Raw genomic sequence first — 57,671 nt, 5'->3', positions numbered from 1 at the left:
ATCACAACTGGAATATCTTTCTTTTGATATTCATGTAAAAAATCGACAGAATCTTGATAAAATATTGGCGCGAACAACAAACCATCGCAATCAAACTGCATCACTTTTTGAACTGTTTCCTTAAAAGAAACCAGATTGTAATCGTAGAAAAAATAATCCAGAACGATTCCGAATTTACTAAACTCTACAGCAGCTTTTTCGATTCCGTCAACCTGACTTCTCCAATATTCCAAAGTTTCAGACTTTGGTAGAAAAACAGCAAAATGAAATTTTTTGTTTAATGCCAGATTACTTGCCAGAATGTTTCGCTTATAACCAAACTCTTCAATTATCGCATTGACTTTATCAACCGTTTCCTGCGCCACTTGTCCGCGTTTGTGTATGATTCTGTCAACCGTTCCGGGAGAAACATTAGCTAGTTCGGCAATTTTCTTAATTGTTATGATATTGATTCTATTTAAGTTAAAAAAATAAAAGCAGTGCGGTAAAATTAATTTATTTTATCAAAAATAAGTTGTTTTACAGCGCATTTTACATACATTTGTAAAATACCGTGTACGCACACGCAAATATACACATAACATTAAAAAAACAATTCTTTTTTTATGTTATCTATTGAAAACTAACTATTAAAAACAAAACAATAACTAATAAAATGATAGTAGATTCATTACATAACGCAGCTAAATATTACAATCTGCATCCGAACTTTAAAAAAGCATTTGATTATGTAAATCAGAATGATATTGCTAATCTTGAAGAAGGTGCTTTTGAAATTGGCGAAGGTTTAAAACTCATTGTAATTGTTGGACAAGGAAATACAAAAGAAGAAGCCGTAAAAGGATTTGAATGTCATGATAAAAACATTGATATTCAGATTTCAATCAAAGGACCTGAAACTTTTGCATGGAAACCGAGAGAAAAATGTGTGAGCCCAAATGGCGATTACAGCGACGAAAGAGATGTCCGTTTTTTCCATGATGCTCCTGATACCTTTTTTCAATTACAAGAAAAACAATTTGCCATCTTATTTCCTGAAGATGTACACACCGCAATGATTGGAGAAGGATTATTGAAGAAAATTGTAATAAAAGTAAAAATATAGTAAATGAGTACAATTGAAAACGCTATAGAAGTTATTCTACAACAAGGAATGCTTCCTTTATATTTTAATGCCGATGAAAATAAAAGTGTTGCTATCTTAAAAACACTTTATAATGTAGGAATCAGAGCTGTAGAATATACAAGCCGCGGTCCCGAAGCTCTTTCAAACTTCAACAAAATGATTGAAGTAAGAAATGCTGAATTGCCAGGAATGCTTTTAGGAATTGGAACAATCAAAAATTTAGCGCAGGCTGAAACCTATTATTTAGCTGGAGCTGACTTTTTTATCAGTCCCGGATTTGTTCCTGAAGTAGCTTCTTTTTTAATCGGAAAAGAAGTTTTATATGCACCTGGCTGTATGACGCCAACAGAAATTATTGCGGCTGAAAATGCAGGTGTAAAATTCATTAAACTTTTCCCAGGAAATATTTTAGGTCCGGAATTTATGAGCGGCATTAGAGATGTTTTCCCAGATTTAACTTTTATGCCGACTGGCGGAGTTGATACCACTAAACAAAGTATTGAAACTTGGTTTAATGCTGGTGTTTCTGCTGTGGGAATGGGAAGCAAATTAATTAGTAAAGAAGTAATGGAATACGAAGCTTACGAAACAATCGAAAAAGAAACAAAAAGAGTTTTGGATTTGATTGAGGCAATTAGAAATTAAATTTCATCCCGATAGTTATCGGGACCAAATTCCAATTAAAACTTAAACATTAAAACTAAATCATAACCATACTTTCTCTTTCAAAATTGGAATTTAAAGTATTGAAAATTAAAACTAAAAATGGATTCAATATTTAATCTAAAAGGTAAAATTGCACTAATAACAGGAGGTGCAGGAGTATTAGGAAGTAATTTTGCCAATGTTTTGGCGAAACAAGGCGTTATCGTCGGAATCGTTTCGCAGTCACTTGAAAAAGCACAAAGCACTGTAAAAACTATCGAAGCAAACGGCGGACAAGGTTTTGCTGTTCAGGCGAATGTTTTAAACAAAGAAGAAATAGAAAAAGTGAGAGATTTTATCGTTGAAAAATACGGTCGTCTTGACATTTTGATTAATGGCGCTGGAGGAAATATGCCAGGTGCAACAATTCAGCCAGATCAAGCTATTTATGATATGAAAAGTGATGATCTTCAAAAAGTAATCGATTTGAATATTATCGGAACTATGCTTCCTTCTCAGGTTTTTGCTGAACTTTTTGCAAAGCAGAAATCAGGAAACATTATCAACATTTCATCGGCTTCGGCTCAAAGACCTTTAACAAGAGTTGTGGGATATTCGGCTTCAAAAGCGGCAATTGATAACTTTACACAATGGATGGCGGTTGAATTAGCCTCTAAATATGGTGAAGGACTTCGTGTAAATGCTATTTCTCCAGGATTCTTCATCGGAGAACAAAATCGTGCCTTATTATTAACTCCAGAAGGAAAACTAACGCCAAGAGGAGAAAAAATCATTGACCACACACCAATGGGAAGATTTGGTTCTCCAGAAGATATTGACGGTGCACTTTTATTCTTATGCAGTGACATGTCGAAATTCGTAACGGGAATAACATTAAAAGTAGACGGTGGTTTTGCCGCTACAAGTATCTAAAACATTAAAATAAATTACATAAAATGGAACAAACATTAAGATGGTTCGGACCAAATGATCCTGTTTCTTTACAAGATATTAAACAAACTGGAGCGACGGGAATCGTAACGGCTTTACACCATATTCCAAACGGACAGGTTTGGAGCATTGATGAAATTATTAAAAGAAAAGTTGAAATCGAACATGAAGATGGAGATCCTAAAAAAGGAGCTTCTGGTTTAACTTGGTCGGTTGTAGAAAGTATTCCGGTTCACGAAGACATTAAAAAACAGACTGGAAAATATTTAGAGTACATTGAAAACTATAAAGAAAGCATTAGAAACTTAGCTTTATGCGGTATTAAATGTGTGTGTTATAATTTCATGCCTGTTTTGGATTGGTCAAGAACTGATTTGTCTTATACTGTTGAAGATGGTTCAAAAGCATTGCGTTTTGATATTAATGCTTTTGCCGCTTTTGAATTGTTTATTTTGAAAAGACCAGGTGCTGAAAACGAATATTCTGAAGAGCAAAAACAAAAAGCAAAAAGCTATTTTGAAGCTATGAATGCTGAGGATAAAGTAAAATTACAGCAAAACATTCTGGCAGGACTTCCAGGTGCTGAAGAAGCTTATTCTGTTGAAGATTTCTTGGTGACTTTGAGCGCTTACAATCATATTGACAGACAGGCTTTAAAGGATAATCTTTTTCACTTTTTAAAAGAAATTATTCCAGTTGCTGAAAGTAAAGGCGTTTTAATGGCAATTCACCCAGACGATCCACCTTATCCAATTTTAGGTTTACCAAGAGTAGTAAGTACCGAAGAAGATTTGATTGATTTAATGAATGCTGCTCCTTCTCCATCAAACGGATTTACGATGTGTACAGGTTCTTACGGAGTTCGCGCAGATAATGATTTACCTGGAATGGTAAGACGTCATGGCGATAAAATGAATTTTATTCACTTGAGAAGCACACAACGCGACGAAGAAGGAAGTTTCTACGAAGCCAATCATCTAGAAGGAAACGTTGACATGTACGAAGTTGTAAAAGCAATTTTGGAAGTGGAGAAAAGAAACAACAGCAAATTACCAATGCGCCCTGACCACGGACACCAAATGCTGGATGATTTGAAGAAAAAAACAAATCCAGGATATTCTGCAATTGGCCGTTTAAGAGGTCTTGCAGAACTACGCGGACTTGAATTAGGGATTAAGCGATCTTTATAGTGGGGGTTTTGCCGCTAAGACACTAAGGCACGAAGTTTTTCTTAAGCTTTGTGTTTTTAGTCTCGCGAAGTCGCTGAGACGCAAAGTTTTTTTTGTTTCACGCAGATTTAAAAAGATTTAAGCAGATTTGTTTTAAAATAAAAATCTAAATTAAATCTGCTCCAATCAGCAAAATCTGCGTGAAATAAAATTCTTTTAATCCATTAATCTGTGGCTTAAAAATCTTCGCGCCTTAGCGTCTTCGTGGCAAATCAACACAAAAAAACTAACTAACCACAAAAACCACAAAACCATGATTCGCCAAACCATTCTTATCTCCTGCGGTCTTTTCATGAATACCTTATTATCGCAGGAATTACCTAAAATTATTACTTCAAAAACCAACTATCTTCCTGATTTCAGCTATGCAGGCTATCACTTCGGCGAAAGCCAAATTCCTGAAACCAAAGGAAAGGTTATTAACGCCACTGATTTCGGCGTAAAAGCAAATGATAATCTTGACGATTCAAAAGCGCTTTTAAAAGCGTTTAAAGCCGCTAATACCGTTGAAGGAAATGTAATTTTACAATTGCCAGCAGGACGAATTATTCTCAGCGAAATTCTCTACATCGAAAGAAGCAATTTTGTACTTCGAGGCGCTGGTTCTGCCGAAAACGGAACCGAAATTTATTGTCCAAGACCCATGATGTATCTTAAAGATTCTGAGGTTTTGGCTGAGCTTCGAGAATATTTAACCACTTTTGACAAAAGACAACGCGAACCTGAAAATAATATTGATCTTCCTTTTTCTCAATATGCATGGTCTGGTGGTTTTATATGGACACAGGTTCCAGGGGAACGTGTAAAATCGTATTTGGATAAATACGAACCAGAATCGAATCCGCTGGCAAAAGTGAGTTCAGGGAAAATGGGCGAACATGTTATTACGGTTTCAGATGTAAAAGGTTTGAAAGTTGGTGATGTTGTCGAATTGCAATTGTTTAATAAAGACGGCCAGAACGGTGAAATCATTCAGGATTTATATCAAGGTGCCAAAGTTAAACCCGGCTCACATCACTGGCAGTTTCCAAAACTTCCAATCGTGAGACAGCAGGTTGAAATCACTAAAATTTCTGGTTCAAAAATCACTTTAAAAACACCTTTAACTATTTCGATCAAACCAAGTTATCAAGCACTGTTAGTCGAATGGAAACATTTAAATGAGGTCGGAATTGAACATCTTCGTTTTACTTTTCCTGATATTCCGAGAGTGGCACATCATGTTGAGCCCGGAAATAATGGAATCTTCTTAACACGCCTTTTCAACAGCTGGGTTAAAGATGTTAAAATCACAAATGCCGACAGCGGAATTTTAGCCGAAGAAGTTGCTAATGTCACCATTCAAGATATTACGACAGATGGACCGCATTTAGCACATTATACCGTAACTTTAGGTGGCGTACATAATATTTTGGTGAAGAATCTAAAAATCTATAATTCGGCGGTTCATCCATTAAGTTTCAACACTTTTGCGACAAAAAACGTATATCAAAATTGTGAAATTTTTACAGATCCCGTGTTAGATCAGCATTCAGGAGCGAATCATCAGAATTTATTTGATAATATTACTGTTCATTTAAAAGCAGATAAAACCAATAGTTACGCTGTATTTGGCGGTGGCGGTGCTGATTACTGGAAACCTTCTCACGGACCTTTCAGTACGTTTTGGAATCTGAATGTTCAGGTTGAAAATCCAGAGGCATCAAAAACAGTTTTATTGTACGGAATGAAAGACGGCGCTTTAGCCAGAATAATTGGTGTTCATGGAAATGCAAAATTTGAAATCAAATATGATATTGATCCGTATATTGAGTTTTTAAATATGCCTGTTGAAAAAATTCCGTCTCTTTACGATTATCAATTAAAAAAACGCTTAAAATAGCCTAAATATCTGCCACAAATTACAAGTTTTTTTTCGCCACGAATTCACTAATTTTCTCTAATTCTTTGAGTTGATTTTATTTGTGTTGAAATGACGAATTACTCCAATTTAAATTATAAATAATTCGTGCATTCGTGGCTAATTTTCAATACTAAGAAAACAATGATTTAGTCTGTGTAATCTGTGGCAAAAACCTAAAATAAAACGCTATGAAATATAAAATAGCTTTTCTCACAATTGTATTTGTTTTCGGTAATTTATTCTCCCAAAATAAATACCGCCTTAAAAACTTCTCGACTACCGACGGGCTTTCACAGAGTTCTGTTATTGCCATTCATCAAGATAAATTTGGGCAGATGTGGTTTGGAACCCGAGATGGTTTAAACAAATACGATGGAAGCCGATTTACCATTTTCAGAAATGATGCTTCTGATAAATATTCCATCAGCAACAATGATATTTTGGCTATTGAAGAAGACAATTCGGGAAAAATCTGGGTTGGAACTTACAATGGTTTAAATTGTTACGATCCCATTTCTAATCGATTTACAAGATATCTTCACACCAAAGCCAATCATACCATAAGCAATAATGCCGTTTGGAGTATTCGAGAAATTGGAGGCGAAATGTGGTTTGGAACTTCAAAAGGATTAACTATTTATAATAAAAAAACAAAACGTTTTATCTCTGTTTTTCATTCAGATAATGATAATTCAACCCTGCCAAGCAATAACATTCTCAGCATTTTAAAAACCAAAAAAGGCGAAGTGTGGATTGGAACTACAAAAGGTTTATGCCAGGTTATAAACAGAAAAGGTGGCAAATTTTCTTTTAAAAATTATCCTTTAAATTCGGTTGATTTATTAAATGTACAATCGGTTATTGAAGATCAAAATGGTAATTTATGGGTTGGAACAAAAAACAAAGGGCTTTTAAAATTCGATATCAAACAAAAGGCATTTGTTTCTTTTTTAGATGCTTCTCAATATGCAGAAATCAATACTGATATTCGATCTTTGGTTCTTGATAAACAAGGTTTTTTATGGATTGGTGCCTATGACGGAATTTATATTTTAGGTTCTGATAAAAGTCTTCAAAAAATAAACAACAGCAATAATAGCAACGGAATCGACAAAGTAAAGTCGGTTTTTATGGATAAAAAAGGTTCAATTTGGATTGGCTGTTATTACAAAGGCGTAAATCTTTGGGATGTTTCGAATGTCAATTTCTCCAATTACAATCAGAATTCTAAAAAAATTCCGATGAGTTTTGATGTTGTCAGTTCCATAATTACAGATAAAAACCAAAACGTCTATTTTGGAACAGAAGGCGGTGGTATCACAATTTTCAACAGAAATAGCGAAACAGTAAATTACATTAACAGTAAAACTGGTCAGACGAACAAAAATGACATCAAATCGATGTGTCTATCCGAAGATCATATTTTATGGATTGGAACTTTTTCTAAAGGTTTATCTGCTTACAATACGGTTTCAAAAAGAATGGAAGACAATAGAATTGCTTCCGATTTAACTGAATTATTAAAGGAAAGCGGTGTTTATTCCATTAAAACAGAAGGAAATATTTTATGGATAGGAACTTTTGGAAAAGGATTAATTCGCTATAACACAACTCATAAAACTTTTGAAATTATTGGAAATGATAATACAAAACCTGTTTTTTTAACCAATAATATTCTTCGCACACTTTTAATTGACAAACAAAATTCGCTTTGGGTTGGAACACAAAATGGATTGAATCGTATTCCGCTTCAAAATTTCAATCCGAAGAAATACCAAATACAGCATTTTTTCTACGATCATTCTTCTTTATCTGGCGATGATATTTTGACACTGTTCCAAGATTCCCAAAACAAAATCTGGGTTGGTACAAAAGCAAAAGGACTTCATTATTTTGATGGAAAAAAATTCACTCGAATCAATCTGAAAGTTGGAAATACGGTTATCACTTCTATTCACTCGATTTTAGAAGATGACAATAAAAACCTCTGGATTAGTACAAATCAGGGAATTATTAAATACAATACCATCAAAAAAAATATTGTAATTTATGATCAAAAGGATGGTTTAGCCAGCAATGAATTCAACGATAATTCGGCTTTAAAACTAAGTTCGAATCAGTTTTATTTTGGAAGTCCGTCTGGTGCTACTTTTTTTGATCCAACAAAAATTTCATTAAATCAATTTGCGCCACAGGTTTTAATAACCGATTTGAAAATTAAAAATGAAACCGTAAATGCGCATGACAAAAATGGCATTTTAGCAAAAAGCATCGGCTTTACCAAAACGATTACTTTAGATTACGACAAGGCAAACTTCTCTATCAGTTTTGCTATTCCGAACTATATTCGTTCTAAAAACAATCAATACAGTTATCGTTTGGTTGGCTTAGAAAATAACTGGACAACAACTAAAAACAGCGAAGCCAATTTTGCAATTCAAAATGCAGGAACGTACACATTTGAAGTTCGCGGTGCCAATAATGACGGCGTTTGGAATCAGACTCCAACCACTTTAACCGTAATTGTAAATCCGGCTCCGTGGCGTAGTATTTGGGCGTTTTTATTATACGGAATCATAATCGGTTTAGGTTTATATGGTTTAATCTGGATTATGAAATCGAAAGCCAGATTGAAACAAAAATTGGAACTAGAATATCTAGAAACGCAGCGAATTGAAGAAAACAACAAACTGAAATTAGATTTCTTTACCAATATTTCACATGAATTTAGAACGCCTTTGACTTTGATTTTAGGCCCATTACAGCAAATTCTAGCCGATTATAACGGAACCAACGAAATGTATAAAAAGCTTTTGGTTATTGAAGGAAGCGCCAATCATTTGTTGAGTTTGATTAACCGTTTGATGGATTTTAGAAAATTAGAAAATCATCAAGTTTCATTAGAATCAGCAAATGGAAACATTGTCAAATTCACTAAAGAAATCTTTTTATCTTTTATAGAATATGCCAAAGACGGCGGTTACGATTATTCATTTGAAACTGAAAACGAAGAAATTCTAGTTTATTTTGACAGATATAAATTGGAACGTGTTTTCTATAATCTAATCTCAAATGCTTTTAGATACACTCCAAAAGGTGGTTCTATTAAAGTTGAAATCAATCACGATGAACAAAACCTTTTTATAGCGGTTGAAGATTCTGGAGTTGGAATTTCTGAAGAACATATTAATAAGATTTTTGATTTGTTTTTTGAAATTCCGATGCACAATCAAGTTCAAAAAAACTACAATAAAGGAACTGGAATTGGACTTTCAATCGTAAAAAACATTGTCGAGCTTCATAAAGGAAAAATTGATGTTACAAACAAAACAACTGGCGGGGTTATTTTTACCGTGACTTTACCGCTTGGGCGCGAACATCTTCTGGACAACGAAATTATTTCTGATTTTAAAATTAGTGATGATATCGAACAATATAATGCACAATTGGAACCTTCGGAAATAATCGAAAACGAAGACATTGAAGATTTCATTGTAAACGAAGAAAAACAAACCATTCTAATTGTGGAAGATCATAAGGTTTTGAGAAAGTTCATGAAAAACCTTCTCAAAAAAGACTACAACATTATTGAAGCAGAAAACGGAAAAATTGCCTTCGAAAAAGCTTTAAAATTCGTTCCGAATTTGATTATAAGCGATGTTATCATGCCTGAAATGGTTGGAACGGAACTTTGTTCAAAAATTAAAGAAAACATCAAGACCAGTCACATTCCTGTTATTCTGCTGACTTCAAGATCTTCATTAGTGTATAAATTTGAAGGATTAGAAAGTGGTGCCGATGATTACATTAGCAAACCATTTAATTTAATGGAATTTAAACTCCGCGTCAAAAACCTTTTAAATTCGGCCGAACGTTTGAGAATTAAATTTTCTAGCGAAGACAGTTTTATTCCATCAGAAATTACTGTTTCTTCTCTGGATGAAGAATTACTGAAAAAAGCCTTCAAGATTGTAGAAGAAAATATTTCAAACGAACAATTTGATATTCCGTTTTTCTGTTCAGAATTAGGCCTAAGTCGAACCATGTTATTTTTAAAAATTAAAGCTTGGACAAATTGTACGCCAAACGAATTCATTCATGAAATCAGATTAAAACGTGCGGCACAATTATTAGAGCAAAACAAATTAACGGTTTCTGAAATAAGTTATAAAGTCGGTTTTAATAATCCGAAATATTTCAGCAAATGCTTTCAAAAAAAATACGGAGAAACTCCATCTCAATTTGCTGACAAATTTTTTAAATCTTCTGCATCCATTTAAAAAAATCACTGTTTTAAGGGCTTAAAAAAGGGTATCTGTATTTTTAGATACCCTTTTTTGTATTTCTATTTCTTATTTGGCTTCTACATTTGCGATATGAAAATCAAAAAAACAAATTTCTTATTATTACAAATTCTGTTTGTCATTATCATAATTGGAATGAGTTTATTGCTTTTCTATTTTATCTAACACTAACCTTAAAACCAAAAAATGAATGTTTAAAGAGCAACAAAACAAATCGTTTAAATGGTGCTTACTGGTCTCTTTTTTACTGGTAAATATCATGATGCAGGCACAGGAACGAAAAGTTACCGGAAAAGTAACTTCGAGCGAAGATTTACTCGGACTGCCTGGAGCAAATGTCTATATTAAAAATTCTTCTGTAGGAGCTTCTGCAGATATGGATGGAAATTATAGTGTTATAGTTTCTGAAAAAAATGCTGTTTTAGTTTTCAATTTTGTCGGCTTTCAAACTGTCGAGATTCCAGTTGGAACTAAAAACGTAATCAACGTAAGTTTAAAACCTGATACAAAAGCCCTCGACGAAGTAATTGTAGTAGGATACGGAACTCGTAAAAAGAGTGATATTACAGGATCTGTATCTTCTGTAACGGCAAAAGAATTAACTGCCTTTCCTGTTTTAAATGCCGAGCAAGCTTTACAAGGACGCGCTGCTGGTGTATCGGTACAAACCAATAATGGTGGTGAACCTGGTGCTCCAGTAAAAATTAGAGTTCGTGGTGGAACTTCTATCAATGCAAGTGGTGATGCGCTTGTTGTGGTTGATGGCTTTGCCGGCGTTGCTATGCCTGCTCCACAGGACATTGCTTCTATTGAGGTTTTAAAAGATGCATCGGCAACGGCAATTTACGGATCAAGAGGTTCAAACGGAGTTATTATGGTGACCACTAAAAAAGGGAAACCAGGAAAACCTGTAATTGAGTTTAGTAATTCTACTTCGATACAATCTGTGAACAACAAACTGCATTTATTAAATGCCGATCAATTTGCTGCTTATAGAAAAAGTTTTACTACACATACACAAGGCCCAGCAAATTCAGACTGGCAGGATATAATTTATCGCGACGGAATGATTTCGAATACACAATTGTCATTTTCTGGAGGGTCTGAAAACGTGAGATATTATGTTTCTGGAACTTATTTTAACCAAAATGGTGTTGTAATTAATTCTGGAATTGACAAATACACTATTGTAGCGAATCTTGAAGCCGATTTATCTCCTAAATTCAAAGTGGGTTTAAACACTTTTACAAGCAAACAAAACAAAGAAGGAATTATTAGCCAGACGGGAGCTGGAGGAACTGGTGCCGCGGGTGTAATTGCTTCTGCATATCGTTTTATGCCGGATAAAGGAATTTATAATGCTGATGGAACTTATACCACAACAGCGCCAATTGGAGATGATATTGATAATCCGTACGCAACGGCAATGGAGAACATTCTGGAAACCGTTAATATCGTAAACAGAAGTAATTTCTTTGCGCAATATCAAATCACAAAAGATTTAGATTTTAAAACGACTTTAGGTTTAACTGATAACAATTCGCAAACAGGAAGATTTATTCCGTCAACTCTAATTGCTGGAAAAAACATTAAAGGAGAAGCTTCTGTAAACAATACTCGATTTTCTTCTTTCCTTACAGAGAATTATTTGACTTTTAAGCGTGAAATTATCGATAGAGGAATCTTAACCGTTCTTGGTGGTTATTCGTATCAAAAAAACAAAAACGAAAATTCATACGCGGCTTCACGAGGATTTTTGACTAATACCAATTCCTATAGAAATTTAGGCGCTGGAACTGTTTTCTTAAAACCAGATTCTGGTTTGTCTGAAACAGAATTGATCTCTGCTTTTGGAAGGTTGAATTTTGATTACGACGATCGTTATTTATTGACTTTCACTGCAAGACGAGATGGCTCTTCAAGCTTTAGTAAAAACTACAAATACGGAACTTTTCCATCTGGAGCAATTGGATGGAATATTAGTAAAGAAGCTTTCTTAAAAGACAACAAAACGATTTCAAACTTAAAACTAAGAGCGAGTTACGGTGCAACAGGTAATCCTTCAATTGGGGCTTATTCTACTCTTTCGAGATTTTCTGAAATTTATTATGTAAGCGGAGATGTTATTGTAAATGCAGTTCAGTTAACTTCATTAGATAATCCGAATTTGAAATGGGAAACTTCTTATCAGCAAGATTACGGAATTGATTTGGGTTTATTTGATAACCGAATCAGTATTACAGCAGATTATTATAAAACAATTACTAAAGATTTGCTTTTTAACAGACCGCTTCCTGGAGTTTCTGGAATTGCTTCACAGCTTCAAAACGTTGGAGAATTGGAAAATAAAGGATGGGAATTGGGTATTAATACCAAAAACTTTGTTGGTGCCGATTTTACTTGGTCAACAAGCTTCAATATTTCTTCAAACAAAAACAAAGTATTGAAATTAGCCGATAACAAAGATTTATTAATTAACTCTGCTCCCGGCCATTTCTTAGCAACAGAATCTCAGATTTTAAGAGTGGGTCAGCCTGTTGGTTCTTTCTTCGGATTTGTTTATGATGGCGTAATTCAGCAAGGCGAACCCGTTTTACCTGGAAACTTTGAAACTATTGCGGGCGGAGAAAAGTTTAAAGATGTAAATGGCGACGGAAAATTAGATTCGCAGGATAAAACAATTATCGGAAATCCAAACCCTGATTTCATCTTCGGATTCAATAATGATTTCAGTTATAAAAATCTGGATTTGAATATTTTCTTTCAAGGTTCACAAGGAGGTCAAATTTTAAATTACACCTTGATGGAACTAGCATCAGGAAATAACAATGCTACAACAGAAGTTTTAGATTCTTGGACTCCAACAAATACAGATACAAACGTTCCTATTAATGCAGCGAGAACGAAAAGAATTACCTCAAGATTTGTTTACGATGGAAGTTACATTCGTTTGAAAAACATCTCTTTAGGATATAGTTTAAGCGAAAACATTGTTTCAAAAATGGGATTAAACAAAGTTCGTTTTTACATCAGTGCACAAAACCTTTGGACTATTACCAATTATCCAGGTACAGATCCTGAAACAAGCTACTTAAACGATAATAATTCAAGAAGTAACACCAATTTAGGATTAGATTATGGTGGTTATCCAAACGTAAGAACGTTTACAATGGGACTTAATGTAAAATTCTAGTTAAACAAAAATATCATGAAAAAATATATAGCTTTTCTATTCTTCGGAACACTCACTTTTTTCAGTTGTTCTGATTTGGAAGAAAAACCAGTAGGAATTATTCGACCAGAAAACTTTTTCAACAACACAGATGATTTACAGGCAGCTGTAAACGGGGCTTTTGCCAATATTGCCCATAATAATTATTGGGGAAGAGAATTTACAATTGCTTTGATGCTTCGTGACGATATGTCTGATATTGGCGACAGAACCACTCAAGCAGCGCGTATTGATGTAAACGACATGTCTATGAACGATACGAATGCGCTTGTAGCGAATTTTTGGCCACAATCTTATGTGATTATTACAGCGGCCAATCAGGCAATCGAAGGTGCGAAGAAAACACCAGGAGATCCTGCAAAGGTAAATGCAATTGTAGCACAGGCTTATTTTGCAAGAGCTTTTACGTATTATCATTTAGTTCGTCTTTTTGGAGATATTCCATACATTGATTTTGTTGTTAATGATGTCAAACAGATTAATTCTATGAGCAAAACCAAAGAAGCTGATGTTTATCCAAAAATTATCGCCGATTTGGAATTTGCAAAACAATGGCTGGAAGATAAACCAAAAGTAAAAGCCGTTCCTGGAAAAGGGACAGCGGCAGGATATTTAGCTTCTGTTTATTTGACTTTAGGAAATTTTCAAAAAGCCTATGACGAAGCAAAATATGTGATTACAAACGAAGCCAAATTTGGTTTAGGTTTAGATGCAGATTTTCAGGATTTATTCAACGCTACAAAAACAGCTTCTCTAAAAGAACCACTTTTTACTGTTGATTTTAACAACTTAACATCAGGAAATTACGGTCAAGATTATACAGCATTTTTTACAGGTTCTTTAAAAGATGACAGTTACAGTTACGGACAAGGTTTCTCGGTTGCTGTTCCTTCTTTAAAAGTATTCAATACTTGGGATCAGAGAGATTATAGAAGAGCCGTGAGTTTTGATACGATTATCAGAAAGAAAACAGGTCCAGGCGGCGCTTTACAGGTTTATCCTTCAAGTGATAACGAAAAAGCACCTCGTCCGCATATTGCAAAATATTTCCGCTTTCCTGGAAAAGCAGGTGCTAACGGTAGAACTTCTCAGCACAATTACATCACAATGCGTTTTGCAGAAGTTTTATTAACCGCAGCCGAAGCATTAAACGAAATCACTCCAGGAACTACAGAAGCAGATGGCTACGTAAATCGTGTTCGTGCAAGAGCAAGAAACAAAGCGGGTAAATTGGTTTCTTTTCCAGCAAATGTAACTCCGGGACTTTCTCAGGCTGATTTTAGAAAAATGGTTATCGATGAAAGAAGATTAGAATTGGCTTTTGAATATGTAAGATGGTACGATATCAAAAGACTAAAAATAGGACCAGAAGTATTTGGACCAAATGGTTTAGAACCGCATGCTAATTTTGATTCAAACAAAGATTATTTATGGCCATTGCCTGGAACAGAATTGGCTATTAATCCGAATTTAAAACCGAATAATCCTGGTTATTGATTGAACGCGGATGACACGGATTTGCTATCGCAAAGACTCAGATTTTAACGGATTTTTTTATTGCGTTACGCTTTAATTGGTTTCCCGCAGATTTTGCAGATTGAGCAGATTTATTTTAAAGATCTAATTTTTTATATTTTTTTTAATAACCTGCGTGAAGTAAAAATCTCCAAAATCTCCAAAATCTGCGAAATCTGCGAGAGAAAAAATTTTTACACAGATTTTAATGGATTTTTATTCTCTTGAATTTTGGTTTCACGCAGATTAAAAGGGATTTTAGCAGATAACGCAGATTTAGTTTTCTAGCAAATAAATTCAAAATCTATCTGTCTGCGGATGAAATAAAAAATCTGCAAAATCTGCGAGAGAAAATTTTTTTGCACAGATTGTAAAAACAAAAAAATCCTTTTTAAATCTGCTTTAATCTGTAAAAATCTGCGTGAAACAAAAAATCTGTATAAATCAGCGTCCTAAAAAATCACGATTACAAAATATTTAATATGAAGAATATCAATTTCATTTCTTTAATTCTTGGGTTTGCATCGCTGGTTACAGCATGCAAATCAAGAATTAATTCTCAAACCAAAACTACCTCAGCTGCGACAGAAAAACTGGAAACACGTTACAAAATGTTACTAGATTATCCAGCCGATTCAATGTCAATGCCGAGAAGCATGAATGTCAAAACGCTTGAAATTCGTAAAGTACCGTCGAGAGATTGGACAAGTGGTTTCTTCGCTGGAAATCTTTGGCAATTATACCGTTTAACAGGCGATTCAAAATACAAAGAACAAGCTCAAAAATGGACTCCTTTCAGCAAAAAAGAAAGTGTCAATAGTAATTCGCATGACGTAGGTTTTAAAGTGTTTTGCAGTTTTGGAGAAGCTCTAAAAGTGGAAAACAAGAAAGAATACGAAGCAGTAATTGTGAAAGGCGCAGAAACTATATGCAAAAGGTTTAATCCAAAAGTGGGTTCAATTCGTTCTTGGGATTTCAACAAAGAAATTTGGGATTATCCCGTAATCATTGACAACATGATGAATTTGGAATTGCTTTTCGAAGCTTCTAAAATATCTGGAAATCCAAAATATCGTAATGTCGCCATTCAGCATGCTAATACGACTTTAAAAAACCAATTTAGAGAAGACAATTCTTGCTATCACGTAATTGACTATAATCCGACAACAGGCGAAGTGAGAAAGAAAACAACGCTTCAAGGTTACAATGACGATTCGGTTTGGGCGCGCGGTCAGGCTTGGGCAGTTTACGGATTTACTATGTCGTATCGTTATACCAAAGACCCAGCTTATTTGAATCAAGCTGAAGGAACAGCACATTATTTTATGGTGAATAAAAATCTGCCAGAAGATGGAATTCCATACTGGGATTTTAAAGATCCAAGTATTCCAAACGCTCCTAGAGATGTTTCTGCCGCAATGGTTATGGCTTCAGGATTATACGAATTGTATACTTACACCAAAAACAAAAGTTATTTGGCTTTCGCCGATAAACTAATGGCTTCCGTGCAAACAGATCAATATATTTTGGATACACAAATTAAAGCTCCTTTCCTATTCGATCACAGTACTGGAAACTGGCCAAAACACGACGAAATTGACGAACCAATAATCTACGCTGATTATTATTTTTTAGAAGCTTTAATAAAGGGACAAAGGCTCAAAGGTTCAAAGTAACAAAGGTTTTGAATCCTTGAACCTTTGAGCCAGAAAACCTTTGAACCTCTGTAACTATGAACCTATGTACCTATGAATAAAACTTTTCCAATTTTTGCGCTTTTTGTTTTGTTTCAAATTTGTCTGAGCAGCAGTTTTGCTCAGACAAAGACGAACATTAATGACAATTGGCTTTATTTAGAAAATCATACATCAAACCTCAACGAAGCACAGAAAGCTTCAAATTGGGTTTCATTAAATTTACCTCACACTTGGAATGCTGAAGATGCAACCGATTTAATGCCTGGTTACCGACGCGATGCAAGTTGGTACCAAAAGAAACTCAACATTTCTAAAATCGATTCAAATCGAGTTTATTCTCTATATTTTGAAGGATCAAATGTAACGACTAAAGTGTATGTAAACGGCAAAGAAGCTGGTTCACATATTGGCGGTTATATTGGTTTTTCTATCGATATTACGAAATTAATCAAAGACGGAAACAACGAAATTTTTGTTCGAGTAGATAATAGTTATGATATTGAAGTTATTCCTTCTCAAAAAAGTGATTTCTTTATTTACGGCGGAATCACGCGCGATGTTTGGTTGATTTCGAAATACAAAAATCATATCGACAATATCAAAATCACTACTCCAGAAGTTTCGGCTAAAAAAACTTCTGTGCAAATCGTTTCTTCTATTGTAAATCCTGATAATTCGAAGGATTTATCATTGACGATAACATTAAAAAATCCGAAAGGAAAAAAAATAGCAAGCAAAACAATTCCAGTTTCGGATAAAACTTCGACTATCACCTTCGAAAACATCAAAAACCCAGAACTTTGGGATACTGAAAAACCGAATTTATACAAACTGACGGCTTCTTTATCTGAAAAAAATCAAATTAAAGACAGCATTACCGAGAAAGTAGGTTTTAGATGGTTTGAGTTTAAAGATCATGGCCCTTTTTACCTTAACGGAAAACGTCTATTAATTCGCGGAACGCACCGTCATGAAGAACAAGCCGGAGTTGGCGCAGCAATGACCAACGAACAACATTGGGCAGATATGAAATCGATAAAAGAAATGGGCGCAAACTTTGTCCGTTTGGCACATTATCCACAAGATCCAGAAGTTTACAAAGCTTGCGACGAATTAGGTTTATTGGTTTGGGATGAATTGCCTTGGTGTCGTGGTGGCATTGGAAACGAAGTTTGGAAAACCAATGCCAAAAATATACTGGAAGAAATCATCAATCAAAATTATAACCATCCGAGTATTATTATCTGGTCTTTAGGAAATGAAATTAATTGGCTTCCAGATTTTCCTGATGGAGATAATGCAGAAAAAACGAATGCCTTTTTGACCGAATTGAATGATATCGCACACAAACTAGATCCGACAAGAAAAACGGCTATTAGAAAATATTACGAGGGTTCACATATTGTAGATGTTTTTTCTCCTTCGATTTGGTCGGGTTGGTATTCTGGAAGTTACAAAAGCTATCAAAAAGCAATTGATGTTTATAAGAAAGAATACAAACATTTCATTCATGCCGAATATGGTGGAGATAGTCATGTGGGCCGTCACAGCGAAAATCCCATTACTGGAGAAAATATCATAAAAGCCGAAGGCTGGGAAGAAGCGATTGTACAGACTAAAGTCGCAAACATTGCTCAAATTGGCGATTGGAGCGAAAATTATATAGTTGATTTGTTTGACTGGCATTTACATATATCCGAGAATGACCCAACTTTTGTGGGAAATGTTCAATGGGCATTTAAGGATTTTGCAACGCCGTTACGTCCAGAAGATGATATTCCGTACATGAATCAAAAAGGGCTTACAGATCGAAACGGAGTTCCGAAAGATGCGTATTATGTTTTTAAAAGTTATTGGGCAAAGGAACCTTTCACGTACATCGAATCGCATACATGGACAGAACGCCAAGGTCCTGAAAATACTCCGAGAACAATCAGCGTTTTCAGTAATTGCGATAAAGTAACATTGTCTCATAACGGAAAATCATTAGGAGAAAAACAGCGAAATCTTGCGCTGTATCCTGCAAATGGTTTGACTTGGGATATCAATTTTACTAAAGGTGAAAATGTTTTAATTGCCATTGGAAAAACAAAAGAAGGAAAAACAGTTTCAGATACACTGAAAGTAAATTATCGTTTCAATAAAAATGATACAGCAGTTTCTCTACAATTATCATCAGAGAAATTAAAAAACGGAAATTATTTAGTAACCGCAATTGCTATTGACAATAACAATTTACGTTGTTTAGATTATGAAGCGAGTGTTTATTTTCAATGTTTAAAGGGAGGAAAAACACTGAAAAATCAAGGAACACCAACTGGAAGCGAATCTATCAGAATGGCAAATGGAAAAGCTTCTATCGAAGTGATTCCTGATGGTTCTAATGCTCCAATAGAAATGACGGCATTGAATCAAAGTTTTAAGGGTGAATATTTGAGGATTCCTGTTGAGTAAGAATTATTGCCACAAAGACGCTAAGACACTAAGTTTTTTAATCTCTCGCAGATTTTGCAGATTGAGCAGACTTATTAGATAGTTTTTCATCCTAACAAAACTTTGCGATTTAGCGACTTTGCGAGAACAAAAAAATAAAAACCTTCGTGCCTTAGCGCCTTTGTGGCAAAACAAACAAAAACAAATTAATATAAAAATGAAAAAACTATTAACCGCATTACTCCTTACCTCTACCTTTCTCGGATTTGCACAAAACCTAATCTCCAATGTTCCGAATCGAAATACCACTTCACTAAACGGAGTTTGGAATTACATTATCGATCCGTATCAAACTGGATTTTACAGCTTTCATTTAGATCAATACGATAAACAGGAAAAACCAGCAAAAGGAGCTTTCTTCAGTAATTATCATGCTCAAAACAAACAGGAATTGGTAGAATATGATTTTGACAAATCACCAACAATCACGATTCCAAGCGATTGGAACTCTCAGGTTCCAGAACTCAAATATTATGAAGGAAACGTATGGTTCAAAAAGTCTTTCGATTATAATTTGGCTGCCAAAAAACGTCTTTTTTTATATTTGGGCGCAATCAATTACAAAGCCGATGTTTATTTAAACGGAAAAAAACTTGGAACGCATGAAGGTGGTTTTACGCCATTTAATTACGAAGTGACTTCGATTGTACAGCCAAAAGATAATTATTTGGTTATAAAAGTGGACAACACTCGACATAAAGAAGATGTTCCAACTGTAAATACCGATTGGTGGAATTATGGTGGTATAACTCGCGATGTAACGTTGATTGAAGAAGAAGCTTCATTTGTAGAAGATAATACTATTCAGCTGAAAAAAGGCAACGCGAATGTTATTTCTGGTTTTATCAAAATCAATAATTTAGAAGCTTCTCAAAATAATGTTTCGATTTCGATTCCAGAATTAAAAATCAATTTTAAAGGAAAAGCAGATGCTCAGGGAATTTTAAACTTCGAAGTTACAGCTAAAAAAATCTCGTATTGGTCACCTGAAAATCCGAAATTATACGAGGTAACGATTGACTTTAACGGAAAAAAATTAAAAGATCAAATTGGTTTTAGAACCATCGAAACCAAAGAAGATAAAATTCTGCTGAACGGAAAACCAATCTTTTTACGTGGTATTTCAATTCATGAAGAAAATGCTAAAGGTGGACGTGCAAATTCGCAAGAAGATGCTTTACGTTTACTAAACTGGGCAAAAGAATTAGGTTGTAATTATGTTCGTTTGGCACATTATCCGCACAATGAAAATATCATTCGCGAAGCTGATAAAATGGGAATCATGGTTTGGGAAGAAATTCCAGTGTATTGGACAGTAGAATTTACGAATAAAAACACGTATCAAAATGCCGAAGATCAATTAACTGCTTCAATTATTAGAGATAAAAACAGAGCGAGCATTATTATTTGGTCAATGGCAAATGAGACTCCGATTTCTGATGCTAGAAATACGTTCATCAAAAATTTAGCTTCACACACTAGATCATTAGATAACACAAGATTAATCAGCGCTGCTTTGTTGACTAAAAAAGAAACCATTGATGATCCAATTGGTGAAGTTTTAGATGTTGTGGCTTTCAATCAATATTTGGGCTGGTACGGTGGCAATCTGGAAGATGCTGAGAAGATAACTTGGAAATCTAAATACAACAAACCCATTATTGTTTCTGAATTTGGAGGTGATGCTAAAGCGGGTTTTCATGGAGAGAAAAACGAACGCTGGACAGAAGAATATCAGGAATACTTATATATTCAGAATTTAAAAATGATTGAAAAGATTCCTCACTTAAGTGGCACAAGTCCGTGGATTTTGGTTGATTTTAGATCACCGAAAAGATTGCTTCCAGGAATTCAGGACGGATACAATCGAAAAGGTTTAATTTCGAATGACGGTGAAAAGAAAAAAGCATTTTACATTATGCAGAATTGGTATGCTAAAAAGAAAAATGAATAAAACTATTACCAATTCATTAACAAAAAACAAATTGTAAATTATATGATTTTCCTTCATTATTAACTTACTTTGTAGTTATTCTAAAAATTGTAATCCTATGAAAAAAATTTATTTACTGGCAGTTACCTTGTTTGCTGCCTTTACAGTTCAGGCACAAGATGTAGTGAAATTTGCTCCATTAGACAATAGTCCTGTTGATATTTCTTATTTCCCAAACAAAGCAGTTAAATTCAAAAAAACAGATAATCCAAATCCGGTTATCAAAGTTACTTATGCTAGACCTTCTGCAAAAGGAAGAACTATTTTTGGTGATGTTGTAAAATTTGGAGAAATCTGGAGAGTTGGTGCTAACGAAAATACAGAAATCAAATTCTACAAAGACGTAACAATTGGAGGCAAAAAAGTTCCTGCTGGATACTACAGTTTTTTTGCTATTCCAGAAAAAGACAAATGGACAATTATCATCAATAAAGAATTGGATTTATGGGGTGGTTATGCGTATGATGAAAGCAAAGATGTAGTTAGAGTTTCTGTTCCAGTTAAACCAGTATCTACGCCAGTTGAAGCTTTATCTATTGCTTTTACAACTCAAGGTAATATAGCTAATTTAGTTATTGGATGGGACAAAACAACTGTTGAGTTGCCTATTACGATTAAATAAGTTTTAATGCTATATGCCACAAAGGCACAAAGTCGCAAAGTTTTTTTTTAAGCTTTGCGATTTTTTTTGCCACGAATTACACGAATTTCCACAAATTTAAAATTATCAATTGGAAGAAAAAATTAGTGCAAATTCGTGTAATTCGTGGCTATAAAAAAATCATTTTAAATCTTTTAATCTGTGGCTAAAAATTTAAGCAACAGTTTCTATAATCTTATCCAATGTAATTGGTAAATCTCGAACACGTTTTCCTGTGGCATTAAAAACGGCATTTGCAATTGCAGGCGCCATTCCCACTAAAGCCGTTTCTCCCAAACCTTTTGTTCCCATCGGATTGCTGATTGGGTCTTTTTTGTTTACGAAAAACACTTCCTGCTTTTCAATATCTGCATTTACAGGAACATGATAATCAGCGAAATTATTATTAATCGGACGACCAAAACGATGATCAATTTCCAACGCTTCCATTAATCCCATTCCGATTCCACCAACAGCACCGCCAAACATTTGCCCTGCAGAAGTTTTCTGACTGATAACGGTTCCAATATCAGCACAAGAAACCACATGCGCCAATCTAATTTTACCTAGATTTGGATTCACTAAAACTTTTACAAAATGAACTGAAAACGAATAAATCGAATATTTCTTTGCTTCTTCAGCAGCTTTAGAAAGATTTTCTACTTCGAAATCTTCTAATTTATTACTACTCAAAAGCGTAGCTAATGTAACCGATTTTGATTTGTCTTTTTTAGAAGAAACAGCACCATTTTCAAAAGTCAAATCTGTAATTGCGATTCCTTTTAAAGCAGAATTTTTACTTCCTAATTCAATTATTTTATTTACTAATAAATTACAGGCATCATGCACCGCAGAACCTACAGAAGAAGTCGTTGCAGAACCTCCTTGCGTAGGCCCTTTTGGCAATCCGCTTTTTCCCATTTCGATAATGACATTTTCTGATGGTAGCCCAATTACTTCAGCGCCAATTGCCGTCATCATGGTTGCTGTTCCAGGTCCCATGTCATTTACACTGCATTGCAGAACTAAATCTCCATTGGCTAAGAATTTCGCTTTTACTGAAGTTGGACTTCTATAACAGCCAAAAGTTCCTGTTCCCATTCCGTAACCTACTAGCCAGTTTCCTTCTTTTACAGAACCTGGTTCGTTTTTACGATTGTTCCAGCCAATGCGTTCCATTCCCGCTTCGTAACATTCTAAAAGAAATTTACTGCTCCACGGTTTATTTTGTTCCTGATCTTTTTCAGCGTAATTGCGTTTTCTGAATTCAATCGGATCTAAGTTTAATTTATACGCTAATTCGTCCATTGCAGATTCTAAAGCGAAAGAACCTGTTGCTTCTCCTGGACCACGCATCCAAATTGGTGTGCAAGTATCCAAAGGCACAATTCTGTAACGCGTAGAAACGTTTGGACAATCGTAAATAAATCGAGACATGTTTACAGTTCCTTCCATGAAATCTTCGTAGCTCGAAGTCATGGCAACCGCTTCATGCGTTAATCCAGTTAGTTTTCCATCTTTTGTAGCGCCTAATCCCATTTTTTGGATGGTGTAAGGTCTAAAACCTACATTGGTAAACATTTGCTCTCGATGCAAAACCAATTTTACGGGACGATTTAATTTTTTTGCACCAATCAAAGCGGCAATTTCATATGGCCAAGTGTGCAATCCCATTCCGAAAGCGCCTCCAATGTATTCTGCATGTACCTCAACATCTTCCACAGGAACATCAAAAACTCCTGCTACACTTCTGCGAGTTCCTTCAACACCTTGACTTTTCGTGTATAAAATCGGTTTGTTTCCGTCCCATTTCGCAATGATATTGGCTAATTCCATTGGATTATGAACTTCAGTTGGAATCGTGTATTCGGTTTCTAAAACAACCTCAGCATTTTTATAACCGTCATGTTCACCGCGATGGTAATCATTTCCTTTATCGGTATCTATTTTTCTTTCCTTATCAGCTGCTTTATGCAATTCTGTTGAATGTTCTTCTTTAAAATAATCTGCTTTGACCAAACTTGCCGCATAACGCATACGCTCAAAACTATCCGCAATTACCAAAGCAATTGGCTGATCGTAATACAAAACCGAATCATCTTTAAAAATCTGAAGCGGCTGACCAAAATTTCGTTTGTCTTTTGCTTTTTGATAACCAGAAGGTTTATCTACATTCAAATGCGTAATTACCGCCAAAACTCCTGGTGCCCATTCTGCCTTTTTAGTGTCAATGGTTTTGATTCTTCCTTTGGCAATAGTACTTCCCACAAGGCAGGCATAGACCACACCTGTTGTTTTATATTCGGCTGAATAAGTTGCAGAACCTGTTACTTTAGCAAATCCGTCAACTCTATTAATATTACTTGTCTTGCTCATAATTTAATTATTTTGATGCTGCTATTGTAAGTGCTTCTGTTACTGCGTTTCCTCCAAGCGTTAGTTTAAAATCATTGTCGCCATATCCTCTGGCTCCTTTCATAGACAAATCGCCTGCTTGTTTAAATACATCTTCTGAAATGCTTTTTCCTTTCAGGAATTTTTCTGTTTCCGTCAATCTCCAAGGTTTATGTGCCACACCACCCATTGCCAGTCTGACATCATTTATTTTATTATTTTTAATATCCAAAGCCACCGCAACAGATACCAATGCAAAAGCATAACTTGTTCTGTCACGAACTTTTAGATAATGAACATTTTTAGTGAAAATATTATCGGGAATTTCAACAGAAGTAATTAATTCTCTTTCATCCAATTTATTGTCTTTTTCAGGCGTATTTCCTGGAAGACGATGGAAATCCGTAAAATCGATTTCTCGTTTTCCTTTTGGACCTTCGACCAAAACTTTCGCATCAAGTGCAGCCAAAGCAACACACATATCACTTGGGTGAACGGCAATACAACTATCTGAAGCGCCAAAAATAGCGTGCATTCTGTTTGAACCGCCAATTGCCCCGCATCCACTTTTTGGAGTACGTTTGTTGCAAGGCATATCGGTATTATAAAAATAAGAACATCTGGTACGCTGCAACATATTTCCTCCTACAGTTGCCATGTGGCGAATCTGTTGAGAAGCTCCTGCCGCTAAAGCCAATGCCAGCAAAGGATATTTTTCTTTTATGGAAGCATCTTCGGCAACCTGACTGTTTTTAGCCAATGCGCCAATTGAAACCTTTCCTTTTAAGAACTCGATTTTCTTTAAATCCAATCCATTGATGTCAACCAGTTTGTCTGGCGCTACAATGTTCTTCTTCATTAAATCAACTAGATTCGTTCCTCCAGCGATAAACATCGAAGAATTATCTTTGGCTTTTCCTGTAACTGCTGATGAAGACGACAAGGCTTTAATTATCTGAAAGTTTTTCATATTTCCTTCCCTCCTTCCTTAACTTCAGTTATAGCGTCAACAATATTGTGATAAGCGCCACATCTACAGATGTTACCACTCATATATTCGCTAATTTCTTCTCTACTGTTGGCATGACCTTCTTTGATACAGGCAATTCCCGACATAATTTGTCCCGGAGTACAGTAGCCACATTGAAAACCATCGTGTTTGATAAAAGCTTCCTGCATTGGATGCAGTTTTTTACCTTTTGAAAGTCCTTCGATTGTGGTAACCTGTGCATTTTGCTGCATCGTTGCCAGAGAAAGACAAGATAAAATTCTTGTTCCGTTTACGTGAACTGTACAGGCACCACATTGTCCGTGGTCGCAACCTTTTTTGGTTCCTGTAAGCTGTAATTGTTCACGAAGTAAATCAAGCAAAGTGGTTCTTGGCTCGATGTTTAAATTGTGTTTTGTGCCATTTACTTCAATAGAAAGCGGTACGGTTTCTAAATACTCCGCAATTTTTTCGTCCCATTTCTTATCCGAAGCCATAACCAATGAAGGTGGCGTCAGAGCAAGAGCGGTAAAAAGTCCTGATTTCTTGATAAAGTCACGACGCGAGCTAGCATCTTCGGGCGTAACTTTATTCTGATTTGTTTTTTTAGAAGCCATTCAGTCTATTTGTTAAATTAGCAAATTCACTTTTGTATTCTAACAAATTTAATCATCTTCTATCACAAAAAGTTATGAAATTCAAACAGTACTCTTATTTAGAATAATTACAATTTCGTTTTTTTCAACCGCAAAGCACACTTAAATAAAAAAAAATCTTGCAAAGTCGCAGAGACGCAAAATTTTTTAAACCATATAAGTTATATAAGTTCAATTAAGAGAAAAAACTTAAAATTTCTTATATAACTTATATGGTTATTTATTTGCATTAAACTTTGCGTCTCTGCGACTTTGCGAGATTATAAAATTGTATTTTTACCATATTAAGCCCAGATTATGCCACAGCAAGAAACCATTTATCTTGATAATAATGCCACAACTCGTGTTGACGAACGCGTTTTGAACGCCATGCTTCTGTATTTTACTGATTTGTACGCCAATTCAACAGGAACACATTTGGCCGGATTAACGGTAAAAGAAGCTGTTGAAAATGCGGCTTGGCAAACGGCTGATTTGATAAATGCTGATGCTGATGAAATCATCTTTACTTCGGGTGCTACTGAAGCGATCAATCTGGCGATAAAAGGTTTGGCTGATCAAGATCGAAAACATATTGTTACCATTCAAACGGAACATAAAGCAGTTCTTGAAACCTGCCATTTTATGGAAAGTATTGGTTTTGAAGTGACTTATCTTCCAACTGATTCTGACGGACTTTTAGATCTTCAACTTTTAGAAGAAACAATTACAGATAAAACACTGGTTTTCATTGGAATGTTTTCTAATAACGAAACAGGCGTCATACAAAATTTAACTGCAATTTCGAAAATTCTAAAAACCAAAAATGTACTTTTTATGTGTGATGCAACACAAGCTGTTGGAAAAGTTTCTGTTGATGTAAAAGAACTAGGAATTGATCTTTTGACTTTGTCGGCACATAAATTTTACGGTCCTAAGGGAGTTGGTGCTTTGTATGTTTCGGCGAAAGCCAAAATCAAATTATCTCCTCAAATTCTTGGAGGCGGTCAACAACGAAAATTAAGAAGCGGAACGCTAAATGTTCCCGGAATTATCGGTTTAGGAAAAGCATCGGAAATTGCTGTAAATGAATTAGAAAAAGATCAAAATAGAATTTCTCTATTAAGAGATCAATTGGAAAAAGGTTTATTACAATTTGAAGGTTCTTTCGTTAACGGAAATACTGAAAACCGAATTTATAATACTTCAAACATTTGTTTTCCCGGCGTAAATTCTGAACAGCTGATTTTAGCTTTGGGAAATATTTCGGTTTCGAATGGTGCTTCATGTTCGGCTGTGACTTCTGAGCCTTCGTATATTTTAAAAGCAATGGGATTGTCTGATGAAGAAGCTTTAAGTTCAATTCGTTTTAGTTTGGGCAGATTTACCACTTCTGAGGAAATTGATATTGCTGTTGAGCGGATTTTGGAAGTGGCAGGACGATTGTGAGTTTTTTTTTGCCACGAAGGCGCTAAGGCACTAAGTTTTTTTATTTTTAATCTCGCGATCCGGATAGTTATCGGGAGCACAGACGCAAAGTTTTTGTACTAATTGAATTGCGTCCAGCTTTAGCTGGATGAAAAAAAATAATTCATACAAAAAGGCTTTAGCCAAACTTGCCGTAGTTTGGCTAAAGCCTTTTATTTTGTTACAATTAAACCTCCAGTTAAAACTGGAGGCAACTGATAAAAAGTCTTTGCGAACCTTGCGCCTTTGCGGTTAAATAAATTATTCAGAAAGCAATGTCTTGTAATCTTCTTCTGTATCAATATCAATATTTCCTTTTTCGAAAGAAACTGAAACTACATCTTCTGTATATTTTTTAATGAGTTTTTTGGCGCCTTCCTGTCCATTTAAATCTAGCAATTCTTGGAAGTACTTTTTCTGAAATAAAACTGGAGTTCCTAAAGTTTCTGAGTAAGCTGATGCTACGATTCCTTTTCCTGTTTTAATCGCTTCATTAATCAGATTTTCAAAAATAGAACTTGTTACAAATGGTTGATCACAAACGGCTAAAATACATTGTTCGCAATCTGGATTTAGAAGTAATAATTCGTCAATCCCTTTTGCGATTGAAGAAGACATTCCGTTTTCCCATTCGGGATTGAAAGAAAATAGTATTTCAGGCGAATTAAGCTCTTTTTCGATCAAATCATGATTGGAACCCGTTATTACTATTAAAAACGAATCTTCAACCTTTAAAGCTTCAGAAATAGTGTTTTTCAGCAGGGTTGAATCTTTGTATTTTAATAATTGTTTTGGTCTGCCTAATCTGGAAGAATTTCCTGCTGCCAGAATAATAATGCCTGTTTTATTTGGAAATGGCTTCATAGTGAATTTCGTTATGAATTTTTCCTGCTTTGAATTTTAAGGAAGTTCCCGTTCTTTCTGATGCAAAAGCTTTGATTTCTGAAATGATTGATAAGGCAATTTCTTCTGAAGTTTCAGCACCAATATCCAAACCAACAGGGCTGTGAATTTTTTCCAACTGTTCTTCGTTTACGGTGATTCCTTCTATCAAAAGATCATCTAACATTCTGTTGAATTTTGACTTTGGGCCTAGAATTCCCACGTAGTGAAAATCTCTTTCCAACAGCAATTTTAAAATACCTAAATCGTATTTGTAATTGTGCGTCATCAGTAGAAAATACGTTTGGTCATCAACAACAATACTTTCTAAAAAATCTTCTGCTTTTACGGTAGATATTTGATCTGCTTTTGGAAAACGCTTTTTGGTTGCGTGTGTGGCACGACCTTCCTGAATGGTAATTTTCCAACCTAAAACATTGGCCATTTTTACCAAAGGCTGCACATCGTTTCCTGCTCCTGCAATTATCAAAGAAATTGGAGGTTTTATATATTCAATCAGCGCTTCATTATCGCTTTCAGAATGTAGTTTTTTTACAATTGAAGTTTTGGTTTCCAACACTTCTTTTACATCAGAAATTAGATTTAAAATATCTTTATTGTGATTTAAAACTGGACTGTCTTTTCTATAAAATAAAGTCGTTCCAATTTGAGAAGCATTTCTTTTGAGTGAAAAAACGGTAACAATAACGGCTTCTTTTCTTTCTAATTCTAATTGCTTTAAAAGCTGTATTGGATTATTGGCAGTTTCAGCATCAATATATTCAAACAAAATATGAACGATTCCATTGCAACCAAGTTGTAAACCAACTTCTGCTTCGTCTTCATTGCTGGTATTGTAAGTAACTAATTTATTTTGCTTTTGATGAATGGACAGAAGTGCTTTTCGTAAAGCATCGCCTTCTAGACAACCACCGCTTATCGCACCAGTTAGAAAACCATCTTCCGTAACTAGCATACGGGCGCCTGCTTGTCTGTATGATGAACCTTCTACTTTTACGACGGTTGCCAAAGCACACTTTTTATCTTCATTTTGTGCTTCTGAATAGGCTTTTAATATATCGCTGATTTCTTTCATAATCCATTATCCTCCTAACAAAAATAAGGAAATCTTTTAAAGAGAAATAATTCCCATGACAAAAGCCGTCTGAACTGCTTCTGCCGTATTCGTCACTTTTAACTTTTCTATGATGTTTTGTCTGTGGCGTCTTACGGTGTAAACTGAAATGTGCATTTCAGCTGCAATTTGTTCGCTTTTGTTTCCTTTTGCAACGCTGGTTAGAACTTCCGTTTCTCTTTTAGAAAGTATATTTTCAGTATTGTTTTTATACTTTTCAGATTCGATTACTTCTCCTGTTTTTATATTAAAAATCTTTCCATCAATTCCTGTTCGAGGCTGTAAATCTGTTGATGGCAGATACAAACACAGAGAAAGTGAAATACTTCCGTTATTAAACGTATTCAAATAAATAGTTCGATGATTGATAAACGAAATTTTATCGCTAGAATCTTTCATTCTTAAACGACTCAAAGTGCTGTAATTACTATATTCTTCTCTCGGAATTTCCTTTAAAAACTGATAAAAATTAAGTTCCAAAACGTGACGTTCTATCAAATCTTCTGAATTGATTTTAGTAAAAATACATTCTTCAAAAGCAGAATCAATCACGGAAGTTTCATCTGGAAGTCCAAATACAGAGCCAAAACTTCCTGCGTAAATATAACTTTTGTCCGATTGATAATCGGATAAAACCGCTACACACTGCTCTATTTTGACATAATTGATGACGAATTGATTGTACATTTCGATATCATTTGATTCTCCAATCTCAAAATTTTGTTCTAAAAATGTAGTTATTAATTGGTTTTCGATTGAAGGATTCTTAGGCATTAAATGTGTAATTGGTTAATTTTACGTATTGTCTTTGTTTAAAAGCAATTTTATTTTTGGAACATTAAAAATATCACTTTCTATCCCAAAAAAATAATTTATGAAAACAATTTTTTACAGCGCTCTTACAATTTTAAGTATTTCTCTACTAACAAGCTGTAACGGCAAAAATGAAACAGCAAAAACAGCTATGACAGAAGAAACTAAAACCGATTCGGCTATTGTAAACGGTGCGCCTTGCGACATCAAACTTTCCAACATCCATTTTACAAAAGCGGTTAATGGTGCTGATACTTTAATTAAAACGGAAGCAAACGAAAAGATTGTCTTTAAGGCTGGCGAAAAATCAGATTATTTCTCTGATCCTGATGGAAAATTATCGAACACCACTGCTCCAATGCTTTTGTCTAAAGTAGATAATACAAAACCTTTTACGCTTGTATCTAAAGTCACTCCTCAATTTACAGAGAAAGGTTTATACAATGCAGGAGTTTTATACATTTATGTGAATGATAGTTTTTATCAAAAATTCTGCTTTGAACAGGATGAAAGAGGAAACCACAGAATTGTAACGGTTCGCACGATGGGAACTTCTGATGACAACAATCATGATGTTGTAAAAGAACCTTCTGTTTACATGAAAATTTCTTCGGACACTAAAACGGTGGCAAGTTATTATTCTTTAGACAAAAAGAACTGGCAAATGGTTCGTTTGTATAAAAACAATTATCCGAAAGAAATCTGGATGGGAATTAGTACTCAATGTCCAGTTGATAAAGGAACACAAAGTATTTTTGAAGAAATTAATCTAGAAGAAAAAAGTGTTTCTGATTTTCGTTTAGGAATCTAAATAACTTCAGATTTTAGATTTTAATGTCTAAACGATTTGAGAAATTACTATTTTAAAATAAGTAGATTAAAAATCTGTATAAATCTGCTTTTATCCTTTTTAATCTGCGTGAAAAAATCGATACGTAAAAAAGTGTTTCACGCAGATTTATAAAAGATTTCAGCAGATCAAATTAGATCTTATTTAAAAAACTACTTAAATCTATTTGATCCAACGAATTATAGTATATTTTTTATTCTTAAGATAATCATTTTTTCATACTGATGTATGATTTATATTACCAAGTTTTGTATTTTTATCAATAGCAAAATTATTATTACCTAATCTTAAAAATAAACTACATGGGAAAATTTGTAATTACTACTAGAGCCAACGGAGAGTTTCAATTTAATTTAAAAGCTGGTAATGGTCAGACCATTTTAACAAGCGAAGGCTACACTACAAAAGCGGCATGTAATAATGGTATTGAATCTGTAAAAACTAATGCAGTTGACGATAATCGTTACGACAGAAAAGAAGCTAAAAATGGAAAACCTTATTTCAATTTAAAAGCTGGAAATGGTCAAATTATTGGTTCAAGCGAAATGTACGAAAGTGTTGCAGCAAGAGAAAACGGAATTGAATCTGTAAAGAAAAATGCTCCTGACGCTACTATTGACGATCAGACTTCTTAAAAAAACTTTTATAATTATAAAAAAAGCGGTTTCTAAATTAATAGAAACCGCTTTTTTATTGAAAATTAAATCTAAAAATTATTTTTTCAAAGCTTCAATTCCAGCATGAGTTGGAACAACTTGTTTGATCGTTCCGTCTGCATTAAATTCTAATTTATCCATGCAAACTTCACGGTGAAAACCTCCAGCTTGACCCATTTTGATTCCGGTTGGATAAGAGAATCTGTGATATGTGATGTACCATTCATCTTTATTTGGAATTTGTAAAACTGAGTTATGTCCTGTTGCATAAATTCCTTCCTCTGGTTTTCCTTGAATTATGATATTGTTTTCTGGAATTTGAAGTGGTCCTGTTGGTGAATCTGATATTCCGTATCTCACTTTGTATTTCGGACTTCTAGTATCGTCTTCGCTCCAAAAGAAATAGTATTTTCCGTTTCTGTAGATTACATAAGTTCCTTCGCGGAATGAATTATTTACAGCAATTACCTTTTGAGTTCCAGGTTTTAAAGAAACCATATCTGGATTTAACTCGGCAACTCCCATATACATATTTCCCCAATACAAATAACTTTTTCCTGTTTTTGGATCTGTAAAAACATCTGGATCAATTTCTTGTCCGTCTTTTATTCCTTCTGGTCTTGAAGCTACAATTGCTTTTCCACTGTCTTTAAAAGGTCCTGTTGGATTATCTGAAACGGCAACTCCTACTTTTTGAGCAGCAGTAAAATAGTAGAAATATTTATACTTTCCTTTTATCTTTTTCTCCACGATACAAGGCGCCCAAGCATTTCTATTTCCCCACGGAACGTCTTTTTTAAGATCTAGAATTATACCTTCGTCTTTCCAATCTACTAAATTATCAGAAGAAAACGTTTTGAAATAATAACCTGACCAACTATCAAATCCGTCACTTGTTGGATAGATATAATATTTTTTAGTTTTGTTTGAATATAGAATTTCAGGATCTGCATAATATCCTTCTAAAACCGGATTGTGATTTATTTTTGAAAGTTTTGCAGGCGTTCCCCATTTGTTTGTAATTCTAGTTAATTCTGAACGAGTTATCGGCAAAATAGTTCCGTGACGCGGATTAAAATCCATTGAAATATCTTGGTCAATAACCTTGAAATTTTCTAAGTCTTTTGTTTTCGTAAACTGATATCTTCCTTTTGTATAAACATCGTACATAAGGATATACTCATCTGAATTGTTGAGTTTAAAAACACTAGAACCTTCTACTCCATCTTTTGTCTGTTGCAGATAATGGTCATTTTCAACCCAATTTCCAGAAGTCAAATCTTTTGTAACTGCCACTTTGATTCCAGGCGTATTGGTTTCTGTTTTGTAAAAAAGGTGGTATTCTCCATTTTTTTCGATAATGTCACCATCAATACAAGCGTTACCAGACTTTGGAACGAACAATAATTTCGGTTCACCTTCTAAGGCTGTGAAATCTTTATTCGCGTAAGCGTAGTAAATTTTATCTGGACCTCCAGTGTGCTGCATACTAAAGTAAATCATGTATTTACCTGCTTTGGCATCGTAAATTGTCTGTGGTGCCCAAACACGTTTTAGATTTTCGTTTCCTGGAAATGTTGTTTGAATATTTACGATACTGCTTTTCCAGTTTACTAAATCGGTACTTTTTAATAAAACCATTGCACGATTACTGTCCCAACCTTTTGAAGAAGTCATATCAGTCAAAACCATATAAAATGTTTTGCCGTCTTCACCACGTAATATATGTGGATCACGAACTCCTCCAGTCGAACTGATGGCTTTACTGTCTAAAATAGGTTTATTGTTATTAAGGGCATAATAATGATATCCATCAGTACTTACTGCATAATTAACCGCTTCTTCTTCTACTTTATTTCCAATGAAATAAACAAATAAATAAGCTGTCAAATCTTTTTCTGCGATAACTGGCGGAACTCCGCCTGTATTCTGAGCCTGCACAACATTCAAAAAGGATAACAGTGCAACAATGCTTAATTGTAATTTTTTCATTCTTTCTTATTTTTTTATACTGCAATTCCTAGCAGTTTATTTTGTTTTAATACGCATTACAACAAAAGTATAAGGTGGCAATTCTTTAGAAAATGCCTCTGCAACCGACAACTTTTGAGTTACAGGTCTTGCCGTTGTAAGTTCGGGATTTCCTGATAAAACAGTGTAAGTGACATTTGCTGTTGTAGAAAGATCAGCAAAGTCTATTGTAGGTTCTACTGAAACAGGAAGAGCATTTACCAACTTAAGAATCAAATCTCCTGAAGCTTCATCTTTTACAACTGAAATTGCGACACGTTTTTGTACTTCATCATTAGGATCTGAAAGTTTTACAACACTTTCTATATAATGATTTCCTGGATTTTGACCATACAGTTTTTGTACAAAATAATTCACTGTTGGTTTGATCTCATCTCCATTAAAATAAATCAAATCCGGATTCCATTGTGTATGTTTTTCTCGTGCCAATAATGGCGCATAAGAAGCCATAGTTACAACATCTCCATTACGTTCAACTCCCGTAAGATATAGCGCTTCAGCTAAAGCATTATAAAATTTATTTCCGCGAGAAGCGTATTCTCCTAAGTAAACTTTAGATTTTGAACGATCATAACTATCATAAAAATTCTGATTATTGATAAACCAGCCTGGCGATTGATAATAATGTTCGTCTACAATTGGCAGTTTCAAATCATCTGCAATTCTCCAACCTTCATTATAATCTGTTCCTTCAAAAAATGGCCCTACAGTTCCAATAACAATAATTTCAGGATATTTTTGCTGTACCGCTTTTACAATCATTCGGTAACGTTCTTCAAAAACATCGCTGATTAAATCTTCATTTCCGATTCCGACATATTTTAAATTGAAAGGTTTTGGATGACCCGCTTCTGCACGTTTTTTACCCCAAACGGTATTTACGCTTCCATTGGCATATTCAATCAGATCTAAAACATCCTGAACGTATTCGTCCATCTCTTCCATTGGAATTCCGAATTGTTGTCCAGAACCACCGTCAGATGAATTCTGACACGGAACTCCAGCCGCTAAAACTGGAACAGCCTCAGCGCCTAAATCTTCACAAAACTGAAAATATTCGAAATATCCCAATCCCATTGACTGGTGATAACCCCAAATATTTCGCATCGGAATACGGCTTTCAAGTGGTCCAATTGTATTTTTCCATTTGTAGATATTGTGTAATCCATCACCATGTGCTACACATCCTCCAGGAAAACGAACAAATTTAGGATGCATATCTGCTATCGCATCTGCAAGATCTAAACGTAATCCATTTTTGCGTCCTTTAAATGTTTTTTGTGGAAAAAGCGAAACCATATCAACTGCCGTTTCTCCGTCTGTACTAATTTCTAAATGAGCGTCTTTTACCGTTTTTGAAGCTTTCAAAACGGCACTATATTTCTTCCATGAAGCTGATGGCGTAAATTTCGCTTCCGCTAAAGTTTCTCCGCTTGCCGATTTCAGACGAACAACAGCTTTTGTTCCTTTCGCAAAAACAGTAAAATCGTATTTTTCATTCGCTTTTACAGCAATACCATCAAAGCCGGAATTACTGATACTTCCCTTAGAAATAACTGCATAATTAGGATTATTAACGTGAATTGGATTTTCTTTTGCGATTTTAAAATCACCACTCCATGCCATTGTCGCATTCCATTTTTCGTCTCTCTCTTTCTTGTCGTGAAGCGCATATTCGAAATCACGATTCTGAATCAATTCACCATACAAACCTCCATCTGCAGCATAATTGATGTCTTCAAAGAAAACTCCAGTCAACATATTACTGATTTTTTTAGACTGTTTGCCGTCAATTTTAATGGCTGCTTTCACAGGTTTTAAACCAACAAATAATAAACTGTCGCTTTTTGGAGAAGTATTGTCTCTTTTATCTCTAAACTTTACCGACTCCATATTTCTGGTCATATTTTCAACCAGATTCCAGTCTACTTTGAACAAAGTTCCTTGCAAAACTTCTCCTTGTAAAATAATTTCGTTTCTCAATTTTAAAGAAGAACCATTTGCATCAAGCACTGACGGACTGTAGTTTTTAAAATCTTTGGTAGTACTGTAATAATTTTTTCCGCTTTCGCTAAAGTGAACCACATATTGCCCCTCTTTTAAGCTAACCTGAACATTCTCAATAACTGATTTATCTTGGCTTTTTCCAACAAAATTCTTCATTCCTTGAATGTAATTTTGCCTTCCCCAATTGACTAAATCTTTACTTTCTGAATGTGCAAAAACATTATCTTTTACACTCCAAAAACAGTGAAAAACTCCAGCATTGTCACGAACCAAAAAAGGTTCAGACATGCTTTTTCCTGTTGGTCCCCAGCTTCCGAAATCTGATTTTAGAAAACTAAATTCAGGGCCAATTGAAAACCAGTTTTTCTGATCGGTACTCCAGGCAAAATGAAGTCCATTTTTTCCGTTATTCTTTAAGGTCGAATAAGCAAATAAATATACGCTATCAGGCTTTTCTGTTTTTGGTTTCAGGGCAAATCCTGAAAACACAAAAACAGCTGTAAAAATTGAAATTAGATTCAAAATTTTACTTTTTAAAACCCTCTTCATTATTTTTTACCTTTTAACTGATATAAAACTGAGCTATGTGGTTTTAAATCTGCCTCTATTTCTTTAGAAGATAATTTTGATTTAGTGCCTGTCCACATATTTAAAACTTCAACAGAACCTGAAATTCCAAGATCAGAAAGGTTGACTGAAACCTTTTGTGAATCTTTATCTGAAATATTAAACAAAGCCAGATAAACACTGCCATCTTTAGCATTTTTTGAAGTTACAGCAATCTTCCCATCTTTCTGAAAAAGTTGTTTTACGGCTGTACTTTCATTATGCATTTTTACAACGTCTTTGTTTGTTAATAATGACAAAGTAAAAGCATCATTACTTGGTAAATCGCCACCAAAGAATAGTGGTGATTTGAAAATATTGAAAAATGTAATTAAAGTATATTGTTCGTCTTTTGTTAAACGTGTCATACGATCTTCACCTCTTTCTCCTCTGATAGAGATACGCCCTAACGGAATCATATCGCAATCTGGCCAAGTTCCTGGTGCGATGTGCGGATACCATTTTTGAGCCACATCCATTAAATGCGTAATGTGAGGCCAAGTATCCCAAACATCATCCACCATACGCCACATATTGGCATGTGTGCTTACATGCTGCGCTGCTGTGATTGGTGTCTCTCCTGGTGAAGTACTTAAAACAATTTTACGTCCACATTTATCAATCGCATTTCTGATTAAGTTGATTTCACCTTCGTGATATGGTCTTGATAAATCATCAATTTTAATGAAATCTACGCCCCATTGTGCATATAATTCGAAAATAGAATTGTAATATTCCTGTGCTCCAGGTTTATCTGCTACAACAGTATAATTGTCTCTCAACCATTCGCATTGTAATGCTGTAGAGTAAATTTGATCTGCAGTAATTCCGTTGGTTCCTTTAATTGGCAGTTTATCTTCAACCGCTTTTTTAGGAATTCCACGCATAATGTGAATTCCGAATTTTAATCCTTTTTTGTGAATGTAATCAGCTAAAGGTTTAAAACCTTGACCATCTTTTGCGGAAGGGAATCTGTTAACAGCCGGTAAATATCTTCCGTACTGATCGATTACATAACGAGGATCTTTTTGGTTGTATCCTCCTGCTTTGTCATTTTCAACAAACCATCGAATATCAACTACGACATATTCCCAACCGAATTTCTTCAGCTCCTTTGCCATATAATCAGCATTGGCTTTAACTTCGTGTTCTTCAACTGTTGGTCCGTAACAATCCCAGCTATTCCAGCCCATTGGCGGAGTTTGAGCCCATTGTTTAAATTCTTCTTTTTGAAATGTTTTGGTTTGTGCATTAGATGCGGCTGATAGGAAAAAGGCTCCTATCGCCATAGTGAGTAAGTTTGTAATTTTCATTGTTTTGTGGTTATGTGTATTTTTTACACTTTAAATATAATGAAAAAATTTAATCTCATTGATTTTATTATCTCTCAAAGGATTAAATATGATTTATTTTATGAATATTCGTACAAAAATGGTTGTATATCAGATGTCTCGATGTGACATTTACATATATTTTTTTTTCAATAATATACTAAAGAAAAGCCCCTTGCGGGGCGTTTTCTATTTTACATTGATCATAACCTCCACAGGTTTTAACCATTGACTGGTAAATTTCACTTTTATTGGTGCTGTTGAATCTCCATTTGCCTGAATATACGCTGCAATATGTCCGTGGAAAACTCGCTGAACATTATCTGTATAGTCTGTCATGTCGCTGTTATTTCCAGCTTCTAATCCTAATAAAGTTCCTGCGCCAGTAATGGTACAAGTTACTTCATTATCTGAAAGCATTACTGGAAGTCCGTTTTGGTCTTTTACCTGAACCATGATTTTAGCAACTCCTTTGTCTTTGCTGATTGTAATATCTTTATCTGCAATAGTCAACTCAACTGGCTGTTGTGTAGAATTAATAGCATAACGACTTACCTCTTTATCATTTTTGTCTAATCCAATCACTTCTAATTTTCCTGAAGCAAATGGAATATCCCAATAGATAATTCCTGTTTTTTCATCATACAATTTAGTTTCCCTAACTGTTTTTCCGTTCAATTCTAAACGTGCTTTTGCAGCATTCGTATAACAAACCACACGGATTTTTTGTCCCGCTTCGTAATTCCAAATTGCCCAAGCATCTTTAGAAACATCTTTCTCGTTTGTTAACGGATAGGTTCCTAAATAAGCCATTGGTTTATCTGACCATAATGACTGACGGAAATAACCACGAGGTTTAATAACTCCTGCAAAATCAACTAAACCAGAATAGAATCCTCTTGAAGGCCATCTACCAGATTCTCCTAAATAATCAATTCCTGTCCAAAGAAACTGACCAAAAATAAATTTGTTGTTTTTTACAGCTAACCAAGGTTCCATGTCGTGAACATTTTCACTTCCGTAAATGACTCTTTTTGGATATTTCTCGTGATCCGATTTGTATTTACTTTCTGTATAATTGTAACCTGTAATATCTAAAGCTCCTGGATATTCTGTTTCGTTAGACATGGCAACTCCTGCTAAACCAGCTGTTGTTGGACGCGATTTGTCGTACTTTTTAACCGCTGCAACCAAACGTTTTGCAATCGCTCCCAAACGCATAGCATCTGGAGCATCTTTTTTGTAACCGCCATAAGCAGCTTGCCCGAAACCGTTTTTCCCTTGATCTAAAACTGGATGAGAATACGGATCGTTTGGATAATCTACTTCGTTACCAATACTCCATCCAAAAACAGAAAGATGGTTTCTGTCACGACGTACAAAATCTTCTAAGTCTTTTTCTGCCCAATCAGCAAAAATATCAAATGAACCTTCAAATCCAGGTGTTCCGTAATTCCAGCCTTCTAACCATTTACGTTTTGGGAATTCCCACTCGTCATATGCTTCGTTTAAAACCAATAATCCTAGTTCATCGCAAAGCTCATAAAATTCAGGTGCTTGTGGATTATGACTAGTACGAATAGCATTTACTCCAATTTCTTTCAATGTTTTTAATCTGGTTCTCCAAACTTCTTTTGGAACAGCAGATCCTAAAACTCCTGCGTCATGGTGCAGACAAACGCCTTTCATTTTCATCCATTTTCCGTTAAGGGCAAAACCATTGTTCGGATCAAAAGTGAAATTTCTGAAACCTGTTTGGGTTACCGTTTTATCGATTTCTTTACCATCTTGTAAAACAGTCGTTTTTAATTCGTATAAATTCGGATTTTCTAAATCCCATAATTTTGGATTCTTAATGTTTATTTTTGTTGAAATTTTTCCATTCTGATTCGCAGCAACATCAACTTTAGAAGAAGATTTTCCTACTGATTTTCCGTCTTTTGAGAAAAGCTCATTTACAATAGTTACACTTGATTTGCCTTTAGATTTATTTTCAACCTCAACCTCAACATTCAAAGTTCCGTTTCCTTTATTCACTTCAGGATAAGCATAAACTCCCCATTGCGCAATATGAACCGGATTTGCATAAACCAACCAAACATTTCTGTAGATTCCAGAACCTGTATACCATCTTGAATCGGCACTTTGGCTGTGGTCTACACGAACAGAAATTGTATTTTCTCCACCAAATTTCACAAAATCAGTTGCATCATAAGCGAAAGAAATATATCCGTTTGGACGTTTACCTAAAGAGTGTCCGTTGATAAAAACTTCACTTCTATTGTAAACTCCTTCAAAGTATAAATACACTTTTTCACCTGATTTGCTCTGCGGGATATTGATTGATTTTCTATACCAAGCAATTCCACCCGGAAGGTAACCTGTACAACTTGCCAATGTTGGACTCAACTGTCCTTTTACGCTCCAATCGTGAGGTACGTTTACCTGTTGCCATTTACTGTCATCAAAAGCAGTATTTTTAGCTTCGGGAGTTTCCTGAAGATTGAATTTCCAGTTGTCGTTAATTTTCTTAGAATCTCCAAACGATATCTGACTGCTTGCAGATAAACACGAAAAGAGTAATACGGGTAGTAATGTTTTCTTAGTTAGCATTTTTTAAGTTTATTTTTGTTTCAGGTTTTTAATTAGTTTTCAGTCGCAGTCACAGTTTTCAGTCTTAACTAAACTGACAACACTGAGACTGCCACTGAAAACTGTGACTGTGAATGCGACTGTAACCGCAAACTATTGCAATTCCCCCACAAACGTCACTACAGATCTTGCAGGGATTTCTAGTTTTCCATTTTTTTGAACTTCTGCTCTTTTTAGATTTGATGTCTCAGAAGTTACGTAAGGTGTGAACTCATTGTTTTTTAAAGTTCCTTTTGATAAATCAAATTGGTATTGTTGCGCCGATTTTCCACAGTTTACAGCTACTACAATCAGTTTTTTACTTTGAGTGTCTTTGTAAGCCGTTAACATGACGTCGTTTGCTTTGTCTAGTTCATTTTGGTTTGGAACATCAACTCTCTGCATTCCAGGACGTACAAAAAGCGAATAATTTCCTAAAGCCCAAAGCAATTTTGAATCGTGGAATTCTCCATCATTTTTCACATAATCGGGAGCAGTTCCACCGTTACTTTTTCCGTCATCCAAATAAATCAAACCATCTTTGTAATCTACTCTTGTAATGGATGTCCACCATTGCCATGAAGCTGCATTCGCAACTGCAATATCATTATGAATCAAACGTGCTACGAACAAAGCTGTCTGCATTCCTAAATCTCTTCCTCCACCTGATCCTCCCGGAATTTCATTCTCTCCAGGATTCTCTAAGATACAATATTCAGACTGCCAATATTTTAATCCTGGATTTTTTTTAATTTCTGCTGCAATTAATTTTCTACTTAAAACCTGTCTTTCGATTGGCCAAGTTGTAAAATAGCTGTGCCCTAGAATTACATTTTTAACATTCGGTAATTTAGTGACATTCGTTTTTGTCTTTCCGAAGAAATAATCAATCTGATTATCTCTGTTTTCAGCATTTACATTTTCGTATAAATAATCGATTTGAGCTGCCTCTGCAATGACGATTTCAGTACTCATTTTTTGCGCTTTCAGTTTCTCCGAAAGTGCTTTGGTCACATCATAGATTTCTTGATTGGTTGCTGGTGTTCCTTCCTGACTGTTTGTATCACCGCTTTTTGGCATCCATTCCCACTGTGGTTCATTTAACGGACTAACATAATCGAATTTGATTCCTTCTTTTTTCTCTAATCCTTGAATACTTTGAACTAAAAAATCGGCAAATTTTGGAATTGCACCATCTTTTAGATTCAGTTTATTCTTTTGAGAGGCAAAAGACAATCCGTTATTTGTCATATGAACCGGAGGGCTGTTGGTGAAAATAAGAAATTTTTCGACACCACGTTTTTTAGCGGCCTGTAAAAACCATCTTTGTCCTTCTTGTTTTGAGAAATCATAAGTTCCATCAGCATTTAGAAAACATTCGCTTCTTCTCCACTCGTCCGAAACTTTACTGTCTTCACCTTGTTCCGTGCTTCCTGCACCAAGGTTAAATCTCCAGATCGAAAGTCCGATTCCTTTTGGATTTCCTTGTGCATCGATTTCTTTGCTAAACAATAAATCTGCAATGGCATTTTTTTTCTGTTCTGGCCAATTTTTACCCACAAACTGCGCTCTCCAGGCATCTGAGCCTCCAAAACCGTCCATGGTTTGTACTACATTATCTGTGCTAATAGTAACCGTTCGCTGTGCAAATGTCAGCGAACTTGTTACTAATAAAAGCGAGAGATATATTTTCCTCATTTATATTTTTTGATTTTTAACCGCAAAGACGCTAAGTTCCGCAAGGTTCGCTAAGTTTATTTTACTTAGCGTCCTTTGCTTTTTTCTTTGTGTCTTTGCGGTTAATTTTATTTACTTGTAATTTCCTACGTACGTTACAATTGATTTTGCTGGAATTTCAAAACCAGAAACATCAACAGCAGTTCCTTTTTTCAAACTTAAAGTTTCAGAAGTGGTGTAAGGAGTTAATTTATTGTCTGTTATTGTTCCACCTGCTAGATTCAATTTATACGCTTTCGCTGATTTGCTCATGTTAACTGCAACCACAACTAGCTTTTTATTTGCTACATCTTTGTATGCTGTTACCATTACATCATTTAAAGAAGCTGTATTATCAACACTTGGAATCATCACTCTCACCATTCCTGGTTTTACGAAGAAAGAAAAGTTTCCTAAAGCCCAAAGCGTTTTTGAATCTCTGATGTATCCGTCGTTTTTACAATAATCTGCATTTCCAGCACCATTGCTTGCACCATCATCAACATGAATTAGTCCGTCTTTATAATCACCACGGCTAATGGCTGTCCACCATTGCCATGAAGTAACACCTCCAACTGCAATATCGGTACTGATGATACGCGCTGTCCAAAGTGCCAATGACATTCCTAAGTCTCTTCCAGCTCCAGCTCCTCCAGGAAGTTCTGCAGTTCCAGGACTTTCTAAAACACAATATTCAGATGACCAAAGACTAACACCTCCAACTGATTGAATTCTCGCTGCTGCCGCTTGTCTTGATGAAATCATTTCGCTTAACGGCCATGCCTGCCAGTAACTATGTCCTGAAATTGTCTTTTTCACATTACTTAAACCACCAATATTTTTAGTAGAATTAGCAGCGAAGAAATAATCAATCTGGTTTGATCTGCTTTCTTTACCTGAAACCGTTTTGTACAAAGGTTCGTAAGCTCCCGCTTCTCCAACTACAATTTTGGCATCCAGTCCTTTTGCCTGTAACTTTGGAGAAAGAATATTCACAAAACTATAAATATTGGCGTTCGTTGCTGGAGAACCTTCCTGTCCTGAACCATCCCACTCGTATTGCGGTTCATTAAACGGACTTACATAATCGATTGTTAAACCGTGTTCTGTTTTCAATTTATCTAAAGAAGTAGTCCAGAAATCAGCTAAATCAGGCATTTTACCATCTTTTAGATTGTAAAATTCTTTGATTGTTGCATGTGCTTTTCCGTTTTGAGTCAAATAAACTGGAGCGCTATTAGCAAATGCTAAAAGTTTATCTACTCCACGTTCTCTTGCTGCTTTCATAAACCAAACCTGACCGGCTTGTTTATTCATATTGTATGAAACTCCGTTTGTTGTAAAACATTCAGATCTTCTCCATTCGTCCGTAATATCACTTGCTTCTCCTTGTTCTGCACTACCAGCTCCAAGGTTGAAACGCCACAATGATAATCCGATTCCTTTTGGATTTCCGTCAGCATCCAGTCCTTGACTGAATAATAAATCGGCTATTTTATTTCTTTTCTCAGTTGGCCAGTTTTTTCCGATGAAATTACACTGCCAAGCATCAGAAGCTCCAAAACTTTCCATGGTTTGAAGATTCATATCTAAGCTAATTTTCAATTCAGCAACAGCATTTTCTGAACCTGAATTTTCAGACTTTTCAGAATCACAGCTTACAAAAAGTGAACTTGCGAAAAGTAAGCCTGCGCATAGCAGACTTACTCTATTTGGATTATTGAACTTCATATTAGTATCCAGGATTTTGTTTAATAACATTACCGCTCAAATCGATTTCTAATTGCGGAATTGGCCACAACAAGTGTTTTGCAGGGTTAAAATTGATTCCCTTATCCTGAGGTTCTCTCAAGTTTGTCGTTTCGTACGGATCTGTAGAATTCAAATTATATTGTACAAAAGTTCCATTTGGTCCCATTAAAGATTCGATAACTGGTCTTCCTGTTGTTGGATCTTTTTCACGACGAATATCATATAAACGTAATCCTTCAAAAGCCAATTCTAAACGACGTTCTTTATAGATTTGTTTCAATAAAGTTGGTCCAGAAATTCCCGTTTTTGGATCTAATTTTACACGAGCTCTAATGATATTGATATCAGCTAAAGCATCTCCTCCTGTATGATAATTTGCTTCTGCCCTTGTTAAATACATTTCTGCCAAACGAATCAATGGAATATTTAATGGTAAGTGACCATCTTTTTTATCTAAAGAACGACGTGTTGCAATTGGAATATAGTATTTACGGCAGATACGCCCAGATTTGTTATCGTTTAAACTGAATTTATGTGTTGGATTTAAAACCTCATCTCCATAAGCAGCTTCTCCCCATTTAGTAATAGTACTTCTACGACGAATCACATCATTTTCAGAAAGATAAGCATTCTCTAAATCACTAGTTGGCATACACCATCCCCATCCGTCTAGAACGTCTGCAGCATCATTACTTGGAAAATTCTTTTTGTCTTCTCCTCTTGCTCCTGCTAAAGTTGGCAAAGCTGCTCCCAAATCTCTGTTTTGTACTGAAGAAGATTGTGCTTCTAATATAGATTCTACTCCATTATGATTGTTTACATTCCAAATATTTAAGAAATCTGCCTCTAATTGGAAAGGTCCTTCTGTAATTACTTTATTAGAATATGTTTTGGCTTCAGCCCATTTTTCTTGAAACAAGGATACACGTGCCAATAAAGCATAAGCAGCCCATTTATTGATTCTACCATCTTTATTTACTGGAGCGCTTTCTAATTTTGCAGCAGCATCTTTAAGGTCAGTTTCAATTTGTGCGTAAACTTCTGCAGCAGAACTTCTTTCTAATGTCAAATCTGCTGTTCCTAAAGATTTTGTGTACAAAGGAACTCCTCCAAAAAGATTTACTAATTCGTAGTAACAGTAAGCACGTACGAACAAAGATTCTCCCATATATTGGTTTTTCTGAGCTTCTGTAATTGGAGACAAAGCCATTCTTTCTAAACCAATATTAGCTGATTGAATGGTATAATAATGTGCCGTATAAATACTATTCATATCTCCCATATTATCCGGAGTAATAATATATTGCGAACACGGCCTGTGTGCTCCGCTGTCCTGTCCTGTGTTACCCATCCAAGCATCATCTGTTGACATTTCGTTGGTTACTCTCGGCGCTGTTAAAGTCCACCAGTCTTTAGCCAATAACAAACGCTGCGTTAATTCATTTGTGTAATTTTCACATTCCTGCGCTGTTTTAAAATAGTTTTCTAAAGTCTGTGTTCCTCTTTGTTCTTTTTCAATAAAATCACTGCAAGATGCCGAAAATAGAGAAAAAGCTATTATTGATACTATTATTTTTTTCATGATCGTTTTGATTAAAATGCAACATTAAGTCCCATCAAGATAGTTGGCTGTACTGGATAATTCCATCCTCCAAAACCTGAACCTTTTACTCTGTCTTGCTGATTAGGATCTCCTCCAGCTACCTCAGGATCTACTCCTGTGAACTTAGTCCATGTCCATAAATTCTGTCCTGACAATGAAATTCTTAATTTATCCAATCCGAATTTGTTGTAGAAAGAATATCCTAATTGTAAGTTTTTCATACGAACAAATGAACCATCTTCAACATATAAAGAAGAAAACTTTGTAAAGTTTTCATTGTTGTCATCTTTCGACAAACGAGGAATACGATTTGAAGTTCCTTCTCCATGCCATGCCATATTCTCTAATCCGCTTACTTTATTGGTTAAACTTGCACCATTATACAAATCTGAAATATTTGTGTTTACAATATCGTTTCCAATACTAGAGTAGAAATTAGCTATTAAATCAAAATTTTTGTAAGCAAAATTAAAGTTCAAACCAATGTTGTAATCTGCCCATGGAGAACCAATTTTTGTTCTGTCTTTATCATCAATTTTTCCGTCACCATTTACATCTTTAAAACGAACATCCCCTACTTGTGCATAAGGCTGTAATTTAGTTCCATGCTCATCTGTATGTGAATTTAATTCTGTTTGATTTTGGAATAATCCATCAGCAACATATCCGTAGAAATATCCTGGTTCATCGCCTTTTATTGTCAATGTTCTGTTGCTTGCACCATATAATCTTTCGCCGTCTGCAGAAAGCGATAACATTTTAACATTTACAGTTGTAAAAGTTACATCAACACCATATGAGAAATCTCCTTTTTTATCTTTATAAGAAAGTAACAAATCGATACCGCTTGACTGCATAGATCCAATGTTTGTCCACATAGTAGAATATCCTGGAAATCCGCTGTAAGTTGGAAATTGTTTTAGGAATAACATATCATGTGTTTGCTTTTTATAATACTCCAAAGAACCTGATATTTTGTTTTTTAAGAATCCAAAATCAAGACCAAAACTCATATCTTCCACCGTTTCCCATTTAATATCTTTATTAGCCATTGAAGAAGGATAAGAAGTATCCACAACTTCACCACCAATTACATAATACCCTTGTCCGATGTTGGATTGATAAACTGCATCTGGTAAACCTTGATTACCTACTTTACCCCAACCTGCTCTTAATCTAAGATCACTTACCACATCTTTAGCAGATTCCATAAAACCTTCGTTTAAAATTCTCCAAGAAACCGAAGCCGAAGGGAAATTTGCCCATTTGTTATTGGTCATGAATTTAGAAGATCCATCTCTTCTGAATGTTCCTGTAAAATAGTATTTACCATCGTAGTTATAAGAAAAACGAGAAATATAAGACATCAACGAACTTGACCAGCTATTTCCTTTACTATCTTTATTTTTTGTTGCGGCATTTAATTCTCTCATCGAATCCGAATTGTTAGGAACTCCTTCTCCATATCCCCACAGATCATTTCCATTGTATTCTTCCATCGTATTACCTATCATCAAAGACGCATTGTGTTTTTCTGCAAGCGTTTTAGAATATGTAATGGTATTTTGCCAAGTCCAGTCTACATTGGTAGTATTCCATTTTTCAACACTATTAATTTCTGCCTTTTCATGTGCTGCATCAATAATAAAATCTGGGCTGAATTTATTTCTTACTTTGTTTCCAGCTTCAATAGACGCTTGTGTACGAATTACCAAACCTTTGATTGGTTCGTATTGTAAATATCCGTTTGTGTTTAAGTTGTACTGATCTGTATAATCATCGTATCTTTTTACCGCTGCAACCGGATTCCATACATACGAAGGAGATCTTGCATAAATACTGTATTCATTTTCTAAACCAGTTAATTGATCTGCTGGTTTGTAAATTGGTGTGATTGGATCAATTTTATCAAAATCTGCCCAGTTCCCTGGTGAACCATATGTTTCGTAACGAGGGTTCAAAGTAATTCCTGCTGAGAATTTGTCTGAGAATTTGAAATCATTTGCAATTCTCATTGTAATTCTTTCCCAACCTCCAACACCGTACATAGAATCAGAATCATAATAATTTAAACTGATTGCATAAGTATGTTTATCAGAACCTCCAGATATTCCCAAAGAGGCGTTAGTTACAGGTGTTCCTTTTCTAATTCCAGCATTCCACCAATCTGTTGTTTTTCCTCTGTATTGAGATGGATTTGGAAGATAATCCGCATATCCTGAATTATTATAAGCTGTATTCATAATAGATGCATATCCTTCTGCATCAGCCATATTATAAGGATTATTCATAATCTGCATCCCAGAACTCAAATCAAAATTGAATCTTGTTTTACCTACTTTTCCTTTTTTCGTAGTAATTAAAATAACTCCGTTCGATGCACGAGAACCATAAATTGCACTTGCAGAAGCATCTTTTAAAACTTCCATCGATTCGATCTCATTGTTGCTTAAGAAATTGATACTTGTACCCATCGGAATTCCGTCAACCACATAAAGCGGATCTGTATTTAAGTTTAAAGTTGAAATACCACGAATCAAAACCCTTGGTTGTGCACCTGGACCTCCTTGTCCTGTAATCTGAACCCCTGCTACTTTACCTTGAAGAGATTCTGTTACGTTACCAACAGTCATGGTTTGTAATTCTTTTCCTTTAACAGAAGAAATAGAACTCGTTACGTCGCTCTTTTTTACTGCAGCATAACCTACTACAACTATCTCATCTAATGTTTGGCTAGATTCTTCAAGCGTTACATTGATTTCAGTTCTGTCTCCAAGCGTTTCTACTTTGGTTGTAAAACCAATGAAAGTAAATTCTATTTGTGCATTTTTATTTGGAACATTCAGTACAAAATTCCCGTCAAAATCAGTTGCTGCAGATGATGAAGTTCCTTTTACAATTACGTTCACTCCTGGAATCGGCACATTCGCTTTATCCTTAACAGTACCTTTTATTTTTATTTGTCCAAAGGATACAGCAGTACACATAAGGGCAATAAAAAATCCTATATATTTAAATTTCATATTAAGCTGTTTTATTTATTAATGTTACAACAAGGTTATAACCAACTATTTTTTGGTTATAAATACTCTTTCTAATTCTGTATCTAAAACTACTTTGTATACACCCGGTGCTGCTGGATATTTAGCATTTCCGTTTTCTCCTGGTGACATAGTGGCAATACCGTTTTTGATTAATCTCCAAGAAGGATCCCACCATTGACCTGTAAAAGTAGCTTCAAGAGTTCCTGTCAATGTATATTCTCCAACCAATTGATATGGATTAGCTGCATTGTTTGCTAGGTGCAACCCTTTTTGTGTCCACGCATCCCAGGTATCCCATGTTGCTCCTTGGATTCCTCCACCGCAAACACTTACGAATGGTTTTCTCTGAGCCGCATCATCATGCCATAAACCGTTGGCGATGTTAGCCCAAACTTTACTTGATGGTGTATATTTCTCTGCAGTATATTTTAAAGTATTTGGATTTACTTTGATTTTGTAATATCCTTTTGTTGGTAAAATAATTGCTGTTGAAGTAACATCATCTACTAATTCACCAGCAGGATTTAAACCAAAACAGTGAGGAGCAAAATCGGATTCCTGACCTAAGAAATAAACTTCTTTATTGTCACTATCAGCATAATATTTGAATTCGAAATCCTGTCCGCTTTTTTCGTGGAAATACATTGGAACACCCACTGCATCTGTAGTAAGATTTGTTCCTTTTGGCTGATCACATAAGAAAATTGCTGGATATTCGTTTGTAGCCACAATATTTACACTTAATGTTCCTGTGTTAGGAATTGCAAATTTATCTTTTGCCGTAATTGTTAAAACATAATCTGCCGCAGTTACTGGTAACGTATAGGTTTTACTAAATGTATACGATTGTGGAGAACCTGATAATTGAATCATTTCATCAATTCCTAAAGCTTCACATTTTACCTGAACATAATCGATTCCTGAGTCATCGTTTACTACAAAATTTACAGGCATTTCATTACTTGTAGACAGTAAAATAACAGCACCTTCTTTTGGTGTTATCATTGTTATACTAGGAGCTGCAAATTCTCCATCAAGACGAAGATTAATTTCTTCGTTTACAACATTTCCTGAAACGTCTGTAATAATTAATTTTATTTTGAAAGCTTCAGAAGTTCCTCTATTAGCTGGAACTTCAAAAAAGTAACTTAAATCGTAAGTTTCTAAAAGTGGATCCGTTTTAAAACTGATTACTTTATCAAGTGATAATTCTGGAATTTGAATTTGTACACTTTTTAATCCTAAATCATCCGCAAGAGTTGCTTTGATTTCAAATTTTCTACTTGGTGCTCCATAAATTTCTTTTGTAGAAACTACCACCGTAGGATTATCAGAACTAGGAAATCCTGATTCATTATTTTGACATCCGTTTAGTAAAATGCCAAAAAGAGCAAGAAAAAATAAAAATACATTTTTTTTCATTTCTTTGATTTTAAGGTTTAGTTAGTTTGTTTTTCTTTCTAAGCGAAAGTGTTTTTCCCCGAAGGTTACTCGAGAGTTTGTTTTTGTCCACTTTTCCAGAAACAGAAAAGCAGCGTAAGTTAATTATGTGGTTACTTTCATATTGAATTGAATTTGATTAATGGTTTGTTATTTTTTTTCTTTTTTTACTTCTTCTCAGTAGTAGCATTTTTTAAATTAACCCGCAGTTTATTTTTAAACTGCGGGTTCAAAAAGTAATGTAACCAACCATTACTTTTAGAAAATTTAAAGAGTGCTCAGCTCTTTAAACAGATAAAAAATTTATCTTGAAACTAACATTTATAACTAACACCAACTGTATAATAATTGATTGCTATAAGTGCAAAGAAATGTCTATTTCACACTTCTAAGGAGGGGTAAATTCGAAAAAAAAGGAGGTCAAAATTGTAATTAGTTATTATTTTGAAGAAAAATTTAACGAGTATTAAAAAATACGCCTTTATTTTTGATGATTTTGTAATTATTAAAAAAATCATAATTTTTAAACTAAAACGTTTAAGTAGATTAAAGATTTTTAACTCATCTTTCAAAAAAGAATAAAATAATGCAACAAGCAAAAATTTTCTTTTGGATTATTTAATGATATTTAAATCGGAATTAAAAGAGTTTTTATACTTTTTAATATATTCTGAAGGTGTCATTCCAAAAAGTTTTACAAACTGTTGTCTGAAATATTTTGGATCTTCAAAACCAACTTCGGCACTCGCCTGTGCAATATTCATTTCTTCGGTCAGCATCAACATTGCAGCTCTTCGAATTCGTAAGGAACGGATAAAAGCATTTAATGTCTGTCCAGAAATAATTTTGATTTTGGTATAAAGCGTTCTATGGCTCATTCCCATTTCCAGCGCAAAAGTTCGAATCGTAAAATCTTTTTTATGAATATTTGCTTCTACGATATCAATACATTTTTTTAGCATTTGCTGATATTCTACGGGAACTTTCTGTGTATTCTCTTTTAAGGTTATACTGTCTAAGAAATAAGTTCTTAGATTGTGACGATTTCGTAATAACGATTCTACTCTTGCTGTTAAAATATCATCATCAAATGGTTTGGTAATATAATCATCTGCTCCTTCATTAATTCCCTGCAAATGTGTTTCCGGATTTTTTGAGGCCGTCAATAAAATAACTGGAATATGAGATAAGGCATTGTCTTCTTTAATTTTTCGACACAATTCAATACCATCCATTTCTTCCATTGTGATATCACTAATTACCAAATCTGGCATATGTTTTTTGGTAAGTTTTAAGCCTTCTTCTCCATTTTCTGCACTGTATACGATATAATTATCCGAAAACAATTTGATTAAATAGGCGCGAATTTCAACATTGTCATCGATAATTAAAACCGTACGTTTTTCTGTTAACATGGTCTTTTTAAAATCACTGTCTGAGATTGACGTTGTCGCTGTAGAAACTGGTTCTTCTATTTCATCTGGAATCAATTCGTCAAACAATTGGCTACGTTGTGGCTTTTCATCAATAATTTCAATATCATCAAAATGACTATTTCCTTTTAGAAAAGTCAGTTTAAAAGTACTTCCTTTTCCAGCTTCACTGCTACAGGTTACAGATCCTTTATGTTTATCAACGAAATATTTAACGATATAAAGTCCAATTCCAAAACCTGTTCCAACCGAAACTTTTGAATTGATTTGCTTGAATTTTTCAAAAATAACATCAATATCTTTTTTATCAATTCCACCTCCATTATCTGCTATTTCAAGAAAAACTTCCTCTTCATTTTCTGTTACATTCAAATTGATTTCACCACCAACTGGAGTATATTTAAAAGCATTTGACATTAAATTGAACAATGAAATTTCGATCTTTTCATAATCACCAATAATCGTAATTTCATGATTCGGAATAATAAAATTATACTTGATACTTTTATCTTTCGCCTGATTCACAAAACATTGAAATACCTCATTACAAAGGTTATTTACGTTAATCGGAGACAAACGTAAAGCATCTGCATCATTCTCGGCTTTTCGTAACAAAAGCAATTGATCGACGAGACTCAAAAGTCTCCTTGCATTTCGATGCGCAATGGCCAAATCACTTCCTGAAGAACCATTTTCGACATTTTCTTTCTGGACAGCTTTCTTCAACGGATTGATAATCAAAGAAAGTGGAGTTCTAAATTCATGCGAAATATAAGTAAACATAGACGACTGTTTTTCGGCTATCTCTTTTTCTTTTTTACTTTCCAGTTCAGCAATTTTTACTTTATACTTTAACTTCTCCTTGTTCTTATTGTAATCAAGATATAAGAATAAAAGTCCACCAATAGCAGCTAAATACAAAGTATAAGCCCACCATGTTCTGTACCACGGCGGTAAAACTTGTATGGAAACCAAACTGACTTCTTTATTCCATCCACCTTTAAAATTGGTGGTTTTGACTTTAAAAGTATATTTTCCTTCAGGCAATCTGGAATAATTGGCTTTTCTGGTTTGTCCAACATAATTCCATTGTTCGTCCCAACCTTCTAAAAAGTAAGCGTAATTTATTTTGTCTGCATTATTATAATCAAGAGCTACAAATTCAAGAGATAAAGTAGTTTGATCGTACTCTAAACTAACATCTTTAATTTTATCAGAATCAGTATCAACTTCTGCTTTACTTTCTTCAATCAGCTGATTATTCACATAAAAATCAGTTAGCAAAACGTTATTCTTTTGATCAAAACCTTTTATGGCCTGCGGATAAAATATATTGAAACCATTGATTCCACCAAAAAGAAATTCACCTGATGAAAGTTTAATTCCCGCATTAAAACTAAACTGATTACTCTGAAGACCGTCATTTACAGAAAAATTACGGAAGGTTTTGCTCTTTTTATCGTATCGGCAAATTCCGTTATAGGTACTCATCCATAAATTACCTTCTTGATCTTCCAATAATCTTAAAATAGTGTTGGAAGGCAAACCATCATCAATGGTCAGTCTCTTGAAAGTACTCGTTTTTCGATCAAACAATAATAATCCTCCCTCCTGTGTTCCAATCCACAAATTTTTGTCTTTGTCTTCGTGAATGCATCTAATAGGATTTCCAATTACTTTTTTAGTGATTTTACGCGTATTTTTTTCAATAGATAAAAGCGAATTATAATTTCCCGCCCACAACTTTCCATCTGAAGTTTCAGTCATACATTGGAGGTTATCAATTCTTTTATCAAAAAGTTCGAAACTGTCTTTATCGCGATTTAAAAGATACAACGAACCTTCATTTGTTGCACTTGCCCAAATATTTGATTTTGAATCCTTAAAAACAAACCAAATATTCTTTTCAATCTGTTTTGTATACGTATTATAACATGCATACTGTTTTATGCTGTTATTATTTTTATTGATTTTATTGATTCCCCCCGCCCAGGTTGAAATCCAGAGATCGTTATTATTGTCACGAATGATTCCTGTAATAAAAGTGCTAGAAAGCGATTTTCCGTAATTGGTATACGAATTACTTTTTCGATCCCAATACTTTAAACCTGCACCATCTGTACCAACCCAAACATTCTTTTTTTCATCTTCGCAAAAAGACAAAATAAAGTTGTCTGCCGGATCTTTAGCATTGTATCGAACACTTTTAAAATACTTTGGCGTATCACTCAACATACTGATTCCGCCACGAAGCGAACCAAACCATTTATTTCCTGATTTGTCTTGATATAAACTCCAAACCGAATTACTTTTAGCTAAAGATTCATTGTAAGAAAGAAGTTGCTTGCTATTTGGATTGATATAGAAAATTCCGCAACCATCTGTTGTAACCCAGGTTTTTCCTTTTTTATCGACCAAAACATCGGTAACACTACATTTGCTTGTAAAATAATTTTCTGAAATTGATCCTGTTTTGGTATTCATTAAAAACAAACCTTCATCTGTTCCTAATAAAAGATTTCCATCAGTAGAAAGTTTCATAGCTTTAACCCCAATGGTAAGCGGAAAAACGATCTTTAAATCTTTTACTTTATAATTATAAACGCAGATTCCGACATTTCGAACATACACCCAGCATCCTGATTTTTCTTTATTTTCTTGGATTGCAATAGCATCATAATTATTAATACTGATTCTGTTTCCTAAGCCATTTAATGGAATATGTTTTCCTGTAAAAGAACCATTTTCAAAAGCTAATAATCCTAATTTTTGAGAAGCAACGAGCACCAAATTATCAGAAACAGAACGCATCTGATGAATAATATCCTGAAGTACTTTTACCTTTTTGTTATCTAGATATTTTACAGTTCTAAAACTGGCTGTTGTTTTATTATAAATACAGATTCCATTTGTTCCTCCTACCCAAATATTATTTTTAGAATCACCTTCAATATTATAAATAGTATTAAATAACAGTGATTTTTTATCGTTGATACGGTTTCGGAAAACTTTAAAATTATAACCGTCATATCGGTTTAAACCATCATAGGTCCCAAACCACATATAACCTTCATTGTCCTGATAAATTGAAATAATTGAATTGTTAGACAAACCATCTGATATGTCAAGAAATTTAATTGGATAATCTTGTGAATATCCTTGGAAAGAAAATCCTATTAGAAGAAGAAAATAGAGAACAAAACGCTTCAAAATATACTTTTTTAGTTCTTGTAAAAAGTACAATTATAAGCTAATTTTAGGGAAATTTTATAAAAAAAAATGCAGAAATGATAAACATTCCCGCATTCTCATTGAGGTTTTATATTTAAGCTTATTTTTTAACAAACCATTCCTTATTGAAATAAAATTCTATCGGAATATTTTCATTAATAAAAAACTTTAAAGAATTATTAATCCAATAGAAAAACGATTAATCCTCTTGCTCCATGAGCTCCAAGAACCAATGATTGCTCAATATCAGCAGTTTTTGACGGACCAGCAATGAAAGTTCCGAAGCCATATTCCATGTTTCCGATTCTTTGATAGGCTTGCTGCATTGTTGGCAGAAGATCTTTTTTATGAACTATTATTGCCAAATATTGTGCAATAAAAGGAGCTACACGTTGTCCTAAAATATCATCGGTAACCCAAAGTCCACTGTTTTCTGCTACTCCGAAATGCGCCTTTACAACCGTTAATTCAACATCCTGAAGAGAATGTGGATCGACCGTTTTCCAGTCTAAAGAAGCAATTTCTGAAAGTTCTGGAAGCGTTGTAATTAATCTTTTCTCTAAATTATAATTTGATTTGATGTAATTGATGATTTCGTCATAATCAGCAACTTCAACAGGATCTCCACCAATACCTTTTAAAACCGTTTTATACGTTTCTAATACATCAAATTGTTCAGAACCTAAAAGATTTAGATCCGGCAATTCTGCAGCTTCATTCGGCTGATTTAATTTTATTCTTTTTAAGATTTCGCCTTTACTACTCATTCTTTTTATCTTTAGATTCTCTCGAATTTTTCTTGTACCATTCTCTAAAAGATTCCTCTGGAACATCTGGCATTTCGCGCTGATCGTACCATTTATTCATCTTATTATTGACCATTCCTGGGATATTCTTCATTACAAAACGCCCTGATTTTCCAGCAATATTAAAAACTGTCGGATTCGCTAGCACAGTCGCCATTGTTTTCATTGCCACCGTTTTGGCTGTAGGCGTATGGCCTTCTTTAACCAAAACTTGACGCCATTTGTACAATTGATCGTGAATATCAATTTTTACTGGACAAACATTGGTACATGAACCACAAAGTGTACTTGCAAAAGGCAAATCTGCATTTTTGCTCATATCTAAATTTGGTGCTAAAATAGAACCAATTGGTCCCGCAACGGCATTGTGATAACTATGTCCACCGCTTCGTCTGTAAACTGGGCAAGTATTCATACACGCACCACAACGAATACATTTTAATGAATTTCTAAATTCTTCTCTTCCTAATTGCGTACTTCTTCCGTTGTCTACAATTACGATATGCATTTCCTGACCGTCTCTTGGTTTTTTAAAATGACTAGAAAAAGTTGTAATTGGTTGTCCCGTTGCGCTTCTTGCTAGTAATCTCAAGAAAACACCTAAATGTTCTCTTTTCGGGATTAATTTCTCAAATCCCATGCAGGCAATATGAACGTCTGCTAAATGAGCCCCCATATCGGCATTTCCTTCGTTGGTACAAACCACAAATTCTCCTGTTTCTGCAACAGCAAAATTAACTCCTGTTAAAGCTACTTTTCTAGTTAAGAACGTATTTCTCAAACTATGACGAGCCGATTCTGTTAAATATTGCGGATTGAAATTTCCTTTTTCTGTACCTAAATGTTCGTGGAAAGTTTCACTTACATCTTCTTTCTTTAAGTGAATCGCAGGAAGCACAATATGGCTTGGTGGTTCTTTTCGAAGCTGTACAATATATTCACCTAAATCAGAATCGATTACTTCAATTCCTTTTTCAGCTAAATAATCATTTAAATGACATTCTTCTGTAAGCATCGATTTGGATTTCACCATTTGCTTTACCTCATGTTTGGCCATGATAGAATGCACAATTTCGTTGTGTTCTTTGGCATCGGCAGCCCAATGTACAATTATTCCGTTTCGTTGCGCATTGGCTTCGAATTCAACTAAATAATCGTGAATATTAGAAAGTACATTAAATTTGATTTTGGAAGCTGTTTCGCGAAGCAATTCCCAATCTTCAATTTGATGCGCTGATTTATCTCTTTTGGCACGCACAAACCAAAGTGTTTCGTCATGCCAATTAACACGCTCTACATCTTTATTAAACTTTGTTGCGGCTTCGCTGTGCGGTATTACTTTTTCTGATGACATCTTTGTTGTTTTTTTTACCATTAAGGCATTAAGTAAATTAAGCCAAACTTTACAAACTTCAATCCTTAATGGTGAAAAGAAAATTAAGCTTTATCTCAAAATTCACTTAAATCTCTTATTTGTTTACCATTTAATTTTTAAGCCAAGCTTTATGAGCTTAATATCTTAATGGTAGAAAAAAAATTAATTTTCGAGTGAATTTAATATTTCAGCAATGTGAATGGTTTTGATCCTGCTTTTTTGTCTTTTTAGAATTCCATCCAAATGCATCAAGCAAGACATATCTCCACCTGTAATATAATCCACATTATGACTTTCGTGATCTTTAATACGATCTTGTCCCATTTTTACAGAAACGGCTTCTTCGGTAACACAAAACGTTCCTCCAAAACCACAGCATTCATCTTTTCTAGTCAATTCAACTAAATCAAGATCTTTTATGCTATGTAATAATTGTCCTGGTTTAGAGAAAAAAGGTGCATTTAATTCTGTCATCTGCGAAAGCTTTAATCCACGCTGACCGTGACAGCTTACGTGCATTCCGACTTTATACGGAAATCTTCCGTCGATGTGGTCAATTTTTAAAACGTCTGTTATAAATTCAGTAAGTTCGTAAACCGTATTTCGAATTGCTGTCGCCTTCTCTTCTTGTTTTTCGTCATGTAAATGGTCTTTCACATGCAAAACACAACTTCCCGAAGGACAGACGATATAATCAAACCCAGAAAAATTGGCAATAAAATTAGCATCGCATCCTTTTGTTAAATGCGCATAACCACTATTAGCCATTGGTTGTCCGCAACAGGTTTGTCCCATCGGAAATTCGACGTCACAACCTAATTTTTGTAGTAATTCGTAGGTTGCGATTCCTACTTTAGGATAAAATTGGTCGACATAACAAGGTATAAAAAGTCCAATTTTCATGTTGTAGTATTTAGTGTGTTGTTCATTAGGCGTGTACTGTAAAATGTAAAAAATACGTTTCTCAGCAAATTTACAACATACAGACCGTTTTTACCTAATGTTTATAGAATTTCAAATCAATTAAATCATTCTGAATCGGTTTCGGGTTCCAATTCTCGTGAATGGCCAATGCTGCTCCCAAAGCACTTGCCTGCGCCATCGATGCGGCGTAGAC

35 protein-coding genes (1 of these 35 running past the window's edge) are annotated in these 57,671 nt (G+C 34.7%); 15 read left to right on the top strand and 20 right to left on the bottom strand.

Annotation, left to right across the window (positions count from 1 at the left end; translation table 11 throughout):
• Positions 1 to 428, bottom strand: the 5' end (the start) of a protein-coding gene (locus NQQ59_RS13885; protein ID WP_144219495.1) for a LacI family DNA-binding transcriptional regulator. The gene continues 580 nt to the left of window position 1, outside the view; only the first 428 of its 1,008 coding nucleotides appear in the window; its start codon is at positions 426 to 428; its stop codon lies beyond the left edge, outside the window.
• 227 nt (positions 429 to 655) lie between these two features.
• Between NQQ59_RS13885 and NQQ59_RS13880 the strand changes: the two genes are divergently transcribed.
• From NQQ59_RS13880 to NQQ59_RS13825, 12 genes are all read left to right on the top strand, one after another.
• On the top strand, positions 656 to 1,105 hold the full coding sequence (locus tag NQQ59_RS13880; protein ID WP_144219494.1) for a YhcH/YjgK/YiaL family protein: 450 nt from the start codon (positions 656 to 658) through the stop codon (positions 1,103 to 1,105).
• Between the two features lie 3 nt (positions 1,106 to 1,108).
• On the top strand, positions 1,109 to 1,771 hold the full coding sequence (locus NQQ59_RS13875) for a bifunctional 4-hydroxy-2-oxoglutarate aldolase/2-dehydro-3-deoxy-phosphogluconate aldolase (protein WP_144219493.1): 663 nt from the start codon (positions 1,109 to 1,111) through the stop codon (positions 1,769 to 1,771).
• A 120-nt stretch (positions 1,772 to 1,891) separates the two neighbouring features.
• Positions 1,892 to 2,704, top strand: a complete 813-nt coding sequence (locus NQQ59_RS13870; protein WP_144219492.1) for an SDR family oxidoreductase — start codon at positions 1,892 to 1,894, stop codon at positions 2,702 to 2,704.
• Positions 2,705 to 2,727: 23 nt separating this feature from the next.
• Positions 2,728 to 3,912 carry a mannonate dehydratase gene (gene uxuA / locus NQQ59_RS13865; RefSeq protein WP_144219491.1) on the top strand — a complete coding sequence of 395 codons (1,185 nt, stop codon included), beginning with the start codon at positions 2,728 to 2,730 and terminating at the stop codon, positions 3,910 to 3,912.
• 292 nt (positions 3,913 to 4,204) lie between these two features.
• Complete coding sequence (locus NQQ59_RS13860; protein ID WP_144219490.1) at positions 4,205 to 5,833, top strand: hypothetical protein; 1,629 nt, start codon at positions 4,205 to 4,207, stop codon at positions 5,831 to 5,833.
• A 209-nt stretch (positions 5,834 to 6,042) separates the two neighbouring features.
• Positions 6,043 to 10,134, top strand: a complete 4,092-nt coding sequence (locus NQQ59_RS13855; protein ID WP_144219489.1) for a two-component regulator propeller domain-containing protein — start codon at positions 6,043 to 6,045, stop codon at positions 10,132 to 10,134.
• A 214-nt stretch (positions 10,135 to 10,348) separates the two neighbouring features.
• Complete coding sequence (locus tag NQQ59_RS13850; protein WP_144219488.1) at positions 10,349 to 13,351, top strand: SusC/RagA family TonB-linked outer membrane protein; 3,003 nt, start codon at positions 10,349 to 10,351, stop codon at positions 13,349 to 13,351.
• Between the two features lie 15 nt (positions 13,352 to 13,366).
• Positions 13,367 to 14,887: a RagB/SusD family nutrient uptake outer membrane protein gene (locus tag NQQ59_RS13845; protein WP_144219487.1), complete on the top strand. Its 1,521-nt coding sequence runs from the start codon at positions 13,367 to 13,369 to the stop codon at positions 14,885 to 14,887.
• A gap of 500 nt (positions 14,888 to 15,387) precedes the next feature.
• Complete coding sequence (locus NQQ59_RS13840; RefSeq protein WP_144219486.1) at positions 15,388 to 16,581, top strand: glycoside hydrolase family 88 protein; 1,194 nt, start codon at positions 15,388 to 15,390, stop codon at positions 16,579 to 16,581.
• 72 nt (positions 16,582 to 16,653) lie between these two features.
• The gene (locus NQQ59_RS13835) at positions 16,654 to 19,056 is read left to right on the top strand and encodes a glycoside hydrolase family 2 protein (RefSeq protein ID WP_144219485.1); all 2,403 of its coding nucleotides are present in this window, start codon (positions 16,654 to 16,656) and stop codon (positions 19,054 to 19,056) included.
• Positions 19,057 to 19,252: 196 nt separating this feature from the next.
• Positions 19,253 to 21,049, top strand: coding sequence for a glycoside hydrolase family 2 protein (locus tag NQQ59_RS13830; protein ID WP_144219484.1), 1,797 nt, complete (start codon positions 19,253 to 19,255; stop codon positions 21,047 to 21,049).
• Positions 21,050 to 21,146: 97 nt separating this feature from the next.
• Complete coding sequence (locus NQQ59_RS13825; protein ID WP_144219483.1) at positions 21,147 to 21,710, top strand: DUF2911 domain-containing protein; 564 nt, start codon at positions 21,147 to 21,149, stop codon at positions 21,708 to 21,710.
• A gap of 192 nt (positions 21,711 to 21,902) precedes the next feature.
• Here the strand turns inward: NQQ59_RS13825 and NQQ59_RS13820 are convergent, their stop codons facing one another.
• Genes NQQ59_RS13820 through NQQ59_RS13810 form a run of 3 tightly spaced genes read right to left on the bottom strand, consistent with a single transcriptional unit; the run spans position 21,903 to position 25,727 of the window.
• A complete protein-coding gene (locus tag NQQ59_RS13820) occupies positions 21,903 to 24,104 on the bottom strand; it encodes a xanthine dehydrogenase family protein molybdopterin-binding subunit (protein ID WP_144219482.1) in 2,202 nt (733 codons plus the stop codon).
• A gap of 7 nt (positions 24,105 to 24,111) precedes the next feature.
• The gene (locus tag NQQ59_RS13815; RefSeq protein WP_144219481.1) at positions 24,112 to 25,092 is read right to left on the bottom strand and encodes an FAD binding domain-containing protein; all 981 of its coding nucleotides are present in this window, start codon (positions 25,090 to 25,092) and stop codon (positions 24,112 to 24,114) included.
• Positions 25,089 to 25,727, bottom strand: coding sequence for a 2Fe-2S iron-sulfur cluster-binding protein (locus NQQ59_RS13810; RefSeq protein WP_144219480.1), 639 nt, complete (start codon positions 25,725 to 25,727; stop codon positions 25,089 to 25,091). Before NQQ59_RS13810 ends, NQQ59_RS13815 begins: the two co-directional genes overlap by 4 nt.
• A gap of 336 nt (positions 25,728 to 26,063) precedes the next feature.
• On the opposite strand from NQQ59_RS13810, the gene NQQ59_RS13805 reads away from it, so the two are divergent.
• Entirely contained in the window at positions 26,064 to 27,194 is a 1,131-nt protein-coding gene (locus NQQ59_RS13805; protein WP_144219479.1) for a cysteine desulfurase family protein, read from the top strand.
• A gap of 279 nt (positions 27,195 to 27,473) precedes the next feature.
• On the opposite strand, the gene NQQ59_RS13800 is transcribed toward NQQ59_RS13805, so the two are convergent.
• The 3 genes from NQQ59_RS13800 to NQQ59_RS13790 are packed head-to-tail and all read right to left on the bottom strand — an operon-like array spanning position 27,474 to position 30,003.
• The gene (locus NQQ59_RS13800; protein WP_144219478.1) at positions 27,474 to 28,076 is read right to left on the bottom strand and encodes a nucleotidyltransferase family protein; all 603 of its coding nucleotides are present in this window, start codon (positions 28,074 to 28,076) and stop codon (positions 27,474 to 27,476) included.
• Positions 28,057 to 29,190 carry an XdhC family protein gene (locus NQQ59_RS13795; RefSeq protein WP_144219477.1) on the bottom strand — a complete coding sequence of 378 codons (1,134 nt, stop codon included), beginning with the start codon at positions 29,188 to 29,190 and terminating at the stop codon, positions 28,057 to 28,059. The genes NQQ59_RS13800 and NQQ59_RS13795 overlap by 20 nt, the downstream gene beginning before the upstream one ends.
• 36 nt (positions 29,191 to 29,226) lie before the next feature.
• Positions 29,227 to 30,003 carry a response regulator transcription factor gene (locus NQQ59_RS13790; protein WP_144219476.1) on the bottom strand — a complete coding sequence of 259 codons (777 nt, stop codon included), beginning with the start codon at positions 30,001 to 30,003 and terminating at the stop codon, positions 29,227 to 29,229.
• A gap of 100 nt (positions 30,004 to 30,103) precedes the next feature.
• Between NQQ59_RS13790 and NQQ59_RS13785 the strand changes: the two genes are divergently transcribed.
• Together NQQ59_RS13785 and NQQ59_RS13780 are read left to right on the top strand one after the other, a co-directional pair.
• Entirely contained in the window at positions 30,104 to 30,853 is a 750-nt protein-coding gene (locus NQQ59_RS13785; protein WP_257698315.1) for a DUF1349 domain-containing protein, read from the top strand.
• 341 nt (positions 30,854 to 31,194) lie between these two features.
• Positions 31,195 to 31,527, top strand: a complete 333-nt coding sequence (locus tag NQQ59_RS13780; protein ID WP_144219474.1) for a YegP family protein — start codon at positions 31,195 to 31,197, stop codon at positions 31,525 to 31,527.
• 78 nt (positions 31,528 to 31,605) lie between these two features.
• Here NQQ59_RS13780 and NQQ59_RS13775 read toward each other — a convergent pair whose 3' ends face one another.
• From NQQ59_RS13775 to NQQ59_RS13715, 13 genes are all read right to left on the bottom strand, one after another.
• On the bottom strand, positions 31,606 to 33,540 hold the full coding sequence (locus NQQ59_RS13775; protein WP_144219473.1) for a family 43 glycosylhydrolase: 1,935 nt from the start codon (positions 33,538 to 33,540) through the stop codon (positions 31,606 to 31,608).
• 36 nt (positions 33,541 to 33,576) lie between these two features.
• Positions 33,577 to 36,108, bottom strand: a complete 2,532-nt coding sequence (locus NQQ59_RS13770) for an alpha-L-arabinofuranosidase C-terminal domain-containing protein (protein WP_257698314.1) — start codon at positions 36,106 to 36,108, stop codon at positions 33,577 to 33,579.
• A gap of 26 nt (positions 36,109 to 36,134) precedes the next feature.
• Positions 36,135 to 37,505: a glycoside hydrolase family 27 protein gene (locus NQQ59_RS13765; protein WP_144219471.1), complete on the bottom strand. Its 1,371-nt coding sequence runs from the start codon at positions 37,503 to 37,505 to the stop codon at positions 36,135 to 36,137.
• A gap of 207 nt (positions 37,506 to 37,712) precedes the next feature.
• Positions 37,713 to 40,136, bottom strand: a complete 2,424-nt coding sequence (locus NQQ59_RS13760) for a sugar-binding domain-containing protein (protein WP_144219470.1) — start codon at positions 40,134 to 40,136, stop codon at positions 37,713 to 37,715.
• A gap of 132 nt (positions 40,137 to 40,268) precedes the next feature.
• The gene (locus NQQ59_RS13755; protein WP_144219469.1) at positions 40,269 to 41,852 is read right to left on the bottom strand and encodes a glycoside hydrolase; all 1,584 of its coding nucleotides are present in this window, start codon (positions 41,850 to 41,852) and stop codon (positions 40,269 to 40,271) included.
• 111 nt (positions 41,853 to 41,963) lie between these two features.
• Positions 41,964 to 43,601, bottom strand: a complete 1,638-nt coding sequence (locus NQQ59_RS13750) for a glycoside hydrolase (protein ID WP_257698312.1) — start codon at positions 43,599 to 43,601, stop codon at positions 41,964 to 41,966.
• Between the two features lies 1 nt (position 43,602).
• Positions 43,603 to 45,204, bottom strand: a complete 1,602-nt coding sequence (locus tag NQQ59_RS13745) for a RagB/SusD family nutrient uptake outer membrane protein (protein WP_144219467.1) — start codon at positions 45,202 to 45,204, stop codon at positions 43,603 to 43,605.
• A gap of 11 nt (positions 45,205 to 45,215) precedes the next feature.
• Positions 45,216 to 48,248, bottom strand: a complete 3,033-nt coding sequence (locus tag NQQ59_RS13740; protein ID WP_144219466.1) for a SusC/RagA family TonB-linked outer membrane protein — start codon at positions 48,246 to 48,248, stop codon at positions 45,216 to 45,218.
• A gap of 45 nt (positions 48,249 to 48,293) precedes the next feature.
• The gene (locus NQQ59_RS13735; RefSeq protein ID WP_144219465.1) at positions 48,294 to 49,691 is read right to left on the bottom strand and encodes a hypothetical protein; all 1,398 of its coding nucleotides are present in this window, start codon (positions 49,689 to 49,691) and stop codon (positions 48,294 to 48,296) included.
• A gap of 632 nt (positions 49,692 to 50,323) precedes the next feature.
• Positions 50,324 to 54,352, bottom strand: coding sequence for a two-component regulator propeller domain-containing protein (locus NQQ59_RS13730; RefSeq protein ID WP_144219464.1), 4,029 nt, complete (start codon positions 54,350 to 54,352; stop codon positions 50,324 to 50,326).
• 200 nt (positions 54,353 to 54,552) lie between these two features.
• Positions 54,553 to 55,140: a LutC/YkgG family protein gene (locus NQQ59_RS13725; RefSeq protein WP_144219463.1), complete on the bottom strand. Its 588-nt coding sequence runs from the start codon at positions 55,138 to 55,140 to the stop codon at positions 54,553 to 54,555.
• Positions 55,133 to 56,533 (bottom strand): lactate utilization protein B, encoded by a 1,401-nt coding sequence (locus NQQ59_RS13720; RefSeq protein WP_144219462.1) that lies wholly within the window; start codon positions 56,531 to 56,533, stop codon positions 55,133 to 55,135. The genes NQQ59_RS13725 and NQQ59_RS13720 overlap by 8 nt, the downstream gene beginning before the upstream one ends.
• 183 nt (positions 56,534 to 56,716) lie before the next feature.
• Positions 56,717 to 57,457 (bottom strand): (Fe-S)-binding protein, encoded by a 741-nt coding sequence (locus tag NQQ59_RS13715; RefSeq protein WP_144219461.1) that lies wholly within the window; start codon positions 57,455 to 57,457, stop codon positions 56,717 to 56,719.
• Positions 57,458 to 57,671: the final 214 nt, after the last annotated feature.

Origin of the sequence: Flavobacterium panacis, assembly GCF_024649945.1 — a bacterium.
GTDB classification, from domain to species: domain Bacteria; phylum Bacteroidota; class Bacteroidia; order Flavobacteriales; family Flavobacteriaceae; genus Flavobacterium; species Flavobacterium panacis.
The sequence above is the reverse complement of the archived record's forward strand: the minus strand, read 5'-3'. Positions and strand labels throughout refer to the sequence as shown.

Excerpts from the sequence above, each read along its gene's own strand:
- NQQ59_RS13880 (WP_144219494.1), top strand. The coding sequence starts at position 656 with ATGATAGTAGATTCATTACATAACGCAGCTAAATATTACAATCTGCAT.
- NQQ59_RS13875 (WP_144219493.1), top strand. The coding sequence starts at position 1,109 with ATGAGTACAATTGAAAACGCTATAGAAGTTATTCTACAACAAGGAATG.
- NQQ59_RS13870 (WP_144219492.1), top strand. The coding sequence starts at position 1,892 with ATGGATTCAATATTTAATCTAAAAGGTAAAATTGCACTAATAACAGGA.
- uxuA (WP_144219491.1), top strand. The coding sequence starts at position 2,728 with ATGGAACAAACATTAAGATGGTTCGGACCAAATGATCCTGTTTCTTTA.
- NQQ59_RS13860 (WP_144219490.1), top strand. The coding sequence starts at position 4,205 with ATGATTCGCCAAACCATTCTTATCTCCTGCGGTCTTTTCATGAATACC.
- NQQ59_RS13855 (WP_144219489.1), top strand. The coding sequence starts at position 6,043 with ATGAAATATAAAATAGCTTTTCTCACAATTGTATTTGTTTTCGGTAAT.
- NQQ59_RS13850 (WP_144219488.1), top strand. The coding sequence starts at position 10,349 with ATGTTTAAAGAGCAACAAAACAAATCGTTTAAATGGTGCTTACTGGTC.
- NQQ59_RS13845 (WP_144219487.1), top strand. The coding sequence starts at position 13,367 with ATGAAAAAATATATAGCTTTTCTATTCTTCGGAACACTCACTTTTTTC.
- NQQ59_RS13840 (WP_144219486.1), top strand. The coding sequence starts at position 15,388 with ATGAAGAATATCAATTTCATTTCTTTAATTCTTGGGTTTGCATCGCTG.
- NQQ59_RS13835 (WP_144219485.1), top strand. The coding sequence starts at position 16,654 with ATGAATAAAACTTTTCCAATTTTTGCGCTTTTTGTTTTGTTTCAAATT.
- NQQ59_RS13830 (WP_144219484.1), top strand. The coding sequence starts at position 19,253 with ATGAAAAAACTATTAACCGCATTACTCCTTACCTCTACCTTTCTCGGA.
- NQQ59_RS13825 (WP_144219483.1), top strand. The coding sequence starts at position 21,147 with ATGAAAAAAATTTATTTACTGGCAGTTACCTTGTTTGCTGCCTTTACA.
- NQQ59_RS13820 (WP_144219482.1), bottom strand. The coding sequence starts at position 24,104 with ATGAGCAAGACAAGTAATATTAATAGAGTTGACGGATTTGCTAAAGTA.
- NQQ59_RS13815 (WP_144219481.1), bottom strand. The coding sequence starts at position 25,092 with ATGAAAAACTTTCAGATAATTAAAGCCTTGTCGTCTTCATCAGCAGTT.
- NQQ59_RS13810 (WP_144219480.1), bottom strand. The coding sequence starts at position 25,727 with ATGGCTTCTAAAAAAACAAATCAGAATAAAGTTACGCCCGAAGATGCT.
- NQQ59_RS13805 (WP_144219479.1), top strand. The coding sequence starts at position 26,064 with ATGCCACAGCAAGAAACCATTTATCTTGATAATAATGCCACAACTCGT.
- NQQ59_RS13800 (WP_144219478.1), bottom strand. The coding sequence starts at position 28,076 with ATGAAGCCATTTCCAAATAAAACAGGCATTATTATTCTGGCAGCAGGA.
- NQQ59_RS13795 (WP_144219477.1), bottom strand. The coding sequence starts at position 29,190 with ATGAAAGAAATCAGCGATATATTAAAAGCCTATTCAGAAGCACAAAAT.
- NQQ59_RS13790 (WP_144219476.1), bottom strand. The coding sequence starts at position 30,003 with ATGCCTAAGAATCCTTCAATCGAAAACCAATTAATAACTACATTTTTA.
- NQQ59_RS13785 (WP_257698315.1), top strand. The coding sequence starts at position 30,104 with ATGAAAACAATTTTTTACAGCGCTCTTACAATTTTAAGTATTTCTCTA.
- NQQ59_RS13780 (WP_144219474.1), top strand. The coding sequence starts at position 31,195 with ATGGGAAAATTTGTAATTACTACTAGAGCCAACGGAGAGTTTCAATTT.
- NQQ59_RS13775 (WP_144219473.1), bottom strand. The coding sequence starts at position 33,540 with ATGAAAAAATTACAATTAAGCATTGTTGCACTGTTATCCTTTTTGAAT.
- NQQ59_RS13765 (WP_144219471.1), bottom strand. The coding sequence starts at position 37,505 with ATGAAAATTACAAACTTACTCACTATGGCGATAGGAGCCTTTTTCCTA.
- NQQ59_RS13760 (WP_144219470.1), bottom strand. The coding sequence starts at position 40,136 with ATGCTAACTAAGAAAACATTACTACCCGTATTACTCTTTTCGTGTTTA.
- NQQ59_RS13755 (WP_144219469.1), bottom strand. The coding sequence starts at position 41,852 with ATGAGGAAAATATATCTCTCGCTTTTATTAGTAACAAGTTCGCTGACA.
- NQQ59_RS13750 (WP_257698312.1), bottom strand. The coding sequence starts at position 43,601 with ATGAAGTTCAATAATCCAAATAGAGTAAGTCTGCTATGCGCAGGCTTA.
- NQQ59_RS13745 (WP_144219467.1), bottom strand. The coding sequence starts at position 45,204 with ATGAAAAAAATAATAGTATCAATAATAGCTTTTTCTCTATTTTCGGCA.
- NQQ59_RS13740 (WP_144219466.1), bottom strand. The coding sequence starts at position 48,248 with ATGAAATTTAAATATATAGGATTTTTTATTGCCCTTATGTGTACTGCT.
- NQQ59_RS13735 (WP_144219465.1), bottom strand. The coding sequence starts at position 49,691 with ATGAAAAAAAATGTATTTTTATTTTTTCTTGCTCTTTTTGGCATTTTA.
- NQQ59_RS13725 (WP_144219463.1), bottom strand. The coding sequence starts at position 55,140 with ATGAGTAGTAAAGGCGAAATCTTAAAAAGAATAAAATTAAATCAGCCG.
- NQQ59_RS13720 (WP_144219462.1), bottom strand. The coding sequence starts at position 56,533 with ATGTCATCAGAAAAAGTAATACCGCACAGCGAAGCCGCAACAAAGTTT.
- NQQ59_RS13715 (WP_144219461.1), bottom strand. The coding sequence starts at position 57,457 with ATGAAAATTGGACTTTTTATACCTTGTTATGTCGACCAATTTTATCCT.